Here is a 56481-nt window from a genome sequence, read left to right as displayed (position 1 = left end):
TCCGAAGGGCGCATCCTCATCGGTGGAGCCGACGTGACGCACCTCTCCGCCACCTATCGGCGGGTATCGATGGTCTTCCAGTCCTACGCGCTTTTTCCGCACATGACCGTGCTGGAGAACGTTGCCTATGGCCTGACCGTCAAGCGGGTGCCGAAGGCCGAGGCGCATGCGCGGGCCGAGGAGGGGCTGGCGATGGTCGGCCTCGTCGGCTTCGGTGGGCGTCTACCGTCCGAGCTCTCCGGTGGTCAGCAGCAGCGTGTCGCCGTCGCCCGCGCCGTCGTTCTCGAACCGGAGGTGCTGCTGCTCGACGAACCGCTCAGCAACCTCGACGCCAAGCTCCGGCGTCGGGTGCGCGAGGAGATTCGCCAGATCCAGCAGCGGCTTGGCCTGACCGCCATCTACGTGACCCATGACCAGGAGGAGGCGATGGCCGTCTCCGACCGGATCATCGTCATGAAGAACGCCGAGATCGCTCAGGAGGGTACGCCGGAAGATCTCTACGAACGCCCCGCCTCGGCGTTCATCGCCGACTTCATCGGCGACGCCAACCTGATCGACGTCGACGTGACGCCTGATGGTGCGAGCACCAGCGTCGATCTCCTTGGACGCCGGATCGAGCTGCCGCTTGCCACGACGATCCGAGGCGCTGGCAAGCTGGTCCTGAGGCCGCATCAGATGGCGATCTCCGCCAACCCGGCTGCCTATTCGCTGCCCGCCGAGGTGACCTATGCCGCCTATCTGGGAAACCAGATCCAGTACTCGCTGGAAACCAAGGCCGGGCCGCTGTTCGCTTCGGTGGCGCCACGAGCCAAGCCCTTTACTGTCGGTGAGCATGTCCACGTTGGCTTCGATCCGGCGGATCTCAGGATCGTTCCCGCCTAGGGCATCATCCGACCGGAGTGAAACGAGGATCGAAAAGCGGCTGCTCCAGCAAGGACTCCCGGGTCAAGCGACGGCCTTCGTTGCGCCGGGCGTCGGTTTGCGCTTTGCCGAGGCGTTGCCGGCGCGATTCATGCGGCCTTCAGATTCAGCATGTTACACCTGCACCGCAGGAATCCCCGATATCGTCGGATCGGAGAGGCGGTGTCCGCCGCGGCAGGTGTTGTCCGGGCGGCTTCCGTGCGAGGAGCTGGAGAGCGACGTGGGTGGCTTGGGCGAGTTTCTCGATATTCCAACCCTTCTCTACACGGTGGCGGCGGCGAGCCTGTGCATCTTCGTCAGCCTGATCCTGACCTGGTCGTCGGTGCGCGGTGAGACCTATATCCTGTCGTGGGCGGCCGCCTTTGGTCTTGCCCTCGTGACCATGATTTTGGTGGCCCTGCGCGGCCTCGTACCGCACACCCTGTCCGTGACCGTCGCCAACACCATCCTGCTGGGGTCCTTCGGGTTGCTCTGGTTGGGCTACCATCGGTTCGCCGGTCTCGATAGCGGTCGAGCGTGCCTGACCGCCGGGCTGGGGGCGTTGATCTGGATGATCATGGCGGCCGCCACGCCTCTTCTCGACAACATGAATGCCCGCGCGGCCGTTCTGTCGGGCATCGAGCTGGTCTATCTGCTTTTCATCGTCGTCGACCTTGTCCGCCATCATCCCAGGGAGCCCTTGCCATCGGTGGGGCTGACGGCGGTGGTCGTCGGGGTTCACGCGGCGATGCAGGTCTACTGGGTGGTCTCGACGATCGTCGCGCCCACCGAACCGACCGCGATCGTTCTGCCCAACAGCCTGTCCATGGGGCTGAGATTCACGGAGTCGTCGCTGTTCGTGGTCTTTCTCGGTCTTTTGCAACTGGTGGTGATCGGACAGCGCTCGGAGCGGCGCTACCGTATCGCCGCGGAGACCGACTCTCTGACCGGACTGGCCAATCGCGGGCACTACTTCGACCGGGCGGAAGATGCTCTGATCGGTGGTAGGGAGCGCGGTGCTCTGATCCTGTTCGACATCGATCACTTCAAATCGATCAACGACACTCACGGGCATCCCGTCGGTGATCGGGTGCTGATCGAGTTCGCGGCCATCCTCCGTGCGACGACGCCGACAGGGGGCATAGCCGCGCGCATCGGCGGCGAGGAGTTCGCCCTGTTCCTGCCGGAAGCAACCACGGACGAGGCGGTCGGGATCGCCGATCGCGTCCGCCGCGCGACGGCCAGCCTTCGTGTTGCTGCGGTGACAGGTACTGTGGGATTAACCGTCAGCTGTGGCGTCGCCGGGGTCCGCGAAACCGGATCGGATCATCAGGCCCTGCACGCGGCGGCCGATCGGGCGCTATATGACGCCAAGAGAGAAGGGCGCGATCGGGTCTCGATCCAACGGCCGCCGTCCTCAAGCCCACAGGTTTCTCTTGGGCCCCCTGTTCTGTCCGTTCGCTAAGCGATGGGTTGATGAGGACAGCCGCCCGCGCCGAATGCGCCTTCAGGCTGGCGTTCCTCGCCGACTTTGGCCGATAATGGCTCCGAAGGCGCCATGAGCTGCGAGGATAGGGCATTCCATGATCGAACTTCGGATTCAGTTGCGGGTGGATGCCGACACGCGCATCGGCCCAGGCAAGATCGCGCTTTTGGAGGCGATCGCTCGCGCCGGTTCGATATCGGCCGCCGCGCGGGAGATGGAGATGACCTATCGCCGCGCCTGGGAGCTTATCGACCACATGAACAAGGCGTTCGGCCAACCGCTGGTCGTCGGTCACACGGGCAGTGCCGGCGGGGCGTCGCTCACGACGCTGGGGAGCGAGGTGGTTCGCCGCTATCGCCTCCTGGAAGAAATGGCCGGGGACGTTGCCGCGCCGCATCTGGCCGCACTCGATGCGGAGATCGTGACGCCAACGGCGGACGCGGGCTCGGCTGTTGATCTCGACTAAAGAATACTCGAGGCGATTCCGTTGGCTCGCCAATTATGTTCTTGAGAGTATAATTCCTCCCTATTTGGTCTTTGTTGCGGGAATATCCACGTTTTCGGCTGATTTGAATAGGGGTTGTCAGAATTTATGCTTCAGTATCTGGTTCGAATTCAATTATGTCGGCGAGAACATAATAGTATAGGTTCGTATTTTCTCTGATTTGCTTGGCGCGATGACTTTCGGCAAGGATGGCTCAGGCAGGCGTGGTCGTCACGCCGCCACCATCTTTTTGGCAAGGCCGAAATCACGAGGCATTTGGGGACCTCCGGATCGGCAGTTGGAGGAAGAGCCATGCCTAAAGTCATTCGCATCAACATGACGGATCTCTCGGTCCGCATCGATGAGGCTCCGGAGGCCTGGGCCGGTCTCGGTGGGCGCGCCCTGACGTCGACGGTCGTTGCCGCCGAGGTGCCGCCGACCTGCCATCCGCTCGGCCCCAACAACAAGCTGGTGTTCGCCCCCGGTCTGCTGTCCGGCACCGCTGCCGGCAATGCCGGTCGCATGTCGGCCGGCGCCAAGAGCCCGCTGACCGGTACCATCAAGGAAAGCAACGCCGGCGGCACCTGCGGCCGCATGCTGGGGCGCCTGGACATCAAGGCGATCATCATCGAGGGGCAGCCCGCTTCCACGGAAACCTGGTACCAGATCCGCATCAGCAGCGAAGGCGCGGTCATCGAGCCGGAAGCCGAGACGGTCGGCATGAACAACTTCGCCGTCCTGGACTCGGTCGCGCGCCGCTATGGCGAAGACAAGGGCGTCATCACCATCGGTTCGGCCGGCGAGAACCTGATGCTGATCTCCAACATCTCGACCCGCGATCCCGAAGGCAAGCTGCGCAGCTTCGGCCGTGGCGGTCTCGGCGCGGTGATGGGCTCCAAGCGCGTCAAGTTCATTACCATCGACCAGGAGGGCACTCGCCCGGTTCCGTTGGTCGACTCGGCCGCTTTCAAGGCCGCCAACATGGTGTTCACCAAGGCGCTCAAGGACCATCCGGTGTCCGGCCAGGGCCTTCCGACCTATGGCACCGCGGTGCTGGTCAACATCCTGCACGAGATCGGCGGCCTGCCGACCCGCAACTTCACGTCGGGCCAGTGCGAACACCACGACATGATCTCCGGCGAGCACATGTACGACACCATCGTCGCCCGTGGCGGTGAGCCGACGCACGGCTGCTCGCTCGGCTGCGTGATCCAATGCTCGCAGGTCTACAACGACAAGGACGGCAAGTACCTGACGTCCGGCTTCGAATACGAGACCATCTGGGCCTACGGCGCCGACTGCCTGATCGACAATCTCGACCTCATCGCCGAGTGCGACAACGTCATGGACGATCTCGGCGTCGACAGCATCGAGACGCCGGTGATGTTCGGCGTCGCCATGGAGGCCGGCATCCTCAAGTTCGGCGACGGTACGGAAGTGCTGCGCATGCTGCGCGAGGAGATCGGCAAGGCCACGCCGCTCGGTCGCATTCTCGGCGCGGGCACGGCCATGGTCGGCAAGACCTACGGCGTCGCCCGCGTGCCGGTAGTCAAGGGGCAGGCCATTCCGGCCTATGACCCGCGCTCGGTCAAGGGTATCGGCGTCACCTACGCCACGACGACGCAGGGTGCCGACCACACGGCTGGCTATGCGGTTGCCACCAACGTGCTCAACGTCGGCGGCAAGGTCGATCCGCTGTCCAACGAGGGGCAGGTCGAACTGTCGCGCAACCTCCAGATCGCCACGGCAGCCATCGACTCCACCGGCCTCTGCCTGTTCATCGCCTTCCCGGCGCTGGACATCGCCGAGTGCTTGCCGGCCACCGTCGACATGCTCAATGCCCGGTTCGGCACCAAGCTGACGATGGACGACGTCGTCGGCCTCGGCAAGACGGTGCTCAAGCTGGAACATGAGTTCAACCTGGCGGCCGGCATCGGCCCGGAGCAGGACCGTCTGCCGGAGTTCTTCGAGCTCGAAGCCATCGCCCCGCACAACGTGAAGTGGGACATGGAGCAGAAGGAACTCGAGACGTTCTGGAACTTCTGAGCCGAGACAGTCATGTTGATCACGGTCAAGCTCTTCGCGACCTTTCGCGAGAACCGCTTCAAGGAGGCCCGGCGGGAGTATCCGCCGGGAACCACCGTCGCCGACGTGGCGACGGAGCTTGAAATCGACCACGGCCTGATCGGCATGATCTTCATTCACGGGCGCGCGGCCGAACTCGACCGCGTGCTCGATGAAGGCGACGTTCTGGCGCTCTTTCCCCTCCTCGGAGGGGGCTAGGCTCGTTTCCTCCTAGGGGCGTTTTAGTCGGGAAGCCTGCGCCCCCAACGCGTGCTTTTCGCTGGAGCAGCTGGAACGAACGTGGAGGAGGCCCCGGCAAGGGGCCTCCTCAGCCGTTTCTTGAAGTCGGCATGACGGGAGGGCGACCTTGCTTTCGAATGTGGAACTCCAGCGCTACAGCCGGCACATCCTGCTCCGCGACGTCGGCGGTCCGGGGCAACACAAGCTCAAGGCGGCGCGCGTCCTGTGTGTCGGCGCCGGCGGCCTCGGCTCACCGGTGATCGAGTATCTCGCCGCCGCTGGAGTCGGTACCCTCGGTCTTGTCGATGACGACAGGGTCAGTCTCTCCAACCTGCAGCGCCAGGTGATCCATACCACCGCGAACGTCGGCAAGCTGAAGGTCGAGAGCGCGGGCGAGCGCATCGCCGCCATCAACCCCCACGTCAATGTGGAGCTTCATCCTTTTCGTCTCGACGCCGGCAATATCGAAGATCTGGTAAGAGCTTATGACATCGTCGTCGACGGGACCGACAACTTTCCGACCCGCTTCATAATGGCCGACACCGCCTATGCCTGCCGCAAGCCGCTGGTCACGGCGGGCGTGCTGGAGTTCTACGGTTCGCTGACGACGCTCATGCCTTATGAGGCGGATGCGAACGGTCAACCCAATCCGAGCTGGCGTTGTTTGATGCCCAAAGAGCCGGATACTGCCGCGTTGACCTGTTCCGAGGTCGGCATTCTCGGCAGCGTCGTCGGCGTGCTCGGCACGCTTGCCGCCTGCGAGGTGCTGAAGGTGATCACCGGCGTCGGCCAGCCGCTGATCGGCCGGTTGCTGATGGTCGACATCCGCGACATGGGTTTCGACATCGTCGAGTACTACCGAAATCCGGCGTCCCCCGTCTTCGGACAAGCATGAGGTGATCGCATGGGCGGAGAGATCCAACTCATAGCCTTCATGGGGCTGCGGCAGCTGTTCATGGATCGCGGCTGGTCGATTCCGCATTTCCTCGAAATCGAAGTCGACATGACCGGCGAGGAACTGCTGCGCTTCCTGTCGATCGACGGCGACAGGGTAGAATCGTTCATCGTCAACCGGTCCGCCATCGCGATCGAGGACGCCGTCATTCATCCCGGAGATCGCGTCGCGCTGGTACCGCCGGGGGTTCCGGGGCCGCACCGTCTGCTGCTCGGCATTCATGGTCAGACGAAGCCGGCGCAGCCTTTCGGCCTGTCCTTCGCAAAAAGCGAAGACGGCGGGGAGGGCGGGGAGCAATGAGCTTCGACAAGCCGGAGCTTCTGGCGCGCACCGTCATGACGACTTGCGTCAACTGCGAGCAGTGCCGCGAGCTGATGGAAGACGCGCCGTGCCAGTATTTCCCGCGCCTGTTCCATCTCGCCGACAGGGCCAAGTCGGGCGGCAGGCCGGTGTCGGGGCAGGATCTGGCCGAACTCGTCGATCTCTGCAACGCCTGCGGGCAGTGTCCGTGCCGCCCCGTTCAAAGCGATATCCGCAAGGCCAAGGACGCCTTCGTGGAACGGGATGGCTTGCCGCTCGCCACCCGCTTCATCGAAAACGTCCAGTTGGTTGGCCGGTTGTGCGGCACCTTTCCCTCGTTGGTCGACGCGGTGATGAAGAACCCGCTGCTTGGGCGGCTTGCCCGACGGGTCGTCGGCGTTCATCCGGATCGCAAGATGCCGTCGTTTCCGCGTGACCGTCTGGCACGGTGGGTCGCCCGGCGCGGTCTTGATCGCCCGACGCAGGCCGAGGGGCGCAAGGTCGCCTATTTCGTCGGCTGCACCGCCCGCTACATGTTTCCCGAGGTCGCCAAGGCGACCATCGAGGTGCTGGAGAAAAACGGCGTCACGGTCTACGTGCCGGACCAGAAATGCTGCGGCATGCCGACCTATCTGGAAGGCGACAAGCCTTTCACCCTCGATCTTGTCGCGGCCAACCTGCCGATCCTCCAGCAATGCGTGGAAGACGGCTACGACATCGTGACAGCCTGCCCGACGTGTTCGTTCATGTTCAAGTCGGTGCTGGCCCGCGACGCTCAGTTCTCGCCGGCCTATCGCGACCGTATTCGGGCGTTGGCGGTTGAATGCGGCGGCGATACGGGGGACATCGCCGAGGTGCTCACCGCCGAAGTGTCCGGTCCGTCCGGCCGAACCAGCAGCGTCGCCTCCGAGTTTCTGGCGCCTTGGGTGATCAACTACAATCTCGGCCTGCACGCGGAGGCGGATCGCGGGGACGTGGGCTATTTTGCCGGCCGGGACGCCTTCCAGCGGATCAAGGTCGCTGCGCATGTCTTCGAGCTCGGCGAGTATCTCGGCATCCTCGATCGCGAGGGCGCCCTGCGTTTGCCGCCGATGGATTCGCCTCAGAAGCTCGCCTATTTTGCGCCCTGCCATCTCCGGGAGCAGAACATGGGCCGCCCGTGGCTGCGACTTCTCGAAAAGGCGCCGCAGGCCGACTTATCGCCGGTAGGGCAGCCGATGGACTGCTGCGGACTTGGTGGCATCATGGGGTTCAAGACGGACTTCCACGCCGCTTCGCTGGCCATGGGGCGCGGTCTGGTCGATCGGATAGGGGAAGCAGCGCCGGACCGGATCGTTACGGAATGTCTGGCCTGTCGAATGCAGTTCACCCAAATGCAGGAAAAACCGGTGTCTCATCCCGTCGAACTGCTGGCTCAGGCCTATCGTGCCGAAGATGACGGGCGCGTTGCCGGAGAGGCCGGTTGTCGGGCAAAGTCAGGCGGCGGTTCGTGATGGAACGACGGCGGAGACTGGAGGCTGGGTCATGGTGCAGTTGAGTTCGGACGCCTTCGCATTCGGGGGCGATCTGATGCCGGTCGAAGATGCGCTGGCGTTGATCGCCGCCAGGGTTCCGCCGGTCACCGAGACTGAAAGGGTCGGCCTGACCGACGCCGACGGTCGTTTTCTCGCTGCCGACCTGATCGCCTCGATCGACCTGCCGGTGTTCGACAATTCGGCGGTCGACGGCTACGCCGTTGCTTACGCCGATCTTGCCGCCGATGGGCCCACCGTGTTGCCGGTTGGCGCCAGGGTGGCGGCGGGTCAGGCGGCGCTCGATGCCGTTGCCCGGAAAACGACGGCTCGTATCTTCACCGGCGCCCCCATGCCACAGGGGACCGATACCGTCTTCATGCAGGAAGACGTGACCGTCGGCGACGACGGCAGCGTCCAGTTGCCGCCAGGGCTCCGCAAAGGCGCCAACTGCCGCCCGCGAGGGGAGGATATCGCCCGGGGAAGCGTGGCCGCGCCGGCCGGTCGCCGCCTCGAACCACGCGACATTGCGCTGCTCGCCGCACTCGGCGTTACCTCGGTTGAGGTTCGCCGCAGGCCGCGCGTCGCCGTGTTCTCGACTGGTGACGAGTTGCGCAATCCGGGGCAGGCGCTCGGCGCGGCGGCGATCTACGATTCCAATCGCTTTTCCCTGCAGGTCATGCTCAGGCGTGCCGGATGCGATGTGACCGATCTCGGCATTCTGCCCGACGATCGCAGCGTCACGGCCGAACGTCTCGATGCGGCCGCGCGATCATACGATCTCATCGTGACGTCGGGTGGCGTCTCCACCGGCGAAGAGGACCATGTGCGGGCCGCGATCGCCGCCAACGGCTCTATGGTTTTCTGGCGTCTCGGGATCAAGCCGGGGCGCCCGTTGGCCATGGGCATCATCAACGGCACGCCGCTGGTGGGCCTTCCCGGCAACCCGGTCGCGGTTTTCGTCACCTTCGCGCATGTGCTCCGGCCGTTGGTGACCGTTCTGGCGGGCGGAAGGCCCGCGCCGCTCGTCGCCATGACCGTGCTTTCCGGCTTTGACTACAAGAAGAAAGCCGGCCGGAGGGAGTATGTCCGCGTGTCCCTCGAACGCTCGGATGGGGGTGCGGTGGCGATGAAGTATCCGGTCGACGGCGCCGGTGTTCTCACGTCGCTGACCCGGACGGACGGGATGGTCGAGCTGTCCGAGGCCTGCACGGCCGTCCGGATGGGCGATCCGGTTTCCTATTATGCCTACAACCAGCTCACCTGACGGTGACCCGCGGAGGTTGGCCCGATGAATCTGCCAATCAAGAACGACGTCGTGAACTGCCGGTCGACGACCGGAGCCGGCTCCGATTGCGAGCGGTGTTCGTCCTCGCCAAGACCACAGAGCTTGGCGCGCGGAGGCTGTCGTTCGATGCATCACGGCGATATTCTGGCGGTGCGGTCGCGTTTCCTTTCCACTGGCACGGTGCCCGACGGCGTGCCGACGCCCCTCGTTCGGTCTTGGCAGCGGAGCAGTCGGTTCGGTTTCGCGTCCCCGACCCTGGCTCGGCAACGCGACAGACTGGAAGACGCTGGGTTGAGAAGCCTCAAGGAGCGCAACGCCGATCTGATCGCGTCCTCGCTGGAAGAGATGGCTTCGCTCGCCAGCGAGCTGAGCGCGTTGGGCGGCGTCGTGATCCTGACCGATCCCACCGGTATCGTGTTGAACAGACTGGGCGAGGGCGGTTTCTCCGACGATGCCGATCGGCTGGGCCTCAACGAAGGGGTCGACTGGTCCGAGAACGCCATCGGAACCAATGCCATCGGTACCGTGGCGCTGGAGATGGTTGGCCTGTCGATCATTGGCGCCGAGCATCTTTTCTGCCTCAACACGTCCCTAAGCTGCTCGGCGGTGCCGATCCTCGACCCATCTGGCCTGCTGGCCGGCGTTCTCGATGTATCGACCTCCTGCACCATGGCCCACGACCATCTGCTGCCCTTGCTCAGACGCGCCGTGATCGAGATCGAACGTCGCTTGTTCGACTTGCGTTTTCACGGGCACGCGCAACTACGCTTTCATTCCAGCCAGTATCTGTTCGGAGGACCGCGAGACGGGGTGCTGGCCTTTGACGAGGATCGCCTGATCGGCGCCAATCGCGCGGCGCTGGAGCTTCTGGGGCACGATTGGTCGGCCGTTGGGCGCGCTCGGTTCCAGCATCTGTTCGCCGCCGGTTACGATGTCGCCGAACAGACGGCGGTGGCCGGTGAGTGCAGACTTCGCTCGGCCGACGGAGAGGAGTTCTTCGCGCGTTTGCAGTTGCCGCGCAGACCGGCTCGATCGGGCAGGCGCAGTTCGGACGCGACGTCCGATGTCGAGGCGGATGGCCAGGAGATGCGGCCGCATCTCGCGCTGGAGAAGATCCAGAACCGCGCGGCACTCAAGTTTCGTCGGATGACGGTCGGCCAACTCATCTATGGCGCCGACCTGATGGACGACTGTGGAGAGGCCATTCTGATTGTCGCTTCCGGTCGTTACCGCTGTTTTGCCTCGCACGAGGGACGGGAGCTGACCCTGTTCACGCTTGGCTGCGGCGACGCGCTGCCGCTTCGGGCGGACCTCGCGGTGGAAGTCACCACCGAGGGTGACGCGGCCTTGGTTCCGCGCGCGCTGTTTCAAAGGCTGGTTCGCGACTATCCCGAGTTCGGTCGGTGTGTGCTGTCCGTCATCGAAACGCTTCTCGGCCGATCGTTGTCGATGGTTGGCGACATGGCTTTCCGGAGCGTGCGCTACCGGGTCATTCGGCATATATGCTCGCTTGCCGAACGCGATGGCCGAGAGGCCTCGACCGGAACCCTCATCGATCCGGCCCCGACCGGCGATGAGCTCGCAGCGGCCATAGGGGCGGCGCGTCAGTCCGTCTCGACGATTCTCGCCGAACTCACGCGATCGAACGATGTTCTCCGCCCAACGCCGCGCAGTCTCGTGGTCTGCGATATCGAGCGTCTTCGGGCAGAGCTGGCGCGTGCGGCGTGACCGCCGATGACGCCGTGATTTGAAAGCCCGGGCAAGCGCCGCCGCGCTTTCGAAGATGGATACCTGTGGTCCGCACGCGATCACCGGCGTCGTCGCGATGAGCTTCTCCCAACAAAATACCGGACTCGGGAAGAAAACTTACCGGCTCCGACTTGTCGCCTAGGTGACAGCCTTTCCCCAGACGCCAAGATAAATGGGGGCGAGGCGCGGGTATAACGGCCGGATCAGGAGGAGCATCCTGCCGAACAGGAGCGCTGCAGGAGGATGGCTGCGCTCGATCTCGTCCAAAACGTTGTAATTTACCGAACTCCGTTAGAAGACGGACATGCTCTGGCTGGTATTGTCCAAAAGTCCATGTTCCTAAACTGACAGAATATGGTGATGAACATCCTGTCGGGCTTCCTTCTCTGGAATAAAACTCTGTTTTTCTAGAGATATACGTGGAATAACGCATGCAGCAGGACGCGATACCCATTTCTTCGATTTTGTCATTGCTTACCGGCGATGGCGGAAACTTCTTGGGCATCATTCTCCTGTCGCTTCAGGTTACGATTACCGCCGTCACGTGCGCCGGGCTCGTCGGATTGCCCTTGGGCGCCGGCTTGGCTCTGGTCCGCTTTCCTGGGCGCACTGTCATCATCGTGCTGGTGAACACCATGATGGGGTTCCCCCCCGTCGTTGCCGGTCTTGCCATCTTCCTGCTTCTTTCGCGCTCAGGGCCGCTCGGAGATCTGGGACTGCTCTTTACGCCCAAGGCGATGATGATCGCCCAGTTCGTGCTGGTTTTGCCCATCATTGTCGCGCTGACCCGGCAGACGATCGAGGATCTCTGGACCGAGTATCAAGACCACATGACGTCCCTTGGCGCCGGTCGGCTGCGCTCCATTCCGACGCTGTTGTGGGACGCTCGGTTCTCGTTGGTGACGACGCTGCTCGCCGGGCTCGGCCGGGCCAGTGCCGAGGTTGGCGCCATTCTGATCGTCGGCGGCAACATTGCCGGCTTTACCCGCACCATGACGACCTCGATCGCCCTCGAGACATCCAAGGGAGATCTGCCGCTGGCCATGGCGCTGGGCGTTGTCCTCATGAGTCTCACCTTGGTCATCAACAGTCTTGCCTTCGGCATTTCGCGCGTCGGCGCACGGTTCTCAGGGAAAAGCTGATGCGCGACACAACGTCCATGCTGCCGCTGATCGTGCGCGACCTTCGCCTGGAGATGGACGGGCGGACTTTGCTCGATGTTCCTTTTGCTCGCATCCAGAACCGGCAGCGCAATGTCATCCTGGGACCGAACGGAGCCGGCAAGTCGCTGTTTCTCAAGACTTGCCACGGGCTCATTCCCCCGACATCGGGGCGGATCGAGTATACGCTTCCCGTTTCGGCAACCGAGGTCCGGCGCAAGCAGGCGATGGTGTTCCAGAAGCCCGTGATGCTTCGCCGGTCGGTTCGGGCCAACTTCACGCATGCGCTCGCCATGGCGGGCGTCGGTTGGTACGAGCGTCGCCGCATCGCCGACGAGACCATGGCGCAGTTTGGTCTTTCGGGCTTGGCCGACAGTCCGGCCCGCGTGTTGTCCGGTGGCGAGCAGCAAAGGCTTGCGATCGCTCGCGCGGCGAGTCTCGGCCCCGATCTGTTGTTTCTGGACGAGCCGACGTCATCGCTCGATCCGACGGCCAGCCGCCAGATTGAGGACATGCTGGACGTGTTGCACGAGCGCGGTGTCACGCTGGTGCTGACCACGCACGATCTGGGCCTCGCTCGCCGCTTTGCAGACGTGATCTTCTTCTTTCACAACGGTCGGCTCATCGAGGAGAGCGATGCCGAGCGTTTTTTCACCCAACCCGAAACCGAAGAAGCCAAGGCTTTTCTGGAACATCGCCTGTTCTGGTGAGGCTGCGCCACATTTTCACGAGATTGGAGAAACCCAATGCTGCGTCGTACCTTCGTCACCGCTGCGGCGTCCGTACTGGTCGCCATCGGCTTGTTGTCGGCGGCCGAGGCCGAAGATCGCTTCATTACCGTTGCCTCGACGACGTCGACCCAGGACTCGGGGCTTTTCGACGCGCTTTTGCCGGCGTTCACAGCCAAGACCGGCATCATCGTGAAGGTCATAGCGCAGGGAACCGGGCAGGCGCTCGACACCGCGCGGCGCGGTGACGCCGACGTCGTGTTCGTGCATGCCAAGGCGCAGGAACTCAAGTTCCTGGAGGATGGCTTCGGCGTGAAGCGCTATCCGGTGATGTATAACGATTTCGTCGTGGTCGGTCCCAAGAGCGATCCGGCCGGCATTGCCGGTGGCAAGGACGTTGCCGTAGCCTTGAAGGCGATCGCCGACAAGAAGGCGCCGTTCGTCTCCCGTGGCGACAAGTCCGGCACCCATTCGGCGGAACTGAAACTCTGGAAGGCGGCGGATATCGACCTGCCGGCAGTGCGGGGCGAGTGGTATCGCGAGATCGGCCAGGGCATGGGCGCGACGCTCAATACCGCGAATGCCATGGCGGCCTACACGCTGTCGGATCGTGGGACCTGGATCGCCTTCGCCAACAAGGGCGATCTCGGCATCGTCGTGGAGGGTGACAAGAAGCTCTTCAATCAATACGGCGTCATGCTGGTCAACCCGGCCAAGTTCTCGACAGTGAAGGCCGAAGATGGTCAGGCCTTCATCGACTGGCTCGTATCGCCGGAGGGGCAGTCGGCGATCGCCGCCTATCGTATCGACGGTCAGCAGCTCTTCTTCCCGAACGCCAATGATCCCAACGCGTGACGGGCGCGCCTAACTGACGACAGAAAGCAGAGATGGCCGGGATTCAGATATCTCGGCTGTCTCGCAAGGACATTGGAGCCCGGCGACCATGGGATGGCGGCGCTCCGGAGAATAGCGGCGGTAGGAAGATGCAGCCCAAACTCGTCGACGACTTCGGTCGAACGATCACCTATCTCAGAGTGTCCGTGACCGATCGGTGCAATTTGCGCTGCGGCTATTGCATGGCGGGCGAGGTTTCGTTCTCGCCGCGCCGGGATGTCCTGACCATCGAGGAACTGGAGTTCCTGACCTCTGCATTTGTCGGCTGCGGTATTCGCAAGGTCAGGATCACGGGTGGCGAACCACTGGTGCGAAAAGGCGTCCTGCACCTGTTCCAGGGACTGTCGCGTCATCTTCGGAGCGGTGACCTCGATGAGCTTTGTCTGACGACCAACGGCATCCTTTTGCCGAAGTTTGCACGCGATCTGGCCGACTGTGGCGTTCGTCGGGTGAACGTTTCGCTCGACAGTCTCGATCGCGATCGCTTCGCCGAGATCACGAGCGGCGGCGATCTCGGCGCGGTCCTGAACGGGATCGATGCCGCCCTTGCGGCCGGTCTGGCGGTCAAGCTCAACGCCGTCGCCCAGAAGGGCTATATCGAGCGCGACGTCTTCGACCTCGTCCAGTTCGCCCAGGACCGCCAGCTGGATGTCTCGTTCATCGAGACCATGCCGCTTGGCGAGGTCAAGACCAGTTGCGCGGATCGCTATCTTCCGCTCGCCGAGCTGCGGCGGCTTATCGAGGGGCGCTGGGCGCTCGCCGATATCGACGAGACGACAGGCGGTCCGGCTCGGTATGTTCGCATCAAGGAAACCGGCAGCCGGATCGGTTTCATCACCGCTTTGAGCGACTGTTTCTGCGAGGGCTGCAACCGCCTCCGGTTGAGCGCCACCGGAGGGCTCTATACCTGCCTCGGTCACGATGATTTCACCGATCTTCGCACGATCATTCGCCGGGAGGGTGGGGCGGTCGGACTTGAGGGGGCCATTCGCGCCGCCGTCGCTGGCAAGCCGAAATCCCACGAGTTCGGTACCACGCCGGGCAGAGAACCCGCGCTCAAGAGATACATGTCGGCGTTGGGCGGATGACGTACCCTGGCGCTCAAGAGAGCTCTTGAAGAGCCGATGCCCGATGATCCGGTCCGGCGAGCAAGGACTGATACGGACTGTCTATGTGGCGGTTGCGCGACTATCGCTTATGACTTCAGCAACTCGCATCCCTGTAGGATCGCCGACGCAGGGGGCTTTTGACGATGACCAACGCCGCGCTCGATCTCCGGGAAATGGTTGTGTTTCTCGCGGCGACCGGCGTCGTGCTGCCCTTCATGCATCGTCTCCGGATCAGCCCGGTCATCGGTTTTGTCGGCATTGGATTGCTTCTTGGCCCTGGCGGCCTCGGGCGAGTCTCGGATCTCGTGCCGGGCATCGAGTACCTGCTGATTACCGATAGGGCGGGAATTGCCATCCTTTCGGAACTCGGGCTGGTCTTCCTTCTGTTCATGATCGGCCTCGAACTGTCGCTTGATCGCCTCTGGGCCATGCGTGTCCGCGTCTTCGGTCTGGGCGGCGCCCAGATGATCGCCACCGCCGGCGTCATGTTCGGCCTGCTGCTGCTGGCCGGTTTGCCGCTTCCGGCGGCCGTGGTCGTCGGTTCGGCGCTGTCGATGTCGTCAACGGCCATCGTCATGCAGATGCTTACCGAACGCGGGGCCGTCGGCAGTCGTCTCGGTCGTTCGGCGTTGGCGATCCTGCTGTTCCAGGATATCGCGGTCATTCCAATTCTCGTGATGACCCAGGCTTTCGGCAGCGCTGGCGAGCAGTCCGTCGGACTCGACCTCGTGCTCGCCGCCGTCAAGGCATCGCTCGCCGTGGCCGTGATCATGGCCCTCGGGCGCCTGCTGCTTCGCCACCTTTTCCGCATGGTGATCGCGACCGGCATCCGCGAGCTGTTCCTGGCCCTTGTTCTCGTCACAGCGATCGGCACGGCGGTTTTGACCGAAACGATCGGCTTGTCGTTGGCGCTCGGCGCCTTTCTGGCCGGGCTTCTTGTTTCCGAAACCGAGTATCGTCATCAGATCGCCGTCGACATCGAGCCCGTGAAGGGGCTGCTGCTCGGTGTGTTCTTCGTATCCGTCGGTCTCGGCATCGATCTCGACCGAGTCATTGCGGCGCCTTTGCTGCATTTCGGAGCGCTGATCGGCTTTCTCGCGGTCAAGATGGCCATATTGCTGGTTGTCTGCCGCGTGGTCGGATTGCCGAAGTCGGTGATGGCGGAGTTGTCGCTGCTGCTTGCCGGCGGCAGCGAGTTCGTCTTTGTCGTGGTTGGTTTGGCCACCGGCTTCGGCCTGCTGACGAATGAGGTGAGCAGCCTGATCGTGGTGGTTGTCGGGCTGTCGATGCTTTCGGCGCCGACGGTCGGGGTCGTTGCACGGCACCTTGTGCCGCGCCTTCTGCGCAACGAGACACCGGTTCCCGATCTGCCGCCGGAAGGAGAAGACGGGCATGTCGTGATCGCGGGTTACGGTCGTGTCGGCCGGGCGGTTGGCGGGGCGCTTCGCGAGGCCGGCATCCCGATCGCGGCGGTCGATGCCGATGCGCTGACCGTGGGTGCCTTGCGAAATGCCGGCATCGCCATTCACTGGGGCAACGCCATCCATCGCCCCTTGCTGAAACGGTTGGGGACGGGCAGGGCGGCGGCCCTCGTCGTTACCATGAACGATACGGTCGCGGCCGCCGACGTTGTTCGCGTCGCTCGGGCGGAGTGGCCCGATCTGCCTATCTTTGCCCGCGCCCACGACGCGCAGCATGCCCGGCTCTTGCTGGAATCCGGAGCCTCCAAGGTCGTTCTGCTGCCGCTGGAAGCGAGTCTGCAACTCTCCGAGGCCGTGCTTTCAGCCGTCGGTATTCCAGAGGATCTGGCTCACGCGATCACCAGCGCCGAGCGAGATCGCCAGTTGTCCGCTCTTCTGCCGCCCGCCGGGCGCTGAGCGCTTAACCGGCTACGCCCTTGGGCGTGGTTGGCCGGCTTTTGCACAGAATGGGCCGAGGTTGTGAAGGCCCCTATCTTGAACGCTTCCCTCCGGTAGCCGATAGCTTTGCTCAACAAACAAAACTGGGCAGGGGCGAAGCGAACATGTCTCAAGGTCGCGACGGATTCACCACGGCATTCGGCGCACTGATGGCCACCCTCGGGTCGGCGGTAGGGCTGGGCAACATCTGGAAGTTTCCATCTCTGACAGGCACCAATGGCGGTGCCGGTTTTCTTCTGGTCTATCTCGCGGCGACCATTCTGGTCGGTCTGCCGGTGATGATTTCCGAGATCATGCTCGGCCGAACCGCGCGGGCGGACGCGATCACCAGCTTCGAGAAGCTGGCGCCGAGGAACCAATGGTGGTGGAAGGTGATCGGCTGGATGGGGTTCGCCGCGGCGCTCCTTATCATGGCCTTCTATTCCGAAGTTGCCGGCTGGGTTTACGCCTATATCTTCAAGTCGTTGACCGGCGAGATTGCCACCACCGATCCGAAGGCGGCCGAGGCGGTGTTCGGCCAGATGGTCTCCAATCCGTGGTCCTCGCTCATCTGGCAGTGGATCGTGCTAGGTCTCACCGGCTTCATCATTGCCTTCGGCGTTTCCAAGGGCATCGAAGCCGTGACTCGGCGGTTGATGCCTTTGCTCTTCATCCTGCTCCTGGTGCTGTGTGTCCGCAGCCTGACACTCTCGGGAGCGGGAGACGGGCTGGCATTCCTGTTCAGTCCGGACTTTGCCAAGATTACCCCGGCGGTCATGCTGACCGCGCTGGGCCTCGCCTTCTTCAAGCTGTCGCTCGGCATGGGCACCATGCTGACCTACGGTAGCTATTTCCGGGAGAACCAGAACATTGCCGGCACGGCGACGCGCGTGATGCTCGCCGATCTCTCGGTATCGCTGCTTGCCGGCATAGCCATCTTCCCGGCGGTGTTCGCCTTCGGCTTCGAGCCGGCCGCCGGACCGTCGCTGGTGTTCATGACTATTCCCGCCGTGTTCACGTCGATGCCGGGCGGCATCGTGTTCATGACGCTGTTCTTCATTCTGACGGCCATCGCCAGCGTCGGCGCCATCTTGTCCCTGCTCGAAGTGGTTGTCGCCATTCTGTCGGAGCGCTTCGGCCTGCCAAGAAAGACGGCGGCGATCAGCACCATCGCCATGATCGCCGTGCTTGGCGTTCCCGCGGCGCTTTCCCAGGGAACGATGGCCGACTTCAAGCTCTTCGGTCTCAACATGTTCGACCTCTTCGACTTCCTGAGCTCGAACATCCTGTTGCCTGTCGGCGGCATCCTGATCTGCCTGTTCGTCGGTTGGGTCTACGGCCTGGCGGCGCCCGAGAAGCGCCTCGCCGAAGCCGGAACGCCCGTTCAGCGCGTCGTCATCCGGAGCGTGTTCTTCCTGGTTCGCTTCGTGGCGCCGGTGGCCATCGCCATCGTGCTTCTGAACGGGCTCGGAGCGTTCTGACGAGGGCATCTTCGCTGAACGCAAGAGTGGATACGAAGTACCACTCATCGGGAAGAAGGAGGGGCGGGGCGTACCGTTTGCCCATTGATTTGGCTTGTCGATCCGGTTTCCGGGGAGTAGGAGCGCGCCGTCACCGTTGAGGCGCCGGCGGTTGAAGACGGGCGTCTTGGCCCGCGCAACCGTCACCTCCGGAAAGCACATCATGCACACGAACAAGCTTGTCGTCATTGGCGTCGGGCACGTCGGCTCCTACGTTCTCGCCGATGCGATGAAGACGGGATTGTTCGCCAGGATCGGGGTCATTGACATTCTGAAGAATGTCGCTTTTGGCGAGGCTCTCGATCAGGCGCAGGCGACGGCGCTGACCTACATGAACAACGTCGATGTGACCGATGGCGGCTACGAACAGTGCGCCGATGCCGACGTGATCATCATTGCGGCGGGGGGCAGCGTCGTGCCCGACCCCGCCAATCCCAAGGCCGAGCCGGATCGGGCCCAGTTGACCCGCGCCAACCGTGGCGTCATCCGCGAGGTAATGGCCGGGATCACCCGCTACACCCGCGACGCCATCGTCATCCTGATCACCAACCCGCTCGACACGATGGTCTACATTGCGGAGAACGAGTTCGGCTATCCGCATGGCCGCGTCTTCGGCACCGGGACCATGCTGGACTCCGCTCGCCTGCGCAAACTGATCGCCAACACCTACGGCATCGACCCGAAGTCTGTGACCGGCTTCATGATGGGCGAGCACGGGCGCACGGCGTTCCCCGTTCTCAGCCATGTCAACGTCAGCGGCATTCCATTCGCAGAACTGGATAGGCACTTCTCGCCGAAGGAAGACATAGGGGACCCCGATGTCGTCAAGGCGCGGATCGTCTCCGCCGCCTACGAGGTCCTGAACGGTAAGGGCTGGACCAATGCCGGCGTCGCCCAGGCGGCCATCACCATGGCCAAGGCGGTCCTTCTCGACGAGCGCAGCGTCTATCCCGCCTCCACGACGCTGCGTGGCCAGTATGGCTACGACGGCGACGTCGCGCTCAGCATGCCGTGCCTGATCGGTCGCGAGGGCGTTCTGAAGCAATTGCCGGTCGAGCTGAACGACTGGGAAATGCAGAAGCTGACCGAGTCGGCCGAGTATATCCAGGCGACCATGAGGGACGCCGAGACCGGACCCACAACGTTGAGTGTCGCCCGGTGACGTGGCTCCCTGGTTGTTTCAACCAGTACTGAGCTTGCGCCCCAGCGTGTCTTCCACCGATGCGATCTTGCTCGCAAGGCGGCTCGTTTCTCCGTGACGATAGTCGACCTTCAGCGCCACCTCAACGCGCGGGCAGTCGGCCCGCATTGCCTCGAAGCAATCGGTCACCACGGCCATCACCTCAGTCCATTCGCCCTCGAGGATCGTGCCCATGGGCGTGAGCTGATAGGCAAGACCGCTCTTGTCGATGATGTCGAGCGAACGGGCGACATAGGGGCTGAGGCTTTCGCCCTTGCCGACGGGATACATTGCAAATTCCAAGAGGACCATTTGGGTTCCTTTCGTGGTTGATAGTTGGCTTGGCGCTGCTCACGCTGCGCTTCGCGTGAAGCGGCCAGGGGGCAGGCCGACATGCCGGCTGAAAGCCGTGCTGAACGTGCTGGCCGAGCCATAACCGATCCGCCTTGCCACCTCGTCGAGCGCCATGCCACCGCCCCGCAACATGTTTTTGGCAAGCGCCATTCGCCACGACAACAGGTATTCCATCGGGCGGACACCCACCGTCCGGACGAAGCGGTCGAAAAAGGCCGAGCGCGACATGCCGGCCGCGCGCGCCAGTTCCGGAACTGTCCAGGGGCGCTCGACGTCGCCGTGCATCTGGCGGAGCGCGATGGCGATGCGGGAATCGGCCAGCCCGCGCAGCAGGCCCGGCCGCGCTTCCTCAAGCGGTGCGGCGCGGAGTGCTTCGACCAGCAGGATTTCCACCAGGCGTTCGAGAATGAGGTCGCGGCCGATATCGTCGCGTGTCGCTTCCTCTCCGACGAGGCTGACCAGTTGCGTCAGTCGCGGGACGCCGCGAATGTGGATCATGCGCGGCAGGAGCGAAACGAGCAGGCCGGCGTCGGGCGAGGCAAAGGCGAAGTAGCCGCCGAACTGCCGAACATCCGGCGGCCCTTCGGCGCGACCATGCCGGACCTCTCCGTCGGGGGGCGGGACAGTCGTCGGGTCGATGCGTGCCACAGGCGCCGGCTCCAGTCCCGACATGGTGAAGGCCGGCGTGGCCGGCAGGAGGACGAAGTCACCTTCTTCCAGGATGACCGGTGCTTCGCCATCGACGGCGAGGCGGCATCTGCCTTCGGTCACGGCACAGAAGCCGGGTTGGCCGAACTCGGCGTAGCGAACGGCCCAGCGTCCGGCGCCACTGATTCCCTTGGAGTAGATGGCCTTCGGGCTCAGGAGTCGGATCACCTCGGAGAGTGGATCGCTCATTGGACTCCTGCCAATGAAATGTGGACTTCTGATCGTCGATAATCCTGATGATGCCAGCTACAACTCTCCTGTCAACGGCAAACACAGGAGACCGCCATGAAAACCGCACTCATCACCGGCTGCTCGTCCGGCTACGGACTGGAGACGGCCCGTCACTTCCATGCCCAGGGCTGGACCGTGATCGCCACCATGCGCAATCCACGCCACGATCTGCTTCCGAAGTCGGATCGCATTCGCGTCCTCTCGCTCGATGTCACCAAGCTCGACAGCGTCGCCGCCGCCGTGGAAGACGCGGGACCGATCGATGTCCTGGTGAACAATGCCGGCATCGGCGTCGTCGGCGCCTTCGAGGCAACGCCGATGGCACATGTGCGCAAGGTGTTCGAGACCAACACCTTCGGCGTGATGGCGATGACGCAGGCGGTCATCCCTCGGATGCGGGAGCGTCGGTCCGGCGTGATCGTCAACGTGACCTCCAGCGTGACGCTGGCACCGATGCCTCTGGCGGCGGCCTACACGGCCAGCAAACAGGCCATCGAGGGTTTCACCGGGTCGCTGGCCCACGAGCTTGCGGAATTCGGCATACGGGCAAAGCTGGTGGAGCCCGGTTATGCGCCGACGACGCGCTTTGCCGAGAACACGGACATTCCGGTCATGGATCTCATTCCTGAAGCCTATGCCGAGTATGCGCAACCCATCTTCGCCGCCTTCGCCAATCCGCCGCTGACGACGAAGGAAAGCGACGTGGCCGAGGCGGTGTGGTTGGCCGCGCACGATGCCACTGGCCGGCTACACTATCCGGCGGGAGCAGATGCCGTCGCACTCGCGGGGGATGCCTGACTTTGGCTGGAGACATTCGGTCCAGAACCTGGAGTGCTCAATCGGCAGGAAAGAAAACCCCGCGTGCCCGGCAGGACCGGAGCGACGCGGGGGAGAGTTGGCCGAGGCAAACGCCGGAAGGCGAGGGGTCGAGGCGCCTCGGCGGGGCGTCAGGCCTGATAGCCGATCAGAGCGGCCATTTCGGTGATGCGAGGATCGCAACGGTCGCCGCCAAGACGCCCTTCGGCGTCGGCGCGTTCCTGGTTGCGGCTCACGAAGTCCTGGGCGGTGAATCGGAGAATGTCTTTCGGGGCATCGCCGCTTTCGATGAGATAGTCGCGATACTCGTCTTCGAGCTCCTGCAGACGGGCGGTCATGGCTTCTCTCCGTTTGTGGTGAGCGAGTTCAAACAGGCAACCCGCGAGGGGACCTCGTGGTTCCATTCCTTTCGGAAGTTTGGGACGATGGAGGAGGCAGCTCCGTCATCGCCATTTTTCCAGGACTTCGTCGGCGGTCGCGACTTCGAGCTGCTCGGTGAAGCGGGTCAGGTAGAGCTCCATCAGGGCGTCGTGCGTCTCGTCCACAAAGCTGCACAAAGCGTCGCCGACCAGCACGACACGATAGCCGCGATCGATGCCGCCGAGCGCCGAGGCCAGCACGCAGACGTCGGTCTCGCCGCTGGTGATGACCAGAGTGTCGACGTCCGAGCCGGACAGGAGCGCATCGAACCTTCCTTCGGTCCAGGGGGAATAGACGTGCTTGTCCAGTATCTTGGCCGGAGGAACGAACCGCTCGAGAGCCGGAACCAGTCGAACGGCATCGGCTTCCAGCTTCTCAAGCGTTATGTCGGCCCACCGCTGGTAGTAGCGCCTCCAGGTGCCATGTCCTTCCCCTGGCCTTGCCGCTGGAATGAAGCGGGTGAACAGCGTGCGTTCGGCGTGCCGGTCGCACAACCGCTCGATCGCCGGCGTCACCCGCTCCATCCACGGCATCGCCCAAGGATAGCCCGGCCCGAAGATGCGCTGCATGTCGACGCAGACGTGAAGAGCACCCGCACCCAAGGGGCCGTGGATCAAACCTTGTCCGGCCATCGGCTGTGCCTAGAGCTTCACGGCCGATTCGCGCGCCCACAGGCGGAGCTTGCGGCAACTCGCCAGGAAGGCGGACACCGACGCGTTGCCTTCAAGCGAAACGAGGCCTTCGTCGGCGTCGGGCGCAACGCCGGCTTGCTCCAGCAAGGGGACGGCTTCCGGGGTGAAGGCGATGAACTTGCAATGCGCAAAGGCATCGGCCACGAAATCGCGAGCTGTGGCCTCCTTCGCCAGCATCTGCACACCCTCCGCCGAGAGAACGAGCGCGACGGCGTCGAAAAGCACAGATGGTCCGCCGTCGATCATGTACTGCGCCGGCAAATGCGTGCCATCGGCCGTCACGATCCCGCCAACCTTGGGCGCCACCAGTTCGACCGTCGCGCCCTCTTTTTCGATGGCGCTCTGCAAAGCCTTGAGGAGCTTGCCGTCGCAGCCATTGGAGACCAGCACGCCGACCTTGCGACCGGCAAAGCTCTCGGGTCCGTTCTCGATGATGCTGAGGGCAGGGGAAGCCGGCAGGTCGTCTCGCGGAGGAACGGCCGTGTCGGCCGGCTTGGGCAGTTTCTCGATGCCCAGCTTGTCGGCCACCGCCGCGCCGAGCGCCTCGTCGATGTTGAGGAGGTGGGCGACCATGCGTTCGCGAATGATCGGGTTTTCGCAGCGGCTGAGCTCGAAGGTGATCGCCATGGCGATGTGCTTCTGCTCGACCGTCGTCTGGCTGTTGAAGAACTGCCGCGCCTGGCTGTAGTGGTCGGCAAAGCTCTCCGGCCGCAACCTTGCCTTCGTTCCGTCGATCGGCTCGCGGAAGGACCGCATGCCGCGCGCAGGATCCTCGCGCGGCCCTTCGCCCCACGAGTTCGGCTGGTAGTTGGCGCGCCCCATCGGATTGCGCATCGCCATGTGTCCGTCCTGCTGGAAGTGAGCGAACGGGCACTTCGGCGCATTGATGGGAAGGTGGGTGAAGTTGGGGCTGCCGAGGCGCTTCAGCTGGGTGTCGAGGTAGGAGAAGTTCCGGCCCTGCAGCAGGGGATCGTTGGAGAAGTCGATGCCGGGCGGCACGTTCTGCGTCATGAAGGCCACTTGCTCGGTCTCGAAGAAGAAGTTGTCCGGCATCCGGTCGAGCACGAGGCGGCCGACCGGGCGTGGCGGCAGGATCTCCTCCGGGATGATCTTGGTCGGATCGAGCACGTCGAAGTCGAACTTGTCGGCGAACTCCTGATCGAACAGCTGAACGCACAGTTCCCACTCCGGGAAGTTGCCCGTTTGTATGGCGTTCCAAAGGTCGCGGCGGTGGAAGTCGGGGTCGGCGCCGTTGATCTTCACCGCCTCGTTCCACATCACCGATTGCAGGCCGAGCTTGGGCTTCCAGATGAACTTGACGAAGGTGGACTCGTCCCGCGCGTTGAGGAAGCGGAAGGTGTGGACGCCGAAGCCCTCCATGAAGCGGAAGGAGCGGGGGATGGCTCGATCGGACATGACCCACATGATCATGTGCATCGATTCCGGCGTCAGGGAAATGAAGTCCCAGAAGTTGTCATGCGCCGATTGCGCCTGAGGAAAGTCCCGGTCGGGTTCCGGCTTCACGGAATGGATGACGTCGGGGAACTTGATGGCGTCCTGGATGAAGAACACCGGGATGTTGTTGCCGACGATGTCCCAGTTGCCTTCCTTGGTGTAGAGCTTCACCGCGAAGCCGCGCACGTCGCGCGCCAGATCGAACGAGCCCTTGGAGCCGGCAACCGTCGAGAAGCGCACGAATGCCGGCGTTTTCTCGCCGGCACGCTGGAAAATGTCGGCACGGGTGAACTCCGATAGCGACTCGTAGGTCTCGAAGTAGCCATGCGCTCCGTAGCCGCGCGCATGAACCACGCGCTCAGGAATGCGTTCGTGGTCGAAGTGGAAGATCTTCTCGCGGAAATGAAAATCTTCGATCAGGCTCGGGCCGCGCTCGCCGACCTTCAGGGTGTTCTGGTCGTCGGAAACTGGGGCGCCCTGCGCCGTGGTCAGTGCGGGGACATCGCCAGACTGCGTCTGGTGCAGTTCGCCGCCATTGCCGCGCAACAGTGTCTGGTCGTGGATTTTCGCCGTCGCGGCTGCGGGGCTCTGCGTTTGCTTGGACATAGTGGTAGCTCCCTCAAATCCGAACTGGGTTTGTCAATTTCCGTGTGATCGTTCCGCCGGCATCGGCAGTCGCGAGGACGTTGAAGCGCGCGCAATGGATGATGACGAAGCCCCTTGGGAAGCGACTTTCGCGGGGAGTCCGTCGGAGTTGTGCCGGTTGAAAGAGGCGATCATCGGGGCTGGACTTGCAGATGTCGCGGTTGTCTTCGAAGCTCGGGCCGGCGAAGCGCCTGCGGCGGATGTCAACCTTGCCAAGCAGCGCCAGCGCTTTCATGCCTTGCTCCCGAGAGTGTCCCGATTGGCGCAAAACCGCGAGCGCCGCTCTTTGTTCCCGGGAAAGCGCACCTGTCCGTCGGGCAGCGCGCGGGGTGCCCCCGCGCCAGCAGCTTCAGGGCAAGGTTTCGGCGATCTCGCCGGTGTTGAGATCGGCGCCGGCGACATAACCCCACGGCGGGGCCTGGCATGGGCGCTGCGTTGATGAAGAAGAAGAGCGGAGATCAGAATGCCGTCACCGGCGAGAACATAGCCGGCGCTGCCGCCGAGAACGACGAGCTAAATGCCGCCACCCGGCAGAAGGGGGGCGAACAGGCTCATCAGAAGAGCGCTGAAAGTCACCATCGCTCGCCATCCCCTGTTGGATTGTCAACTACGGAAGCCTTGAGACAGCGTTCGGTTCCCCGAAAAGGCCGATTTCCGAAGGCAATGGGAACTCGTTCACATGTTTCGAGTTGGGCGGGAGAACCAATGCACCATGAGGATCCGAAGATGCGTGCCAATCCGCTGATGCTCGCCCTGGGGCTGCTGCTCGTCGTCGTCGTGGTTGTCGGGGTGATCCGCCTCGGCGGAAATCTTGGTCGTGGCGAGGATCAGAAGGATTTCCCACCGCACGCGGTCCAACAATAAGACGTTTCGAAAGCAGGGAGACGCCACCCACCCTTGGAACTTTTTCCGATGGTGAGCGTTACGCGTCGGACATGCGCGTCAATGCGGGAGTGGACGCGCCTCTCTGGCGCCGTGGTCGCTCGCCGGTCTTCGGCGAGGATGAGTGAGGTCACGGCTGGGAAAGGGGACGCGCTTGATGCTCGAAAATCTGGATGCCTTGTTGCTCGCGCGGGCGCAGTTCGCCTTTACCATCGCGTTCCACATCGTCTTTCCCGCATTCACGATCGGGCTTGCGAGCTATCTCTTCGTGCTCAACGCGCTTTGGCTCATCACCAAGCGGCAGGTCTATGAGCAACTGTTCGATTTCTGGAAGACGATCTTCGCCGTCGCCTTCGCGATGGGCGTCGTGTCCGGCATCGTCATGTCCTACCAGTTCGGCACCAACTGGAGCGTGTTTTCCGACAAGGTGGGTCCTGTCATCGGGCCTTTGATGGGCTACGAGGTCCTGACCGCCTTCTTCTTGGAGGCCGGCTTTCTTGGCGTCATGCTGTTCGGCCTGAAGCGCGTCGGCCATGGCCTGCACCTTTTTGCGACCGGGATGGTGGCGATCGGCACCTTGCTGTCGGCGACCTGGATTCTCGCCGCCAACTCCTGGATGCACACGCCCCAGGGCTTCGAGGTGAACGAAGTCGGTCAGTTCGTTCCGCTCGACTGGTGGGCCATCATCTTCACGCCATCCTTTCCCTACCGCCTGGTTCACATGGTCCTGGCGGCCTATCTCACGACGGCGCTGGTGGTCGGCGCCTGCGGTGCCTGGCATCTCCTGAGAGCGCACGCGCCCCGCCGCAGCGCGACGATGTTCACGATGGCCATGGGCATGGTCGCGGTGGTCGCACCGCTGCAGATCCTTGCCGGCGATTTCCACGGCCTCAACACCCTCGAGCATCAGCCGGCCAAGGTCATGGCGATGGAGGGGCATTTCGAAAGCCATCCGGAGGGCAGGGCGCCGCTGATCCTGTTCGGCTTGCCCGATCAGGAGAACAAGCGGGTCGACTACGAAATATCGATACCCGGGCTTTCCAGCCTTATCCTCCGGCATGGCTGGAACGAACCGCTTGACGGTCTCGACACCATTCCGGACGAACTGGAGCCGCCGGTGGCGGTGGTGTTCTGGTCGTTCCGCGTCATGGTCGCAATGGGAATGGCCATGCTTCTCCTTGGGCTGTGGTCGGCGATCGCCTGGTGGCGAGGTCGGCTCACGACCGACCGCCGACTTCTCCGGGCCGCCGTCGCCATGGGACCGGCCGGGTTCCTGGCGGTGCTCGCCGGCTGGGTTACCACCGAAGTCGGTCGCCAGCCCTACACGGTCTACGGCCACCTGCTGACCGCCGACTCCATGTCGCCGGTCGCCGCCCCGGCGGTCGCGACGTCGCTCGTGGCCTTTGTGGTGGTGTACTTTTTCGTCTTCGGCGCTGGGGTGTTCTACATCTTCCGACTGATGGGACGCCTGCCCGAGGAAGCCGAGGAGGAGGTGCTGGACAAGGGGCCGGTCAGGACGGCCGGCATCACCCCAGGCCCCGCTCAGGGCACACAGCAGGGAGAGACCCATGGGCATTGATCTCGCTTTCGTCTGGGCCTTCCTGATCGCCTTCGCCGTGCTGGCCTATGTGGTGATGGACGGTTTCGATCTCGGCATCGGGATTCTCTTTCCGTTTTTCCGCGACAAGCGCGACCGCGACACGATGATGAACAGCGTGGCGCCGGTCTGGGACGGCAACGAGACATGGCTGGTGCTCGGCGGGGGCGGGCTGATGGCGGTCTTCCCCCTGGCTTACGCCACGGTCCTGACGGCGCTCTACGTGCCGTTGATCGCCATGTTGCTGGGGCTGATCTTTCGCGGCGTCGCCTTCGAGTTTCGCTGGCGCACCACGCGCTGGCTGTCTGTCTGGGACTGGGGCTTCTCCGTCGGTTCAACGGTCGCGGCGTTCTCGCAGGGCATCGCCCTGGGGGCGCTCATCGAGGGCATTCCGGTGGTCGATCGCGCCTACGCCGGCGGTTGGTGGAACTGGTTGACGCCCTTTTCGATCGCAACGGGCATTTCGCTGGTCATCGGCTACGCGCTGCTCGGCGCAACCTGGCTGGTGCTGAAGACGACCGGGGATCTCGCCGCGAGGGCGCGCGATATTGCTCGGCCGGCGACCTATCTCACCTTACTCGGCATGGGCGTCTTCAGTCTCTGGACGCCGCTGATCGGACCGCACTATCTGGGCCGCTGGCTGAGCTTTCCGGCGGTGATCTTCAGCGTCCTCGTGCCGCTGCTCGTGCTTGCCTGCGTTACCGCCGTCCTCTCCGGACTCAACCGTCAGAAGGATCTGCAGCCTTTCCTGGCCTCTCTGGGGCTGTTCGTCCTGGGCTTCGTCGGCATCGGCATCAGCTTCTATCCGTTCATCGTCCCTCCCTCGCTCACCATCCATGAGGCCGCGGCGCCGCGCGCAAGTCTGGCCTTCCTGCTGGTGGGGGCGGTGATGCTCATTCCCATCATCCTCGCCTATACCGCCTATGCCTATTGGGTGTTTCGCGGCAAGATACGGCCGGAAGAGGGCTATCACTGATGAACGTGAGGCCGACTTTGCTGCGCCTTCTCTGGTTCGTCGGTTACTGGCTCGCCGGAGTGGCGGTCGTCTTCATTCTGGCGGCCGGACTGAGGGTCTGGCTCGTTCCGGGATGAAACGCCCCGCCTCATTGCCTTCGCTCCTGCGACGGCGGGGTATGTCCGCGAACGAGCCGCCGGTAGAGGCAGGCGTAACGCTCGGCGCTTCGCGCCCAACCGAAGCTGGTCCGCATGGCCTGCGTCTGCAGGCGATTCCAGGCGTCGGCATTCTCGTAGGCGGTCAGTGCCCGGTCGATGGCCTGGTATAGATCCTCGACCGAACCGGGATGGAAATGGAAGCCCGTGGCCGCGCCGGCCGCTGTCGCCGCCTCGTTGGCGTCGATCACCGTTTCCGCCAGACCGCCCGTACGCGAGACGACGGGAATGGCGCCATATCTCAGGGCGTAGAGCTGCGTCAGCCCGCAGGGCTCGAAGCGGGACGGCTGCACGACGATGTCGCTGCCGGCGTGGAGGAGGTGGGCCGCTTCCTCGCTGAAGCCGATATGCAAGACAACGCGGCCGGAATGCCGCCGCGCCTGATCGGCCAGCGTGTAGACAATGTCCGGGTCACCCTCGCCGATGACGATGAGACGCGCGCCCCGGTCGACGATGCCTTGCACCACGGGCGCCAGCAGATCGATGCCCTTCTGCCAGGTCAGTCGGCTGACGACGCTGAGGATTGCTCCGTCCCCGGGTATCAGGCCGAAGGTCTGTTCGACCGCCTGACGGTTCTCCTTGCGCCGCTCGATGGTGTCGAGATCATAGTTTTCGGTGATGTAGGGGTCGGTGAGCGGGTTCCAGATGTCCTCGTCGATACCGTTGACGATGCCCGATAGGACCGATCGGCGGCTTTGCAACACGCCCGCCATGCCCATTCCCTGCTCCTCGGTCAGGATCTCGCGAGCATAGGTCGGCGATACCGTGGTCACCGCATCGCTGAGCCGGATACCGGCCTTCAGGAAGCTGATGTCGCCATAGTACTCGAGCCCGTCGACGTTGAAGAAATGCTCGGGCAGACCGAGGGCCGGGAACAAGTTCGCCGGGAACTGACCCTGGAAGGCCAGGTTGTGGATGGTAATGACCGTGGGGATGTCAATACCCGCGGCTCGCATGTAGGCGGCCGTCAGTCCGGCCTGCCAGTCATGAAGATGGACGAGGTCGGGGCGCCAGTCGTCCACTCCCTCGGCGGCGATCTTGGCGCCCACCGCCGACAGAAGGGCGAAGCGGCGCCAGTTGTCAGCGTAGTCGCTGCCCTGATCGTCGAGATACGGCCCGCCGCGCCGATCGAACAGCGAGGGGCAGTCGACCAGAAGCAACTCCAGCTCATGGCAATGGCTGGCCCATAGCGTGACATTCTCGCCAAGAACCGACATTTGCCCGACGATCTCGCGGTCCTCGCAGTTGGCGAGTGCCATCGGATAGGCCGGAATGAGCGTTCTGGTGGCGATGCCCTGTGACAGCAAGGCTTTCGGCAGCGAGCCGATGACGTCGGCGAGACCGCCCGTCTTGACGACCGGGAAGGCCTCCGAAGCGACAGCCAGGACCGCCAGCGGTTCGAAGCGCTTGACCAGATGTACCTCCGGACCAGCGCCGGGGAACGTGTCCGGGGCCGTCCTGCCCGCGCCTTGTTCATCGTTGTCGGAGCGGGCGATTTCGAACTTTCGGGTCACTTGCGTCACCTCTTGTGCCAGATGGCGGCCGGACGCCTCAGATGCCTTGGGAACCAAACCGTCATGCATTGGTTCCCCCGAAACAGGGAGAAAGCGGACGCAGGGAACATTTGTCTGGTACGGCGGTTCGATCGGTCGAAAGGGCTCACCGCTCGGGCTCGCCGGTCGAAACATGCCGGGAAATCAGAACAGGCCGGACAGATCTTGGAGACTCGGGAAACGGCAACGGCCGAAGGCGATACAACCAAAGGAAATGGGGCCGGTCGTCATCATAGCTCATTGAGTCCTCTACTGGAAGACGGCAATCGCGATAGCGGAAGGCCTGTCCGAAAGGCGGAAAAGACGAGTGTCTGCAACCTAAGGGTATACAAGGCCACAAGATCTGTTCGGGAGAACGACATGCCGAGAACGAAAGTCGCTCTGGTGACCGGCGCCGGGTCTGGAATCGGGCGGGCGGCCGCCATCGAACTGGCGCGCAATGGTTTTGCCGTCGGGTTGCTCGGACGAACGCCATCCGAGCTCGAGGACGTGGCGAAGCTGATGCGCGACTTCGGCGCGGAGGTGGAGACGCTCGACGCCGACATTTCCCAGGAAGACCAGATGAGCGCAGCGGTCTCACGTCTCGTCGAGCGGTTTGGCCGCCTGGATGCCGTCGTTGCCAATGCCAGCATAAACGGAACCTGGGCGCCGATCGAGGACATTACGGCCGAGGAGTGGGATGAGACGATCGCCATCAACCTGCGTGGCACATACCTCACTCTGCGTTTCACGGTACCGCACCTCAAGAGCGGCGACGGCGGCTCGATCGTCGTCGTCTCCTCCATCAACGGTACGCGGACCTTCACCTCACCCGGCGCCACCGCCTACTCGGCCAGCAAGGCGGCCCAACTCGCCATGGTGCAGCAACTGGCCCTGGAGCTCGGCCGCCATCGGATCCGGATCAATGCCGTCTGTCCGGGCGCCATCGAGACCAACATCGACGACAGCACGACGAAGCGTGCCGAGGAGGAAACCGCCATACCGGTGGTCTGGCCGGAGGGGCAGGTGCCGCTGACCGGCGGTGAGCCCGGGCGGGCGGAAGACGTCGCCCATCTCATTGCCTTCCTGGTGAGCGACGCGTCGTCGCATATCACCGGCTCGCCGATCTGGATTGATGGCGGGCAGGGGCTGCTGCGCTGATCAAAGCTTCCGACGTCGATCGGTCAACTGGTTGGAGCGGCGAGCAGGGCATGAAGTTCGGCGGGCGACGGCGCCTGCCGAACGGCATGCAACCAAGCGGCCGATCGGGCGTTTCTGGCGATCGTGGCCAGCAGACCGAGGTGTGACGATCCCTTGTGCGCCGGAGAAAGCGCCAGGAACACGACGTCGACCGGCGTCTCGTCGATCGCCTCGAAATCGATCGGCTGCCTCAGCCGGGCCAGCAGCGAGAACGGGCTGGCAAGGTCGGGCACATTGGCGTGGGGAATGGCGACGCCGTTGCCGATGCCCGTCGACCCAAGGCGTTCGCGAGCGATCAACGGGTCGAGAATTGCGCCCAGGTCGATGCCGGTTCGTCCGGACGCGAGATGAGCAAGATCGCGCAGGAGCTCCGCCTTGGAGGTTACCTGGCGGTCGATGAACACATCCTGTGGTTCGATCAAATCGGCGAGTTCCATGGTCTTCTCATGTTCGGCGTCGAGGTGCGCGGCGTTGGAGGAAGCGACTTTCAGTCGGCAGCGCGGAGGCGGTATCCGACCCCGGTCTCCGTCAGGATGTACTGGGGTTGATCGGGGCTCTGCTCGATCTTCTGGCGGAGCTGACGCACGTAGACCCGGAGGTACTGGACATCGGCCGATCCGCCCCAGACCTGCCGAAGAATGTGCTGGTGGGTCAGCACCTTGCCGGCGTGCTGCACCATGAGACGCAGGATGTCGTACTCCTTGGGCGAGAGGTTGATCTCGCGCGCGCCCACCTTGACGATGCGCTTGACGAGATCGACGGAAAGCTCCCCGGCCTGAAAGATGGGCCGCTCGCCCTGCTGCTGCAGGCGATGGCGCAGGGCGACGCGAATGCGAGCCGCCAGTTCGGCAACGCCGAAGGGTTTGGTGACGTAATCGTCGGCGCCGCCTTCCAACGCCCGGACGATGCCCGCCTCGTCGGTGCGGCTCGACAGGATGATGACGGGCAACTCCAGGCCGGATTGCCGCCAGCCGGTCATTAGGTCGTGCCCCTGAACGTCGGGCAGGCCGAGGTCGAGAATGATGACGTCCGGCTTCTCCTCGGCAAGGCTTGCCACGGCATCGGCGGCATCGGCGGCTTCGCGAACGGCATAGCCCTCTGTGGTCAGCCCGACGCGCAGAAGCCGGCGGATTGGCGCCTCGTCGTCCACGACCAGTATCTTGATCGTTGGCGCTGTCATGTTGGATCTTTCACGGTTTCGGTTTGCAGGGGAATGGGAAGGCTGATGGTGAAGATCGCCCCCGAGCGGTCGGCGCGGTTCGTCGCCGAGATGGTGCCGCCCATGGCCTCGACAAAGCCACGACAGATGGCAAGCCCGAGCCCGGTGCCGGCGGGGACGTGGTCGGTCTTGCGCACCCGATAGAAGCTGTCGAATATCCGTTCAAGGTCGTCGGGTGGCATGCCGGGGCCTTCGTCGACGAGGCGAAGCACCACGTAGTCGCCGTTCCGCCATCCCTGAACGGCGACGGTGGAGGCCGGCGGCGCATACTTGGCGGCGTTGTCGAGAAGATTGAAGACCACCTGCTCGAAAAGTACGGCGTCGACCTTGAGCATAGGCAGGTCGGGCGGCAACGCCACGTCGACCCTGTGCCGAGCGAGAAGGTGGTTGGCCCGACGAAGCGCGCTGCCGACGATGTCGCCGGGGAAATGCAACGAGGCGTTCGGATGCATGGCGCCCGATTCCAGCCGCGTCATGTCGAGCAGGTTGCCGATGAACCGGTGCAGACGCTCCGACTCGTCGATGATCGTCGAAACGAGTTCAGCCCGGTCGGCCTCCGGCAGCGAGACGGCGTAGTCCTTGAGCGTTCCGGCGGCGCCGAGAATGCCGGCCAGCGGCGTCTTGAGATCGTGGGAGATCGACGACAGCAACGCGGTTCTCAGACGGTCGGCCTCGGCGGCCAGCCGGGCGCGCTCGACGTCGGCGACGAGCTGGGTCCGCTCGATGGCGACGGCGGCCTGATCGGCGAGCGCATCGAAAAGCCGCTGTTCCTCCGGCGTCAGCAACGGGCCGGGCTTGTCGTTGTCGAGACCGACGACGCCGATCGGCGTCCGGCCCGTCCGGAGAGGCATGTAGAGCCGCTTGGCGCCGGGCAGGGTGTAGGCGCCGCGCCCGGCGGGCTGTTCGTGCTCCCAGGCCCAACGGGCGGCGGCGATGTCGGCGTCGACCAGCGTGTCGTCAGGCGGATAGCCGACCTTGACGTCGAGCGTATCGCCGTCGGGCATCAGAACGACCACGCGCAGGCGGAGCATGGCGGCAATCTGATAGGCGGTGGCCCACAACACGTCGTCCAGCGTGCCGGTGCCGGCCAGTTTGCGCGAGAACTGGTAGAGGTTATCGGTCGTCCTCGCCCGCTGCCTGGCCGCGGCTGCCTGTCGGTGCAGTCGCGCGGCGAGATTGCTGGCGATCACGGCGACGATGAGAAAGATCACCAGGGCAACCACGCTTTCCGGGTCGCTGATGGTCAGGGTGTGCCTGGGCTCAAGGAAGAAGAAGTTGAAGGCGAGCGCACTGGCAACGCAGGCATAAAGAGCCGGCCACAGGCCCGATGTGATGGCCGAGGCCAGAACAGCGATCAGGAAGACAAGGCCGAGGTTGCGGACGTCGAGGAAACTGTTGAGCGCGCCGCTGACGGCAAGTGCGCCGGCGACATAAAGTGTCGAGACGAGATAGGGCTTGAGCCGGATGGACCTGGCGGGCGGTGCGGTGCGGACGCCCTTTGCCTGTCCGGTCGTGCGATCGGTGCCGGAAATGACGTGGATGGAGATGTCGCCGGCACGACGGATCAGGTCGTGCGAAACGGATCCCTCGAACAGCTCTCGCCAGCGCCCCTTGTCCGACGTGCCGACGACGACATGCGTGAAGTTGCCGGTCCTGGCGTAACGGAGGATATCGCGCGCGACATCCTGGCCGGGAATGGTTACGGCTTCGCCTCCGAGCTGCTCGGCAAGGCGCAGGTGACCGGCAAGACGATCCTTGCCGGGGTCCGCGAGCGTCGCCGACCGCGCCGTCTCCACGTGGATCGCCGCCCATGGCGCCCTGAGGCGATCGGCTTGTCGCCTCGCGTAGCGGACCAGAGCGGCCGAGCGCGGACGCTCGTCGATGCAGACCAGAACCCTGTCACCGGCCTCCCACGGTCCGGCGATGGCATGGGCCTGCATGTGGCTGACGAGCTGGTCGTCGACGCGCTGGGCCGTGCGCCTCAGCGCCAGCTCGCGCAGGGCGGTGAGATTGCCCGGTGAGAAGTAGTTGGCGGTGGCGCGGGCGGCGGTCTTCGGCAGATAGACCTTGCCCTCGTGGAGCCGCTTGATGAGATCGTCCGGCGTCAGGTCGATGATCTCGATGTCGTCGGCCCGATCGATGATGGAATCCGGTATCGTTTCGCGAACCCGGATGCGAGTGATGCGAGCGACGACGTCGTTGAGGCTTTCGACGTGCTGAATGTTGAGCGTCGTGTAGACGTCGATGCCGCGGCCGAGCAACTCCTCCACATCCAGATAGCGTTTGGGGTGCCGGCTGCCCTCGACGTTGCTGTGGGCGAGTTCGTCGACCAGCACGAGCTGGGGATGGCGAGCGAGGATGGCATCGAGATCCATCTCCTCGAGCTCGCGGCCCCTGTAGCCGAGCTTGAGGCGGGGAATGATTTCCAGGCCGTCAAGCAGCGCGGCAGTCTCCGGCCGTCCGTGCGTCTCGACCACGCCGATGACCACGTCCGTTCCGTCGACCCGTCGGCCCCGCCCGGCCAACAGCATTTCGTAGGTCTTGCCGACGCCGGGCGCCGCGCCGAGGAAGATCTTGAGACGGCCGCGCGTCTCCCGCTCGGCGCTTTCGAGAAGCGCCTCGGGCGAGGGCCTGACGTCGGTGTTCCTGTCGTCCTGAAGCGGCATGTCGTCCTCGTAAGGGGCGGAGCCGCCGAGCGGCTCCGCCGGGATTCGATCACTTCTTCGGCAGGTCGTCGAGAGCGAGGTTGAGTTTCAAGACGTTGACGGTGGGCTCACCAATGAACCCCAGCTCCCGCCCTCCGATCTGGGCATCGACCAGTTGCTTGAGCGCCGCCGGATCAAGGCCGCGCGCCTTGGAAACGCGCGGTATCTGGAAATAGGCCGCTTCGGGCGAGATCTGCGGGTCGAGACCGCTGCCGGATGCGGTGACGAGATCGATCGGCACCGGCGCGTCGGGATTTTCCCCCTTCAGCCTTTCCGCGTCGGCACGGATGCGATCGATCAGCTTCGGATTGGCCGGGCCGAGATTGGAACCGCTTGAGCTCGACGCGTCGTATCCGTTACCGGCAGCGGAGGGGCGGCCATGGAAGTAGGATTCGCTTGCAAAGGCCTGTCCAATCAGTTCCGAACCGATGACGACGCCGTTCCGCTCGATCAGGCTGCCGGAGGCCTGATGGGGGAACACGGCTCCGGCGATGCCGGTCATGGCAAGCGGATAGGCGAGCCCGGTCAGAGCCGCCAGGGCGAGGAGGATGACGGTTGCGGGCCGCAGTTGCTTCAGCATGGACGTATCCTTCAAACGAGGCCGAGAGCGGTGACGGCGAGATCGATCGCCTTGATGCCGACGAAGGGCACGATGAGGCCGCCCAGGCCGTAGATCAGGAGATTGCGGCTGAGTAGCGCGCCGGCACCGACCGGCCGGTAGCGGACGCCTTTAAGCGCCAGTGGGATCAATGCCACGATGATCAGGGCGTTGAAGATGATCGCCGAGAGGATGGCGCTTTGCGGCGTGGCGAGGCCCATGACGTTGAGCGCGCCGAGCTGCGGATAGAAGGCCAGGAACATCGCCGGGATGATGGCGAAATACTTGGCGACGTCGTTGGCGATCGAGAAGGTGGTGAGCGCGCCGCGCGTCATCAGCAGTTGCTTGCCGATCTCGACGATCTCGATCAGCTTGGTCGGGTCGCTGTCGAGGTCCACCATGTTGCCGGCCTCGCGGGCAGCGACGGTGCCGGTGTTCATGGCAACGCCGACGTCCGACTGGGCGAGGGCAGGCGCGTCGTTGGTGCCGTCTCCGCACATGGCCACCAGCTTGCCCTTTGCCTGTTCGGCGCGGATGAGGTTCAACTTGTCCTCTGGAGTCGCCTGGGCGAGGAAGTCGTCGACGCCGGCCTCGGCGGCGATGGCTGCGGCGGTCATCGGGTTGTCACCGGTGATCATCACCGTGCGGATGCCCATGCGGCGCAGTTCGGCGAAGCGTTCGCGAATGCCGCCCTTGACGACATCCTTGAGCTCGACGACGCCAAGGACGCGGCCGTTCCGCATCACCGCCAGCGGCGTACCGCCGGCCTTGGCGATGCCGTCGGCGAGCGACCGAACCTCGCGCAGTGCCATCGCGCCAGCCGGGTCGGCCTGGGCGAGAATGGCATCGACGGCGCCCTTGCGGATGCTGAGACCGTCGTAGTCGACGCCGCTCATCCGGGTCTGGGCGGTGAAGGGCACGAAGGTGGCGTGCAGGCTCTCCATCTCCCGGCCCCTGAGGCCATGTTTCTCCTTGGCGAGCACGACGATCGACCGTCCCTCGGGCGTTTCGTCGGCGAGCGATGCCAGTTGCGCCGCGTTGGCAAGTTCCTGGGCGGTAATCCCCGCGACAGGGTGGAAGGCGGTGGCCTGACGGTTGCCGAGCGTGATGGTGCCGGTTTTGTCGAGCAGCAGCGTGTCGACGTCGCCCGCCGCCTCGACGGCGCGGCCGGACATGGCCAGCACGTTGAAGCGGACGAGGCGATCCATGCCGGCGATGCCGATGGCCGACAGGAGCGCGCCGATGGTGGTGGGAATCAGCGTCACGAACAAGGCGACCAGCACGACGACCGGGATGGAGCCGCCGGCGTAGGTGGCAAAGCTCGGGATCGTCACCGTGGCCAGCACGAAGATCAGCGTCATGCCGGCCAGGAGAATGTTGAGCGCGATCTCGTTGGGCGTCCTCTGCCGCTCGGCGCCTTCCACCAGTCCGATCATGCGATCGATGAAAGTGGAGCCGGCCGCCGCAGTGATGCGCACGCGGATCCAGTCGGACAGCACTTCGGTGCCGCCGGTCACCGCCGAGCGGTCGCCGCCCGACTCGCGAATGACTGGAGCCGATTCGCCGGTGATCGCCGCCTCGTTGACCGAGGCAACGCCCTCGATCACTTCGCCGTCGGAGGGGATGATGTCGCCCGTCTCGACCAGCACCACGTCGCCGACCTTGAGGCTGTGACCGGGAACCATCCGATAGGCGTTGTCGGCGCCGGTCAGCAGCTTGGCCTGGGTTTCGGTGCGGGTGCGGCGCAGGGCGTCGGCCTGCGCCTTGCCGCGCCCCTCCGCCACCGCTTCGGCGAAGTTGGCGAACAGCAGCGTGAACCACAGCCAGATCACGATCTGGAAGGAAAAGCCGAGCTCGCCATTGCCGGTGATGGCGTCCTTAACCAGAAGCACGGTGGTGAGCGCCGAAACGGTGGCGACGACGAACATCACCGGGTTGCGGATCAGGCTGCGCGGGTCGAGCTTGCGAAGGGCGCCGCCGATGGCCGGAAGCAGGATGCGAGCGTCGAGAAGGCTCGCGGACTTGGTCTTGCTCATGAAAAACTCCTGTCCGTCCGACGTTCAGAAGGTCTCACCGGCGGTGATCGCCAGATGTTCGACCACCGGGCCGAGCGCGAGCGCAGGGAAGAAAGTGAGGCCGCCGACGATGACGATGACGCCGGTGAGCAGGCCGACGAACAGCACGCCGTCGGTGGGGAAGGTGCCGGCCGATGCGGGAACGGTTTTCTTGGCGGCGATGGAACCGGCGATCGCCAGCGCGGGCACGATCACCAGGAAGCGCCCCATCAGCATGGCGATGCCCAAGGTGATGTTGTACCAGGGCGTATTGCCGGAAAGGCCGCCGAAGGCCGAGCCGTTGTTGGCCGCCGCCGAGGTGTAGGCGTAGAGGATTTCCGAAAAGCCGTGCGGTCCCGCGTTGGCGACGGATGCGACGCCGGTCGGCAGTACCACCGCCACGGCGGCAAAGCCGAGCATGGCGAGCGGCAGGCAGAGAACCGCCAGCATGGCCATCTTCACTTCCTTGGCCTCGATCTTCTTGCCGAGGTATTCGGGCGTGCGCCCGACCATCAGACCGGCGACGAAGATGGCGATCACCACGAACATCAGGATGCCGTAGAAGCCGGCGCCGACGCCGCCGACGATGATCTCGCCGAGCATCATGTTGATCAGCGGGATCATGCCGCCGAGCGCCATGAAGCTGTCGTGCATGGCGTTCACCGCGCCGCAGGAGGCGGCGGTGGTGATGGTTGCGAAGAGGGCAGACAGGGCAATGCCGAAGCGGGCTTCCTTGCCTTCCATGTTGCCGCCGTCGATGCCGAGGGCGTGGACGAGCGGATTGCCGGCCGCCTCGGCCCAGTAGCAAACCGCGACGCCGACAAGGAACAGCGTGCCCATGGCCGCGAAGATCGCCCAGCCCTGCCGCTCGTTGCCAACCATGCGGCCGAAGACGTTGGTGAGCGCCGCGCCGATGGCAAAGATCGCCACCGTCTGGATCAGATTGGAGATGGCGCCGGGGTTTTCGAAGGGATGGGCGGAGTTGACGTTGAAGAAGCCGCCGCCATTGGTGCCGAGCATCTTGATGGCGAGCTGGGAAGCGACCGGGCCGACCGCGATGGTCTGCCTCGCACCTTCCAGCGTGGTCGCTTGGGCGGAACCGCCGAGCGTCTGGGGCACGCCGAGCGCGACGAAGACCAGCGCCAGGACGATGCAGATCGGCAGCAGCAGGTAGAGCGTCGTACGGGTCATGTCGACCCAGAAGTTGCCCACCGTCCGCGCCGACTTGCGGGCGAAGGCGCGGACCAGCGCCACGGCCAGCGCGATGCCGGTTGCCGCCGACAGGAAGTTCTGCACCGTCAGCCCGAGCATCTGGCTGAGGTAGGACATGGTGGTCTCGCCGCCGTAGTTCTGCCAGTTGGTGTTGGTCACGAAACTGACGGCGGTGTTGAAGGCGAGTTCCGGCGGCGCGCTGGCCATGCCCATTGGGTTGAACGGCAAGGAGCCCTGAAGGCGCAGCAGCGCGTAGAGCAGCAGGACGCCGAGGAGATTGAACAACAGCATGGACACCGCATAGGTCGTCCAGTGCTGCTCTTCCCGCTCGGATGTGCCGGCGAGGCGGTAGAGGCCGCGCTCAAGCGGGCCAAGAACGAGCGACAGCGGCGTCCGCCCGCCGGTGAAGAGGGCCGTCATATAGCCGCCCAGCGGCCTGACGAGCAGAATGATGATCCCGCAGAAGACGAGGATCTGCATCCATCCATTGATGGTCATTGAGATATTCCTGATCGACGGGAGGTCAGAAGCGGTCGGGGCGGACGAGGGCGTAAATCAGGTAGGCTGAGAGGAACGCCGCCGTGGCGCCGCCGATGACGTATTCAAGAAGCATGGTGGGCACTCCAGCGCTCAAAGCCTGTCGCAGACTTGGACGTAGCCGAGCATCAGTGCAAAAAAGGCGATACCAGTCAGAGGGAGGACGATATCCATCTTCGGACTCCAGATTCATTTTGGGCCGGCGCGTTGGCTTCGGCTTTCCGAAGGTCTTGCGCGCGCGAACCCGTCTCTCCCGCCAGAGGTTTGCGGGAGATTTCGGAATACGAGACTCAAGATAGGTCCGATCCGCATAGGGGTTCGAGACGGAGCGAAGGGCAAAGATATAAAAAAGTCATAGGGATCGGGGAGGCGCTCTTACCCGGCGATTGCCTCATGTCCTGTTAAGTGATCTAGATTCCGTCCACGATCATGTGTCAGGGGGCAGGGATGAAGATCACGGTCATCGGCATGGGAGCCGTGGGCACGGAGGTTGTCGGCCATCTGCTCAACAGCGGCGTCGCCTCGGAAATCGTGGTGATCGACCAGGCTGCGGCCAAGGCCCAGGCGGAGCTCTGGGACTTCTCTCACACGACGTCCTTCATCTATGCGCAGAACCCCCGCCTCGTTGCCGGCGACTATGCCGACTCCGCCGGCAGCGACATCGTGGTGATCACCGCCGGGGCGCAGATCAAGGCCGGACAGACGCGCGATGCGCTGGCCCAGATCAACAGCGCCATCATGAAGTCGATCATCGTCGAGGTGGAACGGACTTCGCCGGGCGCCATCGTGCTGATGGTCACCAATCCCGTCGACATTCTGGTGCAAGTGGTGCTGCGCCACTCGTCCTTCCCGAAGGAGCGGGTGATCAGTCTCGGCACCATCATCGACACCGCCCGTTTCATGCGCATCGTCAGCGAGCATGTGGCGATCGACCCCAAGAACATCTTCGGTTGGGTGCTCGGCGACCACAGCGAGACCGGCTTCATTCCCTGGAGCCTGTGCAATGTCTGTGGACTGGATGTGGATAGCTACTGCGAGCTGAACGGACTGCCGTTGATCGACCGTGCCGAGGTGAGGCGGCGCGTGCTGCAGATCGGCCTCGATATCTTCGCGGGCAAGGGCAACACCAACCACGGCATCGCCGCGTCGGTGTTCCGCATCATCCGGGCGATTGCCGGCAACGAGCGGTCCGTGCTGCCGGTCGGCACGCTTCTGCAGGGTGAGTATGGCGTTTCCGACGTGGTGATGAGCGTGCCTTGCGTGATCGGCCGCGCCGGCCGCGAGGCGATCGTCACCTGCCGCTTCACCGAAGAAGAGCAGGCGGCTTTCGACGCCTCGCACGCGCACGTCCTGGCGCTTCTCGCGCAGGCTGAGGCGCAGGCGACGGGGTAGGCCGTCCGCGCCGCTTCGCTCATATGTCGAGGCGCGTCAGTCTCAATGCTCGGCCGTCGGTGGCGACGAGATCGTCCATCGCCTTTTCCAGTGCGTCGCGATCCTCAACACCGCGAAGCATGCGCCCGGCTAGCTTGTCGAAGCGTCCGGCGGCGATGTCGGCGATGAGGGCCGCGGCCCGGCTCGGCGGAATGTTCACGCCGTCGTCGAACAGCCGCTCGATGTCGGGCAGGTGCTTCTTGCCCTCGTCCGAGTAAAGCTGGAGCTCGGTCATGGCGGTGCGCACGAGGCCCGGATCGACGGCGAAAGCCAGGACGCCGGCATCCTTCACCGTGTCGTTGAAGCATTCGGTGAAGCGCATGATCGCCGCCTTGCTGGAGGCGTAGCCGGAGCCGTTGGGAAAGCTGGTGCCGGTGCCGCCGCCGACCAGATTGACGATGCGTCCGCGTCCCCGATCGCGCATGGCCGGCGCCACGGCCCGGCAGGTGTGGAAGGTGCCGCGCAGGTTGATCTCGATATCTGCCCACCAAGTCTCGGGATCGCAGTCCCAGATCGGCCCGAAGGCCCGGAACGAGCCGTGGTTGTTGACGAGGGTGTCGATGGGGCCGAGTTCGCTGGAAACGCGGGCGACGGCCGCTTCGACGGCGGCGCGGTCGACGAGATCGACGGGGAGGGCGATCGCCTTTCCGCCTTCGGCGGCGATCAGGGCGGCGGTCTCCTCGATCTCCCGCGCGGTGCGGGCGAGAACCGCGACCTTGGCGCCGGCGCGGGCCTGATGAAGAGCGATCTCCCGTCCGATGCCCCGGCCGGCGCCTGTGACGATCGCGACCGTTTCCTCGAGCTTAGTCATGGCGTTCCCCTCCCAGAGAAAGAGTTTGTCGTATGATTACGTTGTCATCCTGGCCCTCAGGGCAAGCTAACGCGCGAATCCGCCTGCATCAAGCTTTAGGCGGACATGGTCAGGCCGCGACCTTGCCGGATTCGGTCAAGCACCAGCCCGGTCGGACCGCAAGACGATCAGGCCGGCAGCTATGATGATGGCCGCGCCGATCCAGGTGAACAGCTCGACGGACTCGCTGAACACCAGCCAGCCGTTGAACGCGCCCCAGAAGATCAGGCAATACTGGAACGGGGCGACGAAGGAGGCGGCGCCAACTCGATAGGCCCGGACGATCAGGAGATTGCCGGCGAAAAGGCAGAATCCAGCGAGGAGGACGAGCGCCAGGTTTCCGATCGAGGGCACCGGGAAGCCCGTGGTCAGCACGGTCATGACGCCGCTGCCGAGGGCAAGGATGATCATCGGGCAGATGACCAGCGCCAGATCGGATTCGCGCGGCGGTGCTATGCGGATCATCACCAGCGTCACCGCAAAGATGAGCGCCGATCCGGCGGCGGCGAAATGGCCGAGGCCAAAGCCCATGGCGCCGGGGCGAAATGCAACGAGAACGCCGACGAACCCGAGCATGACACCGATAGCCACCAGAGGCGAGGGGCGTTCTCCGAGGCCGACGATAGCGATCAGCGAGACGAAGATCGGCGTGAGAAAGGTAAGAACGTAGACATCGGCGAGCGGAATGATGGTGAAGGCGTAATAGATGATCGCGGTCTCGCTGGCGAGGAGTGCGCCCCGGCCAAGCGTGAAGGCTGGCGTTACCGGTATGAGCGCGCGTCCCTGACGGATGCCGAAGCCGTAAAGGGCGATCAACACTGTTGCGACGCCGGTGATCATCGCCGTCACGGCGGCGACGGGCATGAACTGGCTCTCGTATTTGACGATGGTGTCGGCGACCGAGAAAATGCCGAAAGCACAGACGGCGAGCAGAGCGCCCCTGAGATTGTCGCTGAGGATCACAAAGGTTCTCCAGACATCGCGGCCGCCTTCAGCGTCCGGATACGATCAATGTCGGTCAGGCGCCGCTCGCTCGGCCCGAAGCCGAAGTGGCGGATGTCGTCGCCGTTGGCTTCAGCGCGCCCGCAGGACGAATGCAGCCAGGGGACATGCGTGTTTCGGTGGATGGCGGATGCGTTCTCAGGACGAACGCCGCTGCCGGCCATGATGTCGATACGGCCGGCGGCGCGATCGACCATGGCGGCGATGACGGCGGCCCCGGTCTCGGCGGCGAGCGCTCCGCCGGATGTCAGGATGCAGTCGAAGCCGAGGTCGACGGCAATGTCGACGGCGGTAACGGGATCCGGGAGCAGATCGACGGCGCGGTGCAGTGTCTTGCCGAGAGGACCGGCCGCCTCGACGAGACGGGCGAGCACAGCGATGTCGAGTGCATTCTCGGCCGCCGTTGCCCCGAGCACCACGCCGGCAAGACCCGCCTCCCGCACCGCCGCGATATCGGCGAGCATGACGTCCACCTCTGTGTCGGTGTAGCGGAAGTCGCCAGCGCGTGGGCGGATCATGGCGCGCACCGGCACCGTGGACTTGGCGGCGGCGGAAATGAGGCCGGGTGAGGGGGTGAGACCTCCGAGATCGAGCGCCGAACAGAGTTCGACGCGATCGGCCCCGCCAGCGGCGCAGGCGGCGAGGCCGGCAACGTCGTCGATGCACACTTCTAGACGGATGGTCATGGCAGGGGTGTTTCCGAAACGTGGATGGCGGCGCCGATGAGGCCTTTCTCCGGGCCGGTCTCGGTAGGCACGCAGAGTGTCGTTGCGCGGCGGCCGAGCGTGCGGGAGCGGACTTCGGCGTCTATGGCGGCGACGAGGGCCGCATTGCGAGCAAGGCCGCCGCCGATCGGAACGATGTCGGGATCGAGGATGTTGACGGTATTGGCGAGCGCGCCGCCGACGACGTCGAGATAGACGTCGAGCGTGCGAACGGCGTCCGGTTCGCCCTGCTGCCAAGCGGCGAGAATCGCCGGAGTGTCCGCCTCGATGCCTGAGAGATGGCGGTGAAGCCGCTCGAGGCCGCGGGCGCCGCCCAGCGTGTCGACGCAACCGGGCTGGCCGCAGCCGCAGCGGACGACCGGCAGGGCAGCGCCAGTGCGCGCAGCGGCCGCAGGCCCATGCCCCCATTCGCCGGCGCTTCCTGTTGCGCCCATGACAAGCCGTCCATTCAGAACGAAGGCGCCGCCGATTCCGGTGCCGATGATTACGGCGAAGACCGAAGCATGTCCCTTGCCGAGGCCGACGGTGGCTTCCGCGAGAGCAAAGGCCTTGGCGTCATTGAGCACCCGCACGCGGCGGCCCAGGCTTGCCTCAAGGTCGGCGGTGAGAGGCTTGCCGTCGGCGCAGGGGATGTTGGCGACCGTCAGCCGACCGTCGCGAGGATCGACGACGCCGGCTATGGAGATTCCAATCGGTTCGTCACTTTGCCCGGCGAGATCGGCAATGGCGGCGCAAAAGGCGTCATAGTCGCGCGTGGGCGTCGGAACGCGGCCGATTTCGCTGGCCGTCAGATCGGCGCCGACCTGCGCTGCCGCGATTTTCGTTCCGCCGATGTCGAAGGCTATGGCCATGCGTTCCTCTCCGAGATTCGGGGCCGGAGGCTATCATCAAACCGGCGGAAAAAGTGATCGAAGTTGACTGCCTCGGCGGCTTGCCATCTGGTCTATCCGCGTCGTGCCGGAGAGATGTCTCGTCATGTTATCCTGATGAAATAACTATACAAATACTCGGATTTGCAGTCGGATGGATGATTGACGGCAGCCCCTCGCTGATCCAGCTTGTCGCGGATGCTGGCACTGCGTGACCACAGTCGCCCAGCCGTATGCCGAAGAGGGTGGAGAAGCGCTTGCATCTTTGGTGCGTTTCTGTATATGAGTATATTATAATATAAACTCTTGACGGAGATGACCGATGACCCTTGATCGCGCCGTTCTCGCCTTCGCCGGCAGCGTGCTGCTTGTCTCGCTGCTGCTCACCTATTTCGTTTCGCCGTATTTCGTCTGGCTGACGGCTTTCGTCGGCTTCAACCTCATCCAGTCGGCCTTCACCGGGTTCTGTCCGGCGGCAATCGTGTTCCGCAAGCTCGGTATCAAGTCCGGCACCGCCTTCTGATCGGGAGTTCGTGATGCGCCTCTTCCTAGCCGGGCTCGTTTCGCTCAGCCTCGTCTCACTGGCGGAGGCGGAAACGTTCGTCGTCCAGCCGGTCGCCGTCCCGGAATGGAAGGCGGTCTATGGCCGCGTTGAGGCGCGCGACAGTCTTGCCGCTCGCGCTCGCGTCGGCGGCACCCTGGTGTCGCTCGATGTTTCCGAGGGCGACACGGTGAAGGGAGGGCAGCGCATCGCAGTCGTGCGCGACGACAAGGTCGACTTTCAGATCTCCGCCCTCGACGCCCAGTTGAAGGCGCTTGTCGCGCAGCTTCAGAACGCGGAGGCCGAACTTGCGCGCGGCCAGACGCTGGTCGAGAAGGGCGTCAGCACCAGCCAGCGGCTCGATCAGCTGCGCACCCAGGTCGATGTGTTCCGCAACCAGATCGCCGCCGCCGAGGCGCAGCGCCAAGTGGTCGTCCAGCAGGGCGCCGAGGGGGACGTGCTGGCGCCCAGCGACGGCAAGGTCCTGACCGTGCCGGTGACCAAGGGCTCGGTGGTGATGGCCGGAGAGACCGTCGCAAAGTTGGGCGGCGGCGGCTTTTTCCTGCGGCTTTCGATCCCCGAGCGCCATGCCGACCTGCTTGAAATGGGCGCCTCGCTCGCGGTGGAGACGGCGAACGGAGCCCTGGAGGGGCGGCTTGCCAAGATCTATCCGCTGATCGAAGGCGGCCGCGTGACCGCCGACGTCGAAGTGCAGGGGCTTCCCACCGAGTTCGTTGATGCCCGCCTTCTCGTCCGTGTACCGGTCGGCAAGCGTCAGGCCATGCTGGTGCCGGCTTCGGCCGTCGTCAGCCGCTCCGGCATCGATACGCTGCGAGTCGCCGCGGATGGCGTGGAGAGCGACCGGACCGTGGTGCTCGGCGAGCGACATGGCGACGATGTGGAAATCCTGTCCGGCCTTTCCGCCGGCGATGCGGTGGTGCTGCCATGAAACTCGGTATAGCCGGCCATCTTACCCGCGCCTTCATCGGCTCGGCACTGACGCCGCTGTTTCTGTTGGCCGCCTTTGCTGTGGGCCTCGTCGCGCTCGTCACACTGCCGCGCGAGGAAGAACCGCAGATTTCCGTGCCGATGGTCGACATTCACGTATCGGCGCCCGGTCTCAATGCCGAGGACGCCGAGAAGCTGATCACCGAACCTCTCGAGACCATCGTCAAGGCCATCAACGGGGTCGAGCACGTCTATTCCCAGACCTACGACGAGCAGGTCCTCGTTACCGCGCGCTTCCTTGTCGGCACCTCGGCCGATGCGGCCGTGCTGCGCGTGCACGATCGGATCAGGGCAAATCTCGATCGCATACCCGTGGGAATCGCCGAGCCGAGGATTGTCGGCCGCGGCATCGACGACGTCGCCATCGTCACCCTGACACTGTCGCCGAAGCCCGAGGTGGCCGGCTCCGTGACCGCTGCCGACCTGACGCGCGTCGCCCACGAACTGCGGAGCGAGATCGCCAAGGTCGAGGATGTCGGGCTGACCTATCTGGTCGGAGAGACCGGCGACGCCATTCGGGTTGCGCCCGATCCCGACCGGCTTGCCCTTTATGGCGTGACGCTGCAACAGCTGTCGGCCAAGGTCACCGCCGCCAACCGGTCGTTTCCAGCCGGCACCGTGCGCAAGGACGGCAACGAAATCCAGGTGGTGGCGGGCGAAACCCTGCAATCGCCAGCGGAAATCGCCAACCTCCTGCTGACGACCCGCGACAGCCGGCCCGTTTACGTGCGCGATGTCGCCGACGTTTCCTTCGTTCAGGATACGGCCGATCTCTACGTTTCCACCGTCCGCAAGGCGGCCGACGGTTCGCTGGAACGACTGCCGTCGGTGACCCTGGCGGTTGCCAAGCGCGCGGGCGCCAACGCGGTGACCGTCGCCCACGACATTCTCGCGCGTGTCGAAGGCCTCAAGGGCAACCTCATTCCCGACAGCCTCTCCGTCGAGGTGACACGCGACTACGGCGACACCGCCAACGAGAAGGCCAACGAGCTTCTCTTCCATCTCGGTCTTGCAACGCTGTCGATCATTGCCCTGGTCTGGGTGGCCATCGGGTTCCGCGAGGCCGTGGTGGTGGCCGTGGTGATCCCGGTCACCATCCTGCTCACGTTGTTCGCCGCCAAGGTGATGGGCTACACGCTCAACCGCGTGTCGTTGTTCGCACTGATCTTCTCCATCGGCATCCTGGTGGACGACGCCATCGTCGTCATCGAAAACATTGCCCGTCACGCGGCGATGGGCAAGGGCATCAGCCGGCGCCAGAGCGCGATCGAGGCCGTCGCCGAGGTCGGCAACCCGACCATCGTCGCAACGCTGACGGTCGTGGCGGCGCTTCTTCCGATGCTTTTCGTTTCCGGGATGATGGGCCCCTACATGAGCCCGATTCCGGCCAACGCGTCGGCGGCGATGATCTTCTCCTTCTTCGTGGCGGTGATCGTGACGCCCTGGCTGATGCTGAAGGTGACGGGTGGCGGCTCGGCCCATCACCATCAGGGCGACAGCGCCGGTGGGGCGCTGGGCAAGGCCTATGCGGCCGTGGCCCGGCCGATCTTGGCAAGCAAGGGGCGGAGTCTTGCCTTCCTCCTTGCGGTGGGCGTGCTGACGCTTGGTTCTCTGAGCCTTTTCTACACCAAGCATGTCACCGTGAAGCTCTTGCCCTTCGACAACAAGGCGGAGCTCGCGGTCACCATCGACCTGCCCGAGGGATCGTCGGTGGAGGCGACGGATGCCGTTGCCCAAGCGGTGGCGAAAGCGGCGCTCGACTTGCCCGAAGTGGTGTCGGTCCAGACCCACGCTGGCGCCGCCGCGCCATTCAACTTCAACGGCCTTGTCCGCCATTCCTATCTGCGCGCCGAGCCGCAGCTCGGCGACGTCCAGGTCAACCTGACTCCCAAGGGCGATCGCGACAGGGCTTCGCACGACATTGCCCTGGAGCTGCGCCATCGCGTCAATGCACTGCCGGTTCCGGCCGGTACCTCGCTCAAGGTGGTCGAGCCGCCGCCCGGACCGCCGGTGATGGCGACGCTGTTGGCGGAAATCTATGGGCCAACCGCCGACACGCGGCGTCGGACGGCCGAGAAGGTCGAGGCCGCCTTCCGCGAAGTTCCTTTCATCGTCGACGTCGACAACTCTTTCGGCGACCCGGCCAAGCGGATGCGGGTCACCATTTCCACCGATGATCTCGACTTCTTCCACGTCCAGGAAAGCGACGTGTTCGACACGCTTGCCATCCTGGGCGGCTCGTCAACGGTCGGTTACTCGCATCGTGGCGACGGGCGGGCGGCCATTCCCATCGTCGTTGCGCGACCCAAGGGCCAGAAGGTGCTCGACGAGACGGCGCTCACCACACCGATTCCGGCCAACGTTTTACCGGGCGACCGAGGTGTCGTCGAGCTTGGCGACGTCGTGCGGGTGAGGGAAGAAAAAGCCTCCTTCCCGATCTTCCGGCACAACGGCCGCTTCGCCGAGATGGTCACGGCCGAGCTTGCCGGCGCCTACGAGGCGCCGCTCTACGGCATGCTCGCCGTTCAGGAGGCGCTCGACCGCCAGGACTGGACGGGGCTTGAGAAGCCCGTCGTTGCGCTGCATGGTCAGCCGGCCGACGAGAGCAAGTCGACCTTGCTCTGGGATGGCGAATGGGAAGTGACGTGGGTGACCTTCCGCGACATGGGCGCGGCCTTCGCCATCGCCGTGCTCGGCATCTATATCCTCGTGGTGGCGCAGTTCGGTTCGTTCAAGCTGCCGCTGGTGATCCTGACGCCGATTCCGCTGACCTTCATCGGTATTCTCGGCGGCCACTGGCTGTTCCATGCGCCGTTCACCGCGACATCGATGATCGGCTTCATCGCGCTCGCCGGCATCATCGTACGCAACTCGATCCTGCTCGTCGACTTCATCCGGCACGCGCCGCGCGAGGTGACGGTCAAGGACGAGGAGGGCGTGCCGCATACCGCGCAACGTCCGCTCGCCGACATCCTGATCGAGGCCGGCTCGATCCGCTTCAAGCCGATCCTGCTCACGGCACTCGCTGCTATGATCGGCGCGGCGGTGATCCTGACCGATCCGATCTTCCAGGGGCTCGCCATCTCGCTCCTGTTTGGTCTCGCGTCGTCGACGCTGCTCACCGTGCTGGTCATTCCGGCGATCTATAGGCTGCTCCGGAGCTGAGAGGCCGATTGGAAATTCTGCTCCGGTGCTCACGGATCGAATGTCTGCAGGGCTCCGGTTCTTGAAAGTCGGGCCTGCCGACTCGCCGGAGCGAATCTCAAAACGCTCTCTGAGAGACGTTGTTGCCGACGGTGTTTTTCGCTATTGCGGGCGGAACGATACCCCTCTCTCCAACTCTCCCCCACAAGGGGGGAGAGGGCCTGTCGAACCGATCAGAGGGCACGCTTGCCTACGGATAGGTTCTAGTGGGAACCAACTGGCGCCCTCTCCCCCCTTGTGGGGGAGAGTTGGAGAGAGGGGCGGGAAACAAGGCGTTCTGAAAAAGACGCCCGGAGAGCAAAGCCCAGCCCATGACCCAGCCCTTTTCCTTTCGCCTGCTTGCGACCGACGGTCGGGCGCGCCGTGGCGAGATCGTCACGCCGCATGGCGTCGTCCGCACGCCGGCCTTCATGCCGGTCGGCACGCTCGGAACGGTGAAGGCGATGTTCATGGACGACGTGAAGGCGACCGGCGCCGACGTCGTGCTCGGCAACACCTATCATCTGATGCTGCGCCCCGGCGCCGAGCGGGTGGCGGCGCTGGGCGGCCTGCACAAGTTCTCCACCTGGGACAAGACCATCCTCACCGACAGCGGCGGCTTCCAGGTGATGTCGCTCGCCAAGCTCAGGAAGATGGACGAGCGCGGTGTGACCTTCCAGAGCCACATCGACGGCAGTCGTCACGAACTGACGCCGGAACGGTCCATCGAGATTCAGGGACTTCTCGGCTCCGACATCCAGATGCAGCTCGACGAATGCGTTCGCCTGCCGGCCGAACCAAGGGAAGTCGAGCGCGGCATGCGGTTGAGCCTCCGGTGGGCCGAGCGGTCGCGCCGGCAGTTCGAGACGATGGGCGGGCCGGGGAAAGGGCAGGGGCTCTACGGTATCGTCCAGGGCGGCGACGTGCCGGCGCTGCGCGAAGTGAGCGCCCGCGAACTCGCGGCCATGCCCTTCGAGGGCTATTCGGTCGGCGGGCTCGCCGTCGGCGAACCGCAGGCGGTCATGCTGCAGATGATCGACGTCGTCGATCCTGTTCTGCCGCGCGACAAGCCGCGCTATCTGATGGGCGTCGGCACGCCCGACGATATCATCGAGAGCGTGGCGCGCGGCATTGACCAGTTCGACTGCGTCATGCCGACGCGCGCCGGCCGGCATGGTCTCGCCTACACCCGCTTCGGCAAGCTCAACTTCAAGAACGCCCGGCACATGGACGATCCCCGGCCGATCGACCCGACATCGAACTGTCCGGCGGCGCGCGACTACTCACGTGCCTACATCCATCATCTGGTGCGCACGGGCGAGGCGCTCGGCGCCATGCTGCTCACCTGGGTCAACGTCGCCTACTACCAGTCGCTGATGCAGGGCATACGCGATGCCATCGAAGCCGGACGCTTCGAGGCGTTCAAGGCCGAGACCAAGGCCGCCTGGGCAAGGGGAGAGACGGAATGACCCTGTTCGATCGCCTCGTTGCGTCCTGCGCCGACGACTGGCGCGCCTATGTCGAGCATCCCTTCGTGGAGATGATGGCGGCCGGCACGCTGCCTGAGGCGGCGTTCCGGCACTATCTCGTCCAGGACTATCTGTTCCTGATCCAGTTCGCCCGCGCCTACGCGCTTGCCGCCTACAAGGGACGGACGATGGAGGAAATGCGCTATGGCCTCGATGGTCTTCGGGCGATCCTCGATGGCGAGATGGCGCTGCACGTCAAGTATTGCGAGGGCTGGGGGCTGACGCCGGCCGACCTCGAGACATCCGAAGAGGACATGCCGACCACGGCCTACACCCGCTTCGTGCTCGACTGGGGCGTGCGCGGGGATCTCCTCGATCTCCACGTCGCGCTGGCGCCTTGCATGATCGGCTACGGGGTGATCGCGCGTCGGCTGGCTGCGATTCCGGGAGCGCTTGACGCGAGCAACCCATACGCGCCCTGGATCGCCGAGTATGCCGCTGACGGCTACCAGCAGGTGGCGGCCGCGACCATCGAGCATCTCGATGCGCTGTCCGGTGGCGCGATGGGAGACGTGCGCTTTCGCCAGATCGCCGGCATCTTCGGGCAGGCGAGCCGGCTAGAGGCGGCCTTCTGGCAGATGGGGCTCGACAAGGCCTGACGCGTTATTTTCCGGTGGCGAGCTGGGCGGCTGCCCGGGTGAACAGGCCTGCGGCGGTCGCTTCGTCAATCGGTTTGTCGCCATTGAGCGTCACCGACAGGCAGTGTGTGCGGTCGTCCTGGCCGATCAGCGCGGCCGTCAGGTTGAGGACGCCGGCTTCGCTGCCTCCCTTGTAAGCGACGCGCTGCCACGAACCGGGGCGGACCGGGCCGGGGTTGATCTCGAAGACATCGAGATCGGACAGCGCGACGACGAGGCTGCAAAGCCGCCGGACGGGAATCATCCATTCGAGGTCGGGCGTATAGGGGCTGGAGGCCGCAGCCACGGGCGGCAAATCGCGATCGGACAGCTGCTTCAGGATGGCCTTCCGGTCGTCGGCCGAACCCGAGATGTAGGCGTCGGCCAAGCTCTTGTCGGCTTTCAGTAGAAACAGGGCCCGTGTGGTCAGCAGCGTATCGAGGCCGAGCACCTCGGCGACCCGCTCGGCGCCGACCACGTGGATCAACGTGTCCGTCGCCGTGTTGTCGCTACGGGCGATCATCTCCGCCGCGAGGGTGTGCAGCGTGAAGGGCGATCCGACGGGGTAGAGGCGAAGGTCGCCCGATGGCAGCGAGCGGTCGCCCATGGCAAGGCGCACCACCTCTTCCCACTGGTGGCGTCCCGCCGCGACGTCATCGGCGAGAACCTTCAGCACGCCGAGTTTGAAGGCCGAGCCGACGGCAAGGGGGCGGTCGGCGTCGCGCTCATGGCGGGGCGCTCCATCAACTTCGACCGTATAGGACACCGTATCGGCGAGGCCCGCGAGCTTCTGCAGGGTTTCTTCGAGGGAAGCGGTGAGCGCCACCGGCGGCTCAAACAGCAGACCTTCGATCATGCCGTCGCTGTCCAGGGTCACCTTGGTGGGAATCGCGTGGGTTTCAGTCTCGACCGCATAGTCCTCGCCGTCTTGGACGATCGCCCGCGGCGTCCCAAACGAATCGATCATCTGCCTGACGATCTGGGACACCTTGTCAGCGGGGACTGCCGCGAGAAACGACTTGGAGAACTGGCTGCCCGCCTGCTCCGGCGCATGGAACAGATGCTCAAGACGGGCGATTTCCGCCTCGCCGGCCATCACCCCAGACATGGGAGTCACCAGCGTGACCATGTAAATCAGGGCCGATGCGGCAAACTTTTTGATGTGTCCAGACATGGGGACAATTTACGCATGTATCCCAGAAAAGCAAGCGAACCACGCATTCTTGGGACTGGACGTGTTTGTATGTTCGCTTTATGTTCCCGTTAGCTTTGCGTGTGGAGAGTGGCGATGGCGGATGACGGCTTTAGGGAGTTTTTGCGCGAACTGACGGAGCCACTCGGCGGCGTCACGTTCCGCAAGATGTTCGGCGGGCTTTCGATCTATCAGGACGGCATGGTGTTCGCCCTTGAGATCGACGGCAGTCTTTACTTCAAGGTGGACGACGAGACACGGAGCCGCTTCGTCGCCGAGGATTGTCCTCAGTTCGAGTACACTACCAAGGATGGCCGGACGGCTCAGATGCCTTACTGGCGAGCGCCGGAGCGGCTTTACGACGAGCCTGACGAGTTCCTCGACTGGTGCCGCGCCGCGGTCGCCGTTGCTCGCCGAAGCGAAGCGGTCAAGGCCGAGGAAAAGTCGCGCAAGGCAAGTCGGAAGCGCAAAGGAACGGCCGATACCCTTTGATACACTTCGCGACCGTGATGAGAGGATCCGGATTTTGAGGAGTGCTAGGAGGAAAGGGAGACCAAGGGTCTGCTTTCCCATCTATTCTTCATTTTCCGAGTTTCCCTCATGTCGATCAAAGATATCCTCTTTCGCTATGCCACGCCCCTGACCACCTGGCTGTTCCTGATCTCCCTGGTCTCCGGCGTCGCGCTCTTTCTCGGCGTTGGAGCGCAGTATTTCCGCGAGATGCACGAGATCCTGTCGTTGTTCCTGATCGTGCCCTTCGGGCTGCACGTCTGGCGCAACTGGCGGACGCTCGCCAACTACTTCCGGCGGTCGGCCATGTGGGTTTCGACGGTCGTCTGCCTCGCCGCCGCAGGCGCATTCGCCTATGAGGGCGCGGGCGCCACGGCGACCAACCCCCGCGCCGTCGTGTTCGGCGCGCTCAACAATGCCTCGATGACGGCGCTGGCCGCGCTTGCCCACACCGACGAGGCGACGGTGACCGGTCGGCTCAAGGCGATCGGGGTCGAAGTCGGGTCGGCCGAGGATACGGTGGCCGGGCTCGCCAAGGCGTCCGGGCACGACAGTTTCGAGCTGTTGGGCGCCGCGTTGGCGATGGACGCGGCGGCCAGCCAGCCCGCGCCCTGAGCCCGCCAAAGCCGGCAAACTCGACCAAAGGGGAGGTTCGTCGCGAATCCTCCCCTTTTTGCTTTGTGCCTGCGGGGAAGTTTGCTATGGAGACCCCGCTTCGAGCATCGGAGGCGATGGTCGGCGCGGTTGGATCGCGGGCGTGGTGGAATTGGTAGACACGCTGGATTTAGGTTCCAGTGGCGAAAGCCGTGGGGGTTCAAGTCCCTTCGCCCGCACCAGATCGGCCCGCTGCGATCGAGGGTGATGCGGTCGGTGTCAGGTACGCCTCCGTGGCGTCCCGCCGGTGGTGAAGACAGAATTGAACCGCTTCTTCGGACCGGTTCGGCAGGGAGAACCGCCGGAACGGTCTCTGGGGCGTTCTCGGGATCAGAGACGAAAGAAAACATCCATGCAGGTGACTGAAACCTCGACCGAAGGCCTGAAGCGCGAGCTCAAGATCGTCGTCACGGCCTCCGAACTCGCTGAGAAGCTCGATGCCTATCTCGAGGACCTCAAGGGACGCGCCCAGATTCGCGGCTTCCGCCCCGGCAAGGTTCCCAAGGCTCACCTCAAGAAGCTCTACGGCAAGTCGGCCATGGCCGAGATCGTCAACAACGTGATCGGCGAGACCTCGAACAAGGCCCTCGAAGAGCGTTCCGAGAAGGCTGCCATGCAGCCGCAGATCAAGCTTACCGACGAGGATGCCGAGAAGATCCTGTCGGGTGACCTCGACCTCGCCTACGACATCTCCTACGAGATCGTGCCGGAGTTCGAGCTGGCGCCGGTCGATGGCATCGCCATCGAGCGCCCGGTCGTCGAAGTGGCCGATTCGGAAGTCGAGGAGCGTCTGACCCAGATCGCCGAGGGCGCCCGTTCCTACGTTGCCCGCGAGGAAGGCGCCGCCGCCGAGAACGGCGACCGGCTGACCATTTCCTACCTGGGCAAGATCGATGGCGAGCCCTTCGACGGTGGCGCCGACGATCGCGCCGCCATCTTCCTCGGTCAGGGCCGCTTCATCCCCGGCTTCGAGGAGCAGCTGATCGGCGTCAAGGTCGGCGACAAGAAGGTCATCGAAGTGACCTTCCCCGAGGATTACCAGGCCAAGCACCTCGCCGGCAAGCCGGCCACCTTCGACATCGAGGTGTTCGAGGTTGCCGCCCCCGGCGAGCTCAAGCTCGACGACGACTGGGCCAAGACGCTCGGCATGGACAGCCTTGATGCGCTGAAGGACATCGTCAAGCAGCAGATCGAGTCCCAGAATGGCGGCCAGACCCGCCAGAAGGTGAAGCGCCAGCTGCTCGATGCTCTCGACGCGCAGTATTCCTTCGAGCTGCCGGCGACGCTGGTGGAGCAGGAGTTCAACGCGATCTGGGGTCAGGTCGAGGCCGAGATTAAGTCTGCCGGCAAGACCTTCGAGGACGAGGACACCACCGAGGAGAAGGCTCGCGCCGACTATCTCAAGATCGCCGAGCGCCGCGTTCGTCTCGGTCTCGTCCTGTCGAAGTTCGGCGAGCGCGAGAAGGTCCAGGTCAACGAGCAGGAGCTGCAGCGCGCGCTGATCGAGCGTGCCCGCCAGTTCCCGGGCCAGGAGAAGGCCGTGTTCGACTTCTACCGCCGCGACGCCAACGCGCTTGCCTCGCTGCAGGCGCCGGTGTTCGAGGAGAAGGTGGTCGACGTCCTTCTCGGGATGGTCAAGGTCACCGACAAGACGGTGACCAAGGAAGAGCTGTTCAAGGACGACGAAGAGCCCGCCGTCTGATCGGCGCTCCGTAATTCTTGCGAGACCAACGCGGCCGGGGCGGCGACGCTCCGGCCGGTTGCGTTTTGAGGAGAGCAGCCCTGCGCGCCGTTTCGACCGCTTGCAGAGTTTGCCGGCGATGCATAAGTGGCCTTTATGGGGAGGTTCCCCTGGGGTAGGCGGGGCATGGGAAGCCGTACACCATGCACCGAAAATTCAGAGGCTTTGGTGTAGCCAAGCGTCTGGTTGGGATGTAACGATCACGGCAAGAGTGATTTGCTGGCGACGCCACCGCTGTTCCAAGCAGCCCCAAGACGGGGTGGGGAGGGCGGTTCGTCCGTCGAACGCCGAGGGAACGTATGAAGGATCCTGTCGATTTCACCATGAGCACGCTGGTCCCGATGGTCGTCGAGCAGACGAACCGTGGCGAGCGCGCCTATGACATTTTCTCGCGCCTCCTCAAGGAGCGGATCATCTTCATAACGGGCGGCATCGACGACGGAGTCGCAACGCTGGTCAGCGCCCAGCTTCTGTTCCTTGAGTCGGAGAATCCCAACAAGGAGATCTCCCTCTACATCAACTCTCCCGGCGGCTATGTGACGGCGGGTCTTGCGATCTACGACACCATGCAGTTCATCCGTCCGAAGGTGGCGACGCTCTGCATCGGCCAGGCCGCGTCCATGGGGTCGCTTCTTCTTTGCGCCGGCGAGCCGGGCATGCGCTTCTCGCTGCCCAACGCGCGCATCATGGTGCACCAGCCGTCCGGCGGCTTCCGTGGCCAGGCGGCGGACATCATGCTGCATGCCCAGGAGATCCTGAAGCTGAAGCGCCGCCTCAACCAGATCTACGTCCAGCATACCGGCCGCGATCTTGCTGCGGTCGAAGAGGCGCTGGAGCGCGACAACTTCATGGACGCCGAGGCGGCCAAGGCATTCGGGCTCGTGGACGATGTGATCGCGAAGCGGTCGGTTCCCGAACTGCCCTGAGGAAAGAAGGTTTGCCGGCGCCGCAGGCGGCGGTGCATTGAGATCGGTACGTTAAAGCTATCTTGAGTCCTTTGAGCGCAACATGCGCATGTGGCGGTTCCGGCGGATTCGGTCACTGAAGAGGGTTCGAGAGGGAAGGTTCGGTTCGATACTCGCCCCCAGGGGCGGGCTCGGACCGTCCGTCAACCGAGCGGGAATGATTGGATGACC

General features: G+C 64.2%; 53 protein-coding genes and 1 tRNA gene (2 of these 54 cut by a window edge). 35 read left to right on the top strand and 19 right to left on the bottom strand.

Translation table 11 applies throughout. The annotated features are described in order from the left end of the window. The 17 genes from M4J39_RS04210 to M4J39_RS04130 form a co-directional block, all read left to right on the top strand. Positions 1 to 882 carry the 3' portion of an ABC transporter ATP-binding protein gene (locus tag M4J39_RS04210; protein WP_251726534.1) on the top strand. The gene continues 174 nt to the left of window position 1, outside the view, so 882 of the gene's 1056 nt are visible here — the last part of the coding sequence; its start codon lies off the left edge, out of view; its stop codon occupies positions 880 to 882. A gap of 259 nt (positions 883 to 1141) precedes the next feature. After that, positions 1142 to 2365 (top strand): diguanylate cyclase, encoded by a 1224-nt coding sequence (locus M4J39_RS04205; protein ID WP_251726533.1) that lies wholly within the window; start codon positions 1142 to 1144, stop codon positions 2363 to 2365. 118 nt (positions 2366 to 2483) lie between these two features. Next, complete coding sequence (locus tag M4J39_RS04200) at positions 2484 to 2852, top strand: winged helix-turn-helix domain-containing protein (protein ID WP_251726532.1); 369 nt, start codon at positions 2484 to 2486, stop codon at positions 2850 to 2852. A 330-nt stretch (positions 2853 to 3182) separates the two neighbouring features. Further along, positions 3183 to 4916, top strand: coding sequence for an aldehyde ferredoxin oxidoreductase C-terminal domain-containing protein (locus tag M4J39_RS04195; protein WP_251726531.1), 1734 nt, complete (start codon positions 3183 to 3185; stop codon positions 4914 to 4916). Positions 4917 to 4928: 12 nt separating this feature from the next. Continuing rightward, a complete protein-coding gene (locus M4J39_RS04190) occupies positions 4929 to 5153 on the top strand; it encodes a MoaD/ThiS family protein (protein WP_251726530.1) in 225 nt (74 codons plus the stop codon). Between the two features lie 148 nt (positions 5154 to 5301). Continuing rightward, positions 5302 to 6069: a molybdopterin-synthase adenylyltransferase MoeB gene (locus M4J39_RS04185; RefSeq protein WP_251726529.1), complete on the top strand. Its 768-nt coding sequence runs from the start codon at positions 5302 to 5304 to the stop codon at positions 6067 to 6069. A 60-nt stretch (positions 6070 to 6129) separates the two neighbouring features. Continuing rightward, a complete protein-coding gene (locus M4J39_RS04180) occupies positions 6130 to 6429 on the top strand; it encodes a MoaD/ThiS family protein (protein ID WP_251726528.1) in 300 nt (99 codons plus the stop codon). Then, the gene (locus tag M4J39_RS04175) at positions 6426 to 7922 is read left to right on the top strand and encodes a heterodisulfide reductase-related iron-sulfur binding cluster (protein ID WP_251726527.1); all 1497 of its coding nucleotides are present in this window, start codon (positions 6426 to 6428) and stop codon (positions 7920 to 7922) included. Before M4J39_RS04180 ends, M4J39_RS04175 begins: the two co-directional genes overlap by 4 nt. Positions 7923 to 7953: 31 nt before the next feature. Further along, the gene (gene glp / locus M4J39_RS04170) at positions 7954 to 9207 is read left to right on the top strand and encodes a gephyrin-like molybdotransferase Glp (protein ID WP_251726526.1); all 1254 of its coding nucleotides are present in this window, start codon (positions 7954 to 7956) and stop codon (positions 9205 to 9207) included. Between the two features lie 147 nt (positions 9208 to 9354). Then, positions 9355 to 10956 (top strand): helix-turn-helix domain-containing protein, encoded by a 1602-nt coding sequence (locus M4J39_RS04165; RefSeq protein ID WP_251726525.1) that lies wholly within the window; start codon positions 9355 to 9357, stop codon positions 10954 to 10956. 452 nt (positions 10957 to 11408) lie between these two features. Beyond that, positions 11409 to 12119, top strand: a complete 711-nt coding sequence (locus M4J39_RS04160) for an ABC transporter permease (RefSeq protein WP_251726524.1) — start codon at positions 11409 to 11411, stop codon at positions 12117 to 12119. After that, positions 12119 to 12847, top strand: a complete 729-nt coding sequence (locus M4J39_RS04155) for an ATP-binding cassette domain-containing protein (RefSeq protein WP_251726523.1) — start codon at positions 12119 to 12121, stop codon at positions 12845 to 12847. The genes M4J39_RS04160 and M4J39_RS04155 overlap by 1 nt, the downstream gene beginning before the upstream one ends. A 36-nt stretch (positions 12848 to 12883) precedes the next feature. Further along, the gene (locus tag M4J39_RS04150) at positions 12884 to 13720 is read left to right on the top strand and encodes a substrate-binding domain-containing protein (protein ID WP_251726522.1); all 837 of its coding nucleotides are present in this window, start codon (positions 12884 to 12886) and stop codon (positions 13718 to 13720) included. A 128-nt stretch (positions 13721 to 13848) separates the two neighbouring features. Continuing rightward, on the top strand, positions 13849 to 14847 hold the full coding sequence (moaA, locus tag M4J39_RS04145; protein WP_251726521.1) for a GTP 3',8-cyclase MoaA: 999 nt from the start codon (positions 13849 to 13851) through the stop codon (positions 14845 to 14847). A 164-nt stretch (positions 14848 to 15011) separates the two neighbouring features. Continuing rightward, positions 15012 to 16745 carry a cation:proton antiporter gene (locus M4J39_RS04140; RefSeq protein ID WP_251726520.1) on the top strand — a complete coding sequence of 578 codons (1734 nt, stop codon included), beginning with the start codon at positions 15012 to 15014 and terminating at the stop codon, positions 16743 to 16745. Positions 16746 to 16891: 146 nt separating this feature from the next. Beyond that, positions 16892 to 18247, top strand: coding sequence for a sodium-dependent transporter (locus tag M4J39_RS04135; RefSeq protein WP_251726519.1), 1356 nt, complete (start codon positions 16892 to 16894; stop codon positions 18245 to 18247). A gap of 202 nt (positions 18248 to 18449) precedes the next feature. Then, complete coding sequence (locus M4J39_RS04130) at positions 18450 to 19448, top strand: hypothetical protein (RefSeq protein ID WP_251726518.1); 999 nt, start codon at positions 18450 to 18452, stop codon at positions 19446 to 19448. An 18-nt stretch (positions 19449 to 19466) separates the two neighbouring features. Here M4J39_RS04130 and M4J39_RS04125 read toward each other — a convergent pair whose 3' ends face one another. Then, the gene (locus M4J39_RS04125; protein WP_251726517.1) at positions 19467 to 19778 is read right to left on the bottom strand and encodes an MTH1187 family thiamine-binding protein; all 312 of its coding nucleotides are present in this window, start codon (positions 19776 to 19778) and stop codon (positions 19467 to 19469) included. A gap of 39 nt (positions 19779 to 19817) precedes the next feature. Next, entirely contained in the window at positions 19818 to 20717 is a 900-nt protein-coding gene (locus tag M4J39_RS04120) for an AraC family transcriptional regulator (RefSeq protein ID WP_251726516.1), read from the bottom strand. 96 nt (positions 20718 to 20813) lie between these two features. Here M4J39_RS04120 and M4J39_RS04115 point away from each other — a divergent pair, with 96 nt between their 5' ends. Next, entirely contained in the window at positions 20814 to 21557 is a 744-nt protein-coding gene (locus M4J39_RS04115) for an SDR family oxidoreductase (protein ID WP_251726515.1), read from the top strand. A gap of 149 nt (positions 21558 to 21706) precedes the next feature. Here M4J39_RS04115 and M4J39_RS04110 read toward each other — a convergent pair whose 3' ends face one another. The 4 genes from M4J39_RS04110 to M4J39_RS04095 form a co-directional block, all read right to left on the bottom strand. Next, complete coding sequence (locus tag M4J39_RS04110) at positions 21707 to 21913, bottom strand: hypothetical protein (RefSeq protein ID WP_251726514.1); 207 nt, start codon at positions 21911 to 21913, stop codon at positions 21707 to 21709. 105 nt (positions 21914 to 22018) lie between these two features. Further along, positions 22019 to 22627, bottom strand: a complete 609-nt coding sequence (locus M4J39_RS04105) for a cysteine hydrolase family protein (protein WP_251726513.1) — start codon at positions 22625 to 22627, stop codon at positions 22019 to 22021. A gap of 9 nt (positions 22628 to 22636) precedes the next feature. Further along, on the bottom strand, positions 22637 to 24748 hold the full coding sequence (locus tag M4J39_RS04100; RefSeq protein ID WP_251726512.1) for a catalase: 2112 nt from the start codon (positions 24746 to 24748) through the stop codon (positions 22637 to 22639). Positions 24749 to 24761: 13 nt separating this feature from the next. After that, positions 24762 to 25022: a hypothetical protein gene (locus tag M4J39_RS04095; RefSeq protein WP_251726511.1), complete on the bottom strand. Its 261-nt coding sequence runs from the start codon at positions 25020 to 25022 to the stop codon at positions 24762 to 24764. Between the two features lie 188 nt (positions 25023 to 25210). Here M4J39_RS04095 and M4J39_RS04090 point away from each other — a divergent pair, with 188 nt between their 5' ends. The 4 genes from M4J39_RS04090 (at position 25211) to M4J39_RS04075 (ending at position 28358) form a co-directional block, all read left to right on the top strand. Beyond that, on the top strand, positions 25211 to 25651 hold the full coding sequence (locus M4J39_RS04090) for a hypothetical protein (RefSeq protein WP_251726510.1): 441 nt from the start codon (positions 25211 to 25213) through the stop codon (positions 25649 to 25651). Between the two features lie 175 nt (positions 25652 to 25826). Then, positions 25827 to 27248, top strand: coding sequence for a cytochrome ubiquinol oxidase subunit I (locus M4J39_RS04085; RefSeq protein WP_251726509.1), 1422 nt, complete (start codon positions 25827 to 25829; stop codon positions 27246 to 27248). Further along, positions 27238 to 28242, top strand: coding sequence for a cytochrome d ubiquinol oxidase subunit II (gene cydB, locus M4J39_RS04080; RefSeq protein WP_251726508.1), 1005 nt, complete (start codon positions 27238 to 27240; stop codon positions 28240 to 28242). Before M4J39_RS04085 ends, cydB begins: the two co-directional genes overlap by 11 nt. Continuing rightward, positions 28242 to 28358: a DUF2474 domain-containing protein gene (locus tag M4J39_RS04075; RefSeq protein WP_251726507.1), complete on the top strand. Its 117-nt coding sequence runs from the start codon at positions 28242 to 28244 to the stop codon at positions 28356 to 28358. Before cydB ends, M4J39_RS04075 begins: the two co-directional genes overlap by 1 nt. An 11-nt stretch (positions 28359 to 28369) precedes the next feature. Here M4J39_RS04075 and glgA read toward each other — a convergent pair whose 3' ends face one another. Then, positions 28370 to 29950 (bottom strand): glycogen synthase GlgA, encoded by a 1581-nt coding sequence (glgA, locus tag M4J39_RS04070; RefSeq protein ID WP_251726506.1) that lies wholly within the window; start codon positions 29948 to 29950, stop codon positions 28370 to 28372. Between the two features lie 399 nt (positions 29951 to 30349). Between glgA and M4J39_RS04065 the strand changes: the two genes are divergently transcribed. Next, complete coding sequence (locus M4J39_RS04065) at positions 30350 to 31129, top strand: SDR family NAD(P)-dependent oxidoreductase (RefSeq protein WP_251726505.1); 780 nt, start codon at positions 30350 to 30352, stop codon at positions 31127 to 31129. A gap of 23 nt (positions 31130 to 31152) precedes the next feature. Here M4J39_RS04065 and M4J39_RS04060 read toward each other — a convergent pair whose 3' ends face one another. The 7 genes from M4J39_RS04060 to kdpF are packed head-to-tail and all read right to left on the bottom strand — an operon-like array spanning position 31153 to position 39569. Continuing rightward, a complete protein-coding gene (locus tag M4J39_RS04060) occupies positions 31153 to 31605 on the bottom strand; it encodes a PTS sugar transporter subunit IIA (RefSeq protein WP_251726504.1) in 453 nt (150 codons plus the stop codon). Positions 31606 to 31655: 50 nt separating this feature from the next. Next, positions 31656 to 32348 (bottom strand): response regulator, encoded by a 693-nt coding sequence (locus M4J39_RS04055; protein WP_251726503.1) that lies wholly within the window; start codon positions 32346 to 32348, stop codon positions 31656 to 31658. Next, entirely contained in the window at positions 32345 to 35053 is a 2709-nt protein-coding gene (locus tag M4J39_RS04050; RefSeq protein WP_251726502.1) for a sensor histidine kinase KdpD, read from the bottom strand. Before M4J39_RS04050 ends, M4J39_RS04055 begins: the two co-directional genes overlap by 4 nt. A gap of 49 nt (positions 35054 to 35102) precedes the next feature. Further along, positions 35103 to 35672, bottom strand: coding sequence for a potassium-transporting ATPase subunit KdpC (gene kdpC / locus M4J39_RS04045; protein ID WP_251726501.1), 570 nt, complete (start codon positions 35670 to 35672; stop codon positions 35103 to 35105). Positions 35673 to 35683: 11 nt separating this feature from the next. Further along, positions 35684 to 37726, bottom strand: a complete 2043-nt coding sequence (gene kdpB, locus M4J39_RS04040) for a potassium-transporting ATPase subunit KdpB (protein ID WP_251726500.1) — start codon at positions 37724 to 37726, stop codon at positions 35684 to 35686. Positions 37727 to 37750: 24 nt separating this feature from the next. Further along, on the bottom strand, positions 37751 to 39454 hold the full coding sequence (kdpA, locus tag M4J39_RS04035; protein WP_251726499.1) for a potassium-transporting ATPase subunit KdpA: 1704 nt from the start codon (positions 39452 to 39454) through the stop codon (positions 37751 to 37753). 25 nt (positions 39455 to 39479) lie between these two features. Continuing rightward, positions 39480 to 39569 (bottom strand): K(+)-transporting ATPase subunit F, encoded by a 90-nt coding sequence (gene kdpF, locus M4J39_RS04030; protein ID WP_251726498.1) that lies wholly within the window; start codon positions 39567 to 39569, stop codon positions 39480 to 39482. A 371-nt stretch (positions 39570 to 39940) separates the two neighbouring features. Here kdpF and M4J39_RS04025 point away from each other — a divergent pair, with 371 nt between their 5' ends. After that, the gene (locus M4J39_RS04025; RefSeq protein ID WP_251726497.1) at positions 39941 to 40885 is read left to right on the top strand and encodes a hypothetical protein; all 945 of its coding nucleotides are present in this window, start codon (positions 39941 to 39943) and stop codon (positions 40883 to 40885) included. Positions 40886 to 40904: 19 nt separating this feature from the next. Here M4J39_RS04025 and M4J39_RS04020 read toward each other — a convergent pair whose 3' ends face one another. From M4J39_RS04020 to M4J39_RS04005, 4 genes are all read right to left on the bottom strand, one after another. Then, positions 40905 to 41735: an SDR family NAD(P)-dependent oxidoreductase gene (locus M4J39_RS04020; protein ID WP_251726496.1), complete on the bottom strand. Its 831-nt coding sequence runs from the start codon at positions 41733 to 41735 to the stop codon at positions 40905 to 40907. Positions 41736 to 41870: 135 nt separating this feature from the next. Further along, entirely contained in the window at positions 41871 to 42737 is an 867-nt protein-coding gene (locus M4J39_RS04015; protein ID WP_251726495.1) for an EamA family transporter, read from the bottom strand. Beyond that, positions 42734 to 43462 carry a copper homeostasis protein CutC gene (locus M4J39_RS04010; RefSeq protein ID WP_251726494.1) on the bottom strand — a complete coding sequence of 243 codons (729 nt, stop codon included), beginning with the start codon at positions 43460 to 43462 and terminating at the stop codon, positions 42734 to 42736. The genes M4J39_RS04015 and M4J39_RS04010 overlap by 4 nt, the downstream gene beginning before the upstream one ends. Beyond that, on the bottom strand, positions 43459 to 44352 hold the full coding sequence (locus M4J39_RS04005) for an ROK family protein (RefSeq protein ID WP_251726493.1): 894 nt from the start codon (positions 44350 to 44352) through the stop codon (positions 43459 to 43461). Before M4J39_RS04005 ends, M4J39_RS04010 begins: the two co-directional genes overlap by 4 nt. 340 nt (positions 44353 to 44692) lie before the next feature. On the opposite strand from M4J39_RS04005, the gene M4J39_RS04000 reads away from it, so the two are divergent. The 5 genes from M4J39_RS04000 (at position 44693) to tenA (ending at position 51230) form a co-directional block, all read left to right on the top strand. Beyond that, positions 44693 to 44893, top strand: coding sequence for a DUF2892 domain-containing protein (locus tag M4J39_RS04000; protein ID WP_251726492.1), 201 nt, complete (start codon positions 44693 to 44695; stop codon positions 44891 to 44893). A 13-nt stretch (positions 44894 to 44906) separates the two neighbouring features. Further along, on the top strand, positions 44907 to 45860 hold the full coding sequence (locus M4J39_RS03995) for an efflux RND transporter periplasmic adaptor subunit (RefSeq protein ID WP_251726491.1): 954 nt from the start codon (positions 44907 to 44909) through the stop codon (positions 45858 to 45860). Then, positions 45857 to 49084 carry an efflux RND transporter permease subunit gene (locus M4J39_RS03990; RefSeq protein ID WP_251726490.1) on the top strand — a complete coding sequence of 1076 codons (3228 nt, stop codon included), beginning with the start codon at positions 45857 to 45859 and terminating at the stop codon, positions 49082 to 49084. Before M4J39_RS03995 ends, M4J39_RS03990 begins: the two co-directional genes overlap by 4 nt. Before the next feature lie 350 nt (positions 49085 to 49434). Further along, a complete protein-coding gene (gene tgt / locus M4J39_RS03985; protein WP_251726489.1) occupies positions 49435 to 50571 on the top strand; it encodes a tRNA guanosine(34) transglycosylase Tgt in 1137 nt (378 codons plus the stop codon). Further along, entirely contained in the window at positions 50568 to 51230 is a 663-nt protein-coding gene (tenA, locus tag M4J39_RS03980) for a thiaminase II (protein WP_251726488.1), read from the top strand. The genes tgt and tenA overlap by 4 nt, the downstream gene beginning before the upstream one ends. A 4-nt stretch (positions 51231 to 51234) precedes the next feature. Here tenA and M4J39_RS03975 read toward each other — a convergent pair whose 3' ends face one another. Further along, complete coding sequence (locus M4J39_RS03975; RefSeq protein ID WP_251726487.1) at positions 51235 to 52356, bottom strand: serine hydrolase; 1122 nt, start codon at positions 52354 to 52356, stop codon at positions 51235 to 51237. 180 nt (positions 52357 to 52536) lie between these two features. Here M4J39_RS03975 and M4J39_RS03970 point away from each other — a divergent pair, with 180 nt between their 5' ends. The 6 genes from M4J39_RS03970 to clpX all read left to right on the top strand — a co-directional run. Next, entirely contained in the window at positions 52537 to 52932 is a 396-nt protein-coding gene (locus M4J39_RS03970; RefSeq protein ID WP_251726486.1) for a TfoX/Sxy family protein, read from the top strand. A 108-nt stretch (positions 52933 to 53040) separates the two neighbouring features. Then, a complete protein-coding gene (locus tag M4J39_RS03965) occupies positions 53041 to 53565 on the top strand; it encodes a DUF4405 domain-containing protein (RefSeq protein ID WP_251726485.1) in 525 nt (174 codons plus the stop codon). A gap of 136 nt (positions 53566 to 53701) precedes the next feature. Further along, positions 53702 to 53786 (top strand) — tRNA-Leu (locus tag M4J39_RS03960). A gap of 170 nt (positions 53787 to 53956) precedes the next feature. Continuing rightward, on the top strand, positions 53957 to 55306 hold the full coding sequence (tig, locus tag M4J39_RS03955; protein WP_251726484.1) for a trigger factor: 1350 nt from the start codon (positions 53957 to 53959) through the stop codon (positions 55304 to 55306). A 338-nt stretch (positions 55307 to 55644) separates the two neighbouring features. After that, entirely contained in the window at positions 55645 to 56271 is a 627-nt protein-coding gene (locus tag M4J39_RS03950) for an ATP-dependent Clp protease proteolytic subunit (protein WP_251726483.1), read from the top strand. A gap of 204 nt (positions 56272 to 56475) precedes the next feature. Beyond that, on the top strand, positions 56476 to 56481 hold the beginning of the coding sequence (gene clpX, locus M4J39_RS03945) for an ATP-dependent Clp protease ATP-binding subunit ClpX (protein WP_251726482.1). The gene runs 1257 nt beyond the window's last position; only the first 6 of its 1263 coding nucleotides appear in the window; the start codon lies at positions 56476 to 56478; its stop codon lies beyond the right edge, outside the window.

The sequence above is a fragment of the Pleomorphomonas sp. NRK KF1 genome (assembly GCF_023721755.1).
In the GTDB taxonomy this organism is placed as follows: domain Bacteria; phylum Pseudomonadota; class Alphaproteobacteria; order Rhizobiales; family Pleomorphomonadaceae; genus Pleomorphomonas.
The sequence above is the reverse complement of the archived record's forward strand: the minus strand, read 5'-3'. Positions and strand labels throughout refer to the sequence as shown.

Coding starts and splice junctions, on each gene's coding strand:
- M4J39_RS03990 (WP_251726490.1), top strand. CDS start 45,857: ATGAAACTCGGTATAGCCGGCCATCTTACCCGCGCCTTCATCGGCTCG.
- M4J39_RS04075 (WP_251726507.1), top strand. CDS start 28,242: ATGAACGTGAGGCCGACTTTGCTGCGCCTTCTCTGGTTCGTCGGTTAC.
- M4J39_RS03995 (WP_251726491.1), top strand. CDS start 44,907: ATGCGCCTCTTCCTAGCCGGGCTCGTTTCGCTCAGCCTCGTCTCACTG.
- M4J39_RS04125 (WP_251726517.1), bottom strand. CDS start 19,778: ATGGTCCTCTTGGAATTTGCAATGTATCCCGTCGGCAAGGGCGAAAGC.
- M4J39_RS03965 (WP_251726485.1), top strand. CDS start 53,041: ATGTCGATCAAAGATATCCTCTTTCGCTATGCCACGCCCCTGACCACC.
- tgt (WP_251726489.1), top strand. CDS start 49,435: ATGACCCAGCCCTTTTCCTTTCGCCTGCTTGCGACCGACGGTCGGGCG.
- tenA (WP_251726488.1), top strand. CDS start 50,568: ATGACCCTGTTCGATCGCCTCGTTGCGTCCTGCGCCGACGACTGGCGC.
- M4J39_RS04175 (WP_251726527.1), top strand. CDS start 6,426: ATGAGCTTCGACAAGCCGGAGCTTCTGGCGCGCACCGTCATGACGACT.
- M4J39_RS03970 (WP_251726486.1), top strand. CDS start 52,537: ATGGCGGATGACGGCTTTAGGGAGTTTTTGCGCGAACTGACGGAGCCA.
- M4J39_RS04025 (WP_251726497.1), top strand. CDS start 39,941: ATGAAGATCACGGTCATCGGCATGGGAGCCGTGGGCACGGAGGTTGTC.
- M4J39_RS04150 (WP_251726522.1), top strand. CDS start 12,884: ATGCTGCGTCGTACCTTCGTCACCGCTGCGGCGTCCGTACTGGTCGCC.
- M4J39_RS04130 (WP_251726518.1), top strand. CDS start 18,450: ATGCACACGAACAAGCTTGTCGTCATTGGCGTCGGGCACGTCGGCTCC.
- M4J39_RS04115 (WP_251726515.1), top strand. CDS start 20,814: ATGAAAACCGCACTCATCACCGGCTGCTCGTCCGGCTACGGACTGGAG.
- M4J39_RS04060 (WP_251726504.1), bottom strand. CDS start 31,605: ATGGAACTCGCCGATTTGATCGAACCACAGGATGTGTTCATCGACCGC.
- M4J39_RS04055 (WP_251726503.1), bottom strand. CDS start 32,348: ATGACAGCGCCAACGATCAAGATACTGGTCGTGGACGACGAGGCGCCA.
- M4J39_RS04020 (WP_251726496.1), bottom strand. CDS start 41,735: ATGACTAAGCTCGAGGAAACGGTCGCGATCGTCACAGGCGCCGGCCGG.
- M4J39_RS03975 (WP_251726487.1), bottom strand. CDS start 52,356: ATGTCTGGGGTGATGGCCGGCGAGGCGGAAATCGCCCGTCTTGAGCAT.
- M4J39_RS04050 (WP_251726502.1), bottom strand. CDS start 35,053: ATGCCGCTTCAGGACGACAGGAACACCGACGTCAGGCCCTCGCCCGAG.
- M4J39_RS04120 (WP_251726516.1), bottom strand. CDS start 20,717: ATGAGCGATCCACTCTCCGAGGTGATCCGACTCCTGAGCCCGAAGGCC.
- M4J39_RS04065 (WP_251726505.1), top strand. CDS start 30,350: ATGCCGAGAACGAAAGTCGCTCTGGTGACCGGCGCCGGGTCTGGAATC.
- M4J39_RS04160 (WP_251726524.1), top strand. CDS start 11,409: ATGCAGCAGGACGCGATACCCATTTCTTCGATTTTGTCATTGCTTACC.
- M4J39_RS04155 (WP_251726523.1), top strand. CDS start 12,119: ATGCGCGACACAACGTCCATGCTGCCGCTGATCGTGCGCGACCTTCGC.
- kdpA (WP_251726499.1), bottom strand. CDS start 39,454: ATGACCATCAATGGATGGATGCAGATCCTCGTCTTCTGCGGGATCATC.
- M4J39_RS04180 (WP_251726528.1), top strand. CDS start 6,130: ATGGATCGCGGCTGGTCGATTCCGCATTTCCTCGAAATCGAAGTCGAC.
- M4J39_RS04200 (WP_251726532.1), top strand. CDS start 2,484: ATGATCGAACTTCGGATTCAGTTGCGGGTGGATGCCGACACGCGCATC.
- cydB (WP_251726508.1), top strand. CDS start 27,238: ATGGGCATTGATCTCGCTTTCGTCTGGGCCTTCCTGATCGCCTTCGCC.
- M4J39_RS04095 (WP_251726511.1), bottom strand. CDS start 25,022: ATGAAAGCGCTGGCGCTGCTTGGCAAGGTTGACATCCGCCGCAGGCGC.
- M4J39_RS04085 (WP_251726509.1), top strand. CDS start 25,827: ATGCTCGAAAATCTGGATGCCTTGTTGCTCGCGCGGGCGCAGTTCGCC.
- kdpF (WP_251726498.1), bottom strand. CDS start 39,569: ATGCTTCTTGAATACGTCATCGGCGGCGCCACGGCGGCGTTCCTCTCA.
- kdpC (WP_251726501.1), bottom strand. CDS start 35,672: ATGCTGAAGCAACTGCGGCCCGCAACCGTCATCCTCCTCGCCCTGGCG.
- M4J39_RS03950 (WP_251726483.1), top strand. CDS start 55,645: ATGAAGGATCCTGTCGATTTCACCATGAGCACGCTGGTCCCGATGGTC.
- moaA (WP_251726521.1), top strand. CDS start 13,849: ATGCAGCCCAAACTCGTCGACGACTTCGGTCGAACGATCACCTATCTC.
- tig (WP_251726484.1), top strand. CDS start 53,957: ATGCAGGTGACTGAAACCTCGACCGAAGGCCTGAAGCGCGAGCTCAAG.
- M4J39_RS04190 (WP_251726530.1), top strand. CDS start 4,929: ATGTTGATCACGGTCAAGCTCTTCGCGACCTTTCGCGAGAACCGCTTC.
- M4J39_RS04140 (WP_251726520.1), top strand. CDS start 15,012: ATGACCAACGCCGCGCTCGATCTCCGGGAAATGGTTGTGTTTCTCGCG.
- M4J39_RS04110 (WP_251726514.1), bottom strand. CDS start 21,913: ATGACCGCCCGTCTGCAGGAGCTCGAAGACGAGTATCGCGACTATCTC.
- M4J39_RS04090 (WP_251726510.1), top strand. CDS start 25,211: ATGGGCGCTGCGTTGATGAAGAAGAAGAGCGGAGATCAGAATGCCGTC.
- M4J39_RS04105 (WP_251726513.1), bottom strand. CDS start 22,627: ATGGCCGGACAAGGTTTGATCCACGGCCCCTTGGGTGCGGGTGCTCTT.
- M4J39_RS04100 (WP_251726512.1), bottom strand. CDS start 24,748: ATGTCCAAGCAAACGCAGAGCCCCGCAGCCGCGACGGCGAAAATCCAC.
- kdpB (WP_251726500.1), bottom strand. CDS start 37,726: ATGAGCAAGACCAAGTCCGCGAGCCTTCTCGACGCTCGCATCCTGCTT.
- M4J39_RS04000 (WP_251726492.1), top strand. CDS start 44,693: ATGACCCTTGATCGCGCCGTTCTCGCCTTCGCCGGCAGCGTGCTGCTT.
- M4J39_RS04010 (WP_251726494.1), bottom strand. CDS start 43,462: ATGACCATCCGTCTAGAAGTGTGCATCGACGACGTTGCCGGCCTCGCC.
- M4J39_RS04135 (WP_251726519.1), top strand. CDS start 16,892: ATGTCTCAAGGTCGCGACGGATTCACCACGGCATTCGGCGCACTGATG.
- M4J39_RS04005 (WP_251726493.1), bottom strand. CDS start 44,352: ATGGCCATAGCCTTCGACATCGGCGGAACGAAAATCGCGGCAGCGCAG.
- M4J39_RS04195 (WP_251726531.1), top strand. CDS start 3,183: ATGCCTAAAGTCATTCGCATCAACATGACGGATCTCTCGGTCCGCATC.
- M4J39_RS04165 (WP_251726525.1), top strand. CDS start 9,355: ATGCATCACGGCGATATTCTGGCGGTGCGGTCGCGTTTCCTTTCCACT.
- glp (WP_251726526.1), top strand. CDS start 7,954: ATGGTGCAGTTGAGTTCGGACGCCTTCGCATTCGGGGGCGATCTGATG.